The organism is Cryobacterium glucosi (genome assembly GCF_004402235.1).
GTDB classification, from domain to species: domain Bacteria; phylum Actinomycetota; class Actinomycetes; order Actinomycetales; family Microbacteriaceae; genus Cryobacterium; species Cryobacterium glucosi.
In genome coordinates, this window is sequence record NZ_SOFS01000026.1 from 1 (window position 1) to 52,934 (window position 52,934).

Here is a 52,934-nt window from a genome sequence, read left to right on the forward strand (position 1 = left end):
GGTCTGGGGTTGGCGATCAGTCAGGCCCTGGTCGAGATCATGGGGGGGCGGATCGAGGTGACGAGTACCGTCGGGGTCGGCTCCACCTTCGCATTCACCATCGCCTGGCCGCTCGCCGCTCGCCCGGAGCGGCGAGCGGCGACCGGCGTCGACTGGCTGAGCAGCGGTCGCCCCGAGCGCCGACGCCGGGATGACGCCGCGACCCACGAGAGTGCCGGGCGGGAACGCCCGGGGTCCGGGCCGGCAGACCCGTCCACTCTGCCCGGTCGATCCTCGCCGATTCCCCCCACCCCGGGGCTGCGCATCCTGCTCGCCGAGGACAACGTCATCAACCAGAAGGTCGCTCAGTTGATGCTCGCGCGCGGCGGCCACCGCGTCGACACCGTGAGCGACGGGCTCGAGGCCGTGCAGGCCGTCGGAGCCGTCGCGTACGACGTCGTGCTGATGGACGTGCACATGCCCGTCATGGACGGCCTCGAGGCCGCGCGCCGGATCCGGGGTCTCGGTGACAGCATCCGCCAGCCCGTGATCATCGCTCTCACCGCGAGTGCGACCACGGAGGCGAGGCAGGCGTGCCTCGAGGCGGGCATGGACCTTTACCTCACCAAGCCGATCCGGCCGGCCGAACTCGCGGAGACGCTGGCAACGGTGACGGGGGCGGGAACCGTTCTCGGCGACTGCCCGGATGCAGCCCCCATCGCTTCCCGTCCTGACGATGCCGTGATCGACTACGAAGTCCTCGGCTATCTCGACGACGTCGGCGCGGAAACCAAGGGCTGGCTGCTCCGGAGCTTCGCCGGCCAGGGCGAGAGCAGGCTGCGCGCGATCAGCGCCGGGATCGAAGCCCTCGACCACGAGCACGTGGTGGAGCTGGCGCACCGCCTCCGCGGGAGCAGCGCGACGGTCGGCGCGAGCGCCCTCGCCGCCGTCTGCGCCGAGATCGAGGCGGCGGCGACGCGGCAGGAGCCGATCACCGCGGGGCAGGTCGCCCGGCTCGGCACGGCGATGGACCGCACGCTCTCGGCCCTTGAACCGTTCATGCACCCCGTCCGTGAGCCAGAGCCCGAGCCGGAATCGGCCTGAGCCGAGCCGTCAGCCCGTGCCGATCAGCCCCTGCCGATCAGGCCGCGCCGATCAGCGCGCACTGCTCCTGCAGGCGCGAACGGATGCCGGCGTCGGCGCACAGCGCGATCGCCCGTTGGTAGGCGACCCGGGCATCCCTCACCCGGCCGGCCTGGGCGAGCAGGTGTGCGCGGGTCGCCCAGGCCGGTTGGAAACCATCGGCGCCCGGCAGCACGGCGACGGAATCGAGAGCGGCCAGTCCGGCCGCTGATCCCTCGACCGCGCCGACGGTCGCCGCGAGCGCCACCCGGGCGCCGAGGGTGGGCGCGATCCGCACGAGCGCGCCGTAGAGGGCCAGAAGCGCCGGCCGGTCGGTCTCGCCCGAGCGAGCCCGGTCGCAGTGCACCGACTCGATGGCCGCTTCCACCTGGAATCGTCCGATCCGGTCGAAACCGTGGGCCCGCCGGAGCAGCATTTCCCCCTGCCGGATCAGCTCGCGATCCCACCTGGCCGGATCCTGGTCGTCGAGGGCGATCGTTGATCCGTCCGGTGCGGCGCGTGCCGGTGCCCGGGACAGCGAGAACGACAGCAGCGCGGCAAGGCCGAGCACCTCGGGCTCGCGCGGAAGCAGGGCCGCGAGCACGGTCGCGAGGTACAGCGACTCCGCCGCAAGCGACTCACGCACACTCGGCCCGGCAACACCCTGCCAGTCGATCGCATAGGCGCCGTAGATCGCCTCGAGCACCGCGGGGAGCCGCCCGGAGAGTTCGCTCAGCCCCGGCACGGTGAAGGGGATCCGCGCGTCCCGAATCCGCCGCTTCGCCCGCACGAGGCGCTGCGCCATCGTGGATTCGGGCAGCGAGAAGGCCACCGCGATCCGGGCCGCGTCGAAACCGAGCACCGTCTGCAGCATCAGGGGCGTGCGAATGCCGGGATCAATCGCCGGGTGCGCGCAGACGAAAAGCAGTTCAAGGCGCTTGTCGGGGATCTCATCGGGGTCGACGTCGTCGAGCGAGAGCGGTGCGGGCGGATCGAGCGACCCAGAGAGTCCGAACAGCACGGTCGGGTCGAGCGGCACGGTTCGGCGCACGGCGGTGGACTTCCAGCGGTCGCGGAGACGATTGCGCGCCACCGTGAGCAGCCACCCCTCGGGGTTGCCGGGAATGCCGGCCGCCGGCCACCGGGTCAGCGCCTCGAGGAAGGCATCCGCAAGGGCATCTTCGGCGGACGGGATGTCGCCGCCCGGCGCCGCGATCAGCGCGAGCAGCCGGCCGTAGGACTCCCGGGCGACGGATTCCGCCCGCGCCCTGGCCGTGTCCCTGGCTGCGTCCGTGGCTGCGCCCGCGGCGGCTGCGTCGTGCGCGCCCGCTGCGGTCATTCCTGGCCGCGCCATGCTCCGTCCCGGAAGATGATTGCCGACGGACGGATCTCGACAGCCCCGTACTGGGCGGCGGGGCACTGTTCGGCCCATGCGATTGCCGCATCGAGGTCTGGCACCTCGATCACGAAGGTGCCGTTGAGGCGCTCCTTGGTGTCCGCGAACGGGCCGTCCTGCACCCGGAGCGCGCTGTCGCGCACGGTGACGGTCGTCGACGCGGACACGGGCTGCAGGATGTCGGCCGAGATGAGTACCCCGGCGGCGTCGAGCGACTTCCCATAGGCATCGAAGGCCGCGCGTCCCCATTCCATCATCTCGTCGCTGATGTTGGCGTCTTCGGCTTCCTGGCTGATCACGAGCAATGAGTAACGCATCAGACTTCCCTTCGTCGTTGTGATACTGACACCACAATGACGAGCGAGCACGCCCCGAATCGACACCTCAGCGGGCGCGCAACCCGATCGACGTCGTGATCGCCTCATGCTGGCCACCGGAATGCACAAGATGCAGGCCGTCGCCGGTGACCGTGAGCTGGCTCCGGTAGCAGCGCAGGGCGGCCGTCGTCACGGCGCGACGGGCCTCGAGGTCGAGCCATTCGGCATCCGCTGCCGGATCGAGCACGATCTCGGCGAAGGGGGTCTGCCCGGCGAGGCATGCCGCACGGGCCGCCTCGTGCATGCGCACGTGGTCGGGGTGGCCGTAACCACCGCCGTGGTCGTAGCTGATCACGAGGGCGGGCCGCACGTGCCCGATGAGCGCCACGACATCGGCCGTGACCTCGTCGAGGGGAGCGACATAGAGGGCATCGGCGTCGGCGTCCGCGGCCGGACCGGCGAGTCCCTCCCGGATCCAGCTCATGCCCGAGTCACGGTAGCGGCGCGGCGGCCGTCCTTCGGCGCGCGCGGGAGCCTGGCCGAGCCAGAATCGGTCGGCGATCCCGAGGACCTGGGTGGCTCTGTCCAGCTCGTCCTCGCGAACGCGTGCGAGCGCCGCGGTGCCCTCGAGCCCGGACAGCGGCCCGGCGACGACTTCGCCGCGCTCGCCACGGGAGGCGGTCAGGAGCGACACCCGGGTGCCGCGCGCGACGAGTTCGGCTGCGAGGGCTCCGGTGGTGAGGGTTTCGTCGTCGGGGTGCGCGTGCACGAGCAGGACGACCGGGAGGCCGTCGAGGATGCTCACGCGATCCGCAGCCCGCGTCGGTCGTCGTACTCGTCCGCGGAGCACGGCTCGCGCAAGCCCCGGTACACGTCCAGAAGACCCCGCGCGCTGCGCGGCCAGTCGAGGCGTTCGGCGCGGGCGCGGGCGTCGACGGACAGCCGGCGGGCGAGGTCGGGATCGCCGAGCAGGGTCGTGATCGCCGCGCCCCAGGCCTGCGGGTCGCGGGAGCCGAGCACGATCCCGGTGTCGCCGTCGAGCACGGCTTCGCGGAGGCCCCCTGACGCCGAGGCGACGACGGGCACTCCGCTCGCTGCCGCCTCGAGGGCGACCAGGCCGAAAGTCTCCGAGTGGGAGGGGATCAACACGACCCTGGCGTCGCGGAACAGCGCCGCGAGATCGGCGCGGGTCTGCGGGCCGAGGAATCGAACGGTGTCGGCTATCCCGTTCCGTTCGGCGAGGTCACGGAGGCCATCGATATAGCCGTCGAAGTCGCCGGAGGCGTCGCCCGCGATGATGAGCTCCGGCCGGAGTGCCGCAGGGACCGCCGCTATCGCCTCGACCGCGAGGTCGAGTCCCTTGAGCGGCTGCAGGCGGGCGGCGACGATCGCGTAGCCGGGGTCCTGCTCAGCAGCGCGGATGCCCGGCGCCGGGTGGAAGAGCTCGGCGTCGACGCCGGGGGAGACCACGAAGATCCGCTCGGGCGAGCCGCCGAGCCTGGTCACGATCGTGTCGGCCTCGGCGTTGCTGATCGCGACGAGGGCGTCGGATTCGCGGGCGAGCCAGGCTTCGCCGCGCATCCGCCCCGGTGACTCCGGCCGTTCGCCGGCCGAGAGCGGTGTCGAGGGGTCTGCGGCGATGCTGTGGAAGCTCTGCACGTGCGGGATGCCGCGGCCCTGGGCGAGCGGGAGCGCGGCCATGCCGGAGAACCAGTGGTGCGAGTGGATCACGTCGTAGTCGCCGAGGGCGGCCAGGCCGACCCGGAATTCGTCGATGACCGCCTCGTGCGCCCCCTTGCTGATGGGTTTCGCCGGACCGGCCTGAAGGAAGCGGAGGGTGAGTCGCGGTGCGAGGACGACGGCGTCCGGAAGTGTGGCCGAGGACCGGCGGGTCACGATGTCGACGGTGTGGCCGGCAGCGGCCATGGCCTCCGCCTGCTGGCGCACCACGACGTTCATGCCGCCGGCGTCCCCGGATCCAGGCTCGTCACCCGGCGAGGTGTGCAGGGAGACGAGGGCGATGCGGAGGCGGGAGGCTGCGGGGGACACCCGTGAATCTTAACGCAGTCGCCTGAACCCGCCCTGCCGAACTCCGTCGAATGGGTCAGCGGGCGAGGGCCGGCACAGATCGCGGCCGCACGAGCCACCACAGGGCCGCGCTCGCGAAGCCGGCGCAGGCGAGCATGACCGCTCCCATTCCGAGTGCGTCACCGGTGATGAACACCCCGACCAGCGGAGTGACGATTCCCGCGACGGTGAAGTTCATCGCGCCGAGCAGCGACGCCGCGAGTCCGGACTCCGCCCCGTGGGGTGCGAGGGCGAGGCCCTGCACGCAGGGAATGCAGACCCCCACGGCCATGATCGAGAACCAGAGCGGGATGACGACGAGCGGAAGCCCCCAGCCCCAGACGGCTGCGGTGCAGATCACCAGGGCGGACACCACGAGCACGGTCGTGCTGAGGGCCAGTAGCCACTGCGGGGCCAGCCTGCCGGCAAGGCGCGCCCCGAGCTGGGTGCCGAGCACGAAGCCGAGGGCGTTCACCGAGAACAACAGCCCGTACTGCGCTACCGAGAACGCGTAGACGCCCTGGAACAGAAACGGTGAACCGGCGAGGTAGGCGAACTCGCCTCCCCAGACGAAACCGCCGACCAGGGCGAGTCCGAGGTAGCGGCGGTCCCGGAGCAGCCTGCCCATCCGACCCGGCAGCGCACGGATGCCCGACTGGATCCGGTTCTCGATCGGCAGGGTTTCCCGGATGCCGATCACCGAAGCGAGGGCGATCACCGCACCGTATGCGGCGAGCACCACAAAAATACCCCGCCAGTCGATCCACTGCAGCAACTGCGAACCCAGGATCGGCGCGACGATCGGGGCGAGCCCGTTGACCATGCCGAGCCGGGACAGCATCCTGAGCATCGGGATTCCGGAGAAGAGGTCACGCACGAGCGCGAGCGACACGACGCCGCCGGCCGCCGCCGCCGCGCCCATCAGGAAGCGGAAGGCCGTCAGCGCCTCGACGTTCGGGGCGAACGCGCAGGCAAGAGACGCGAGGACGTGGACGAGGGTCGCGACGATGAGCGGCCGGCGCCGACCGATGACGTCGCTCCAGGGGCCGACAACGAGCTGGCCGACGGCGAGGCCGATGGTCGTGGCCGCGAGGGTGATCTGCACGGCCGACTCGGAGGTGTGCAGTGCCGCCGCGACCGCGGGGAAGGCGGGCAGGTACAGGTCGATCGTGAACGGCCCGAGCGCGGTCAGGGCGCCGAGGATGAACACGTACCGCAGGCGGTGACCCCGGCTGAGCAGTTCGCCCGGGTGCGCGGACGCGGTCATGCCCACTCGTAGTACGACTCGTCAACGCGACGGCCGACAGAGAGAGAGTCGATGGTCGCCATGTCTTCTGCGTCGAGTTCGAAGCCGAGGATGTCGATGTTCTCCCTGATCCGGTCGGCGGACGCCGACTTGGGCAGGGGAACGGTACCGAGCTGCAGGTGCCAGCGCAGGATCGCCTGCGCCTCCGTGACCCCGTGCGCCCGCGCGATCGAGGCGATCTCGGATGTGCCGAGGGCGAGGCCGCGGCCGAGCGGCGACCAGGCCTGGGTCACGATGCCTCGCTCGGCGTGGAAGGCGCGCAGCTCCGGCTGTGAGTGCAGGGGGTGCAGTTCGATCTGGTTCACGCTCGGGACCGTCCCGCCGAGCGCGATCACCTCCTCGACCTGCTCCCGCGAGAAGTTGGAGACGCCGATCGACCGCGCGGCACCGGAGCGGTTGACGTCTTCGAGGCCGTCCCAGGCCCGCAGGTGAGTTCCGACGGAGGACACCGGCCAGTGCACCAGATACAGGTCGACGTAGTCGAGTCCGAGGCGATCGAGGCTGTTCCTGGCTTCCTCGCCCGCGGTCAGGTGGTGCGTGTTCCAGAGTTTCGTCGTGACGAAGAGCTCCCCGCGGGGAATACCGCTCCGGCGGATGCCGATACCGACGCCGCGCTCGTTGAGATAGACGGCGGCCGTGTCGATCGAGCGGTACCCGGCGGCGATGGCCGCTTCGACCGCACGAGCGGTCGCCTCGTCGTCCATCGCGAAGACGCCGAAACCGAGTTGCGGGGTCGTCGCCCCGGTATTGAGAGTGATCCTGGGGAGCCGGGTCGGCGGCATGGGGCGCTCCGTTCGGTCGCATTATTATCGGACGAGCGTCCAATATAAAGCGAGCCTAGCGTCTTGCCGCGTGGGCTCAGGCCCGGATGCGGGCAATCAGGTCGTCGGCGAGCTGCTTCTGAAGCTCCGGAGTCATCAGGTCGGGGAACAGTACCGACTGCAGCGAGATCCCGTCGATGAACACCAGGATCTGGTCGACGAGCAGTCCGAGATTCGTGTCGACGGCCAGGTGCCCGCCCGCCGCGGTCGACGTCAGCACCCCGAGCCACCAGTCCCGAGCGACCTGCGCGGACTCCTGCCGGACCAGCTTGAGGCGGGGATCGTTGAGTGCCCTGCCGATGTAGCTGATGTCGATGACGGCCTCGATCCGCCGGTTCTCGTCCATCGGCAGCGTCTCATACAGCGTGGCCCTGAGTGCCTCGATCCCGGTTGACCGGCCGATCTCCTCCTCGACGCGGCGGAAGACCCGGTCATAGGCCAGGCGGTGGGCCTGAACGAGGATGTCGTCCTTGTCTGCGAAATAGTGGGCGAGCACGCCGCTCGAAACGCCGGCTTCCTTCGCGATCTGGCGCACCGTGGCCGCGTCAAGTCCGCGGGTCGCGATCACCCGCCAGGTGGCCTCGAGCACCTCAGCGCGCCGTTCCTCGTGGTCGACAATCTTCGGCATGTGTTGTGTCTCTTCCTCGTTCGCCCCAGTCGACTGCGGGAACCCATCGGCGAGTCCCCGGTTTTTGGACGCATGAGTTAATTTACTCGCTTGTAACAGGGCAGAAACTTATTTCGGACGCGTGTCATAAAAACTGTGAGGACAGCACAGACGAGGAAGTGAGCCAGGGATGACCATCACAGCACCACAACAGATCGAACTGCCCCTTGACGCCGCCCTGCGAGCCCGCGCGGGGAAGGTCATCCCAAGCGGGATGTACGGGCACATGAACGTGACCCTGATGCCGTCGGGGTTCCCCCAGTTCTATGCGGAGGGCAAGGGCAACCGCCTCTGGGACGTCGACGGAAACGAATATCTCGACTTCATGTGTTCCTTCGGCCCGATGATCTCCGGCTACGCGAACCCGGTCGTCGACGCGGCAGCGCTGGCCCAGCAGAAGCGCGGCGACGCCCTCGGTGGCCCGACCGCACGCATGGTCGAGCTCGCCGAACTGATGGTCGACACCGTCGCACACGCCGACTGGGCCATGTTCGCCAAGAACGGCACCGACGCCACGAGTCTCGCGGTCACGATCGCCCGGGCGGCGACGGGTCGGAAGAAGCTGCTCAAGGGCGGCACGGCCTACCACGGCGCGAATGCCTGGTTCAATCCGAACCCGCTCGGCAGCACGCCGGAGGACCGCGCAAACATCATCGACTTCGAGTTCAACGACCTCGCCTCGCTCGAGGCTGCCGCAGCCGAAGCCGGCGGTGATGCCGCGGCGATCATCCTCTCTCCATTCCGGCACGACGCCCCCGGCTCCACAGACCAGTACATCGTCGACCCGGCCTTCGCCAGGGGAGTGCGGGCGCTGGCCGACCGGATCGGCGCCGTGCTGATCATGGACGAGGTCCGCACCGGCTTCCGACTGCACACCGGCGGCGCGTGGGAACCGCTCGGCATCGATCCAGACCTCACCGCCTTCAGCAAGGCAATGGCGAACGGCTACGCGATTTCGTCGGTCGTCGGCATCGACTCCCTCCGGCAGTCGGCCGCCGACATCTTCGCGACCGGATCGTTCTGGTACGCGGGTGCAGCGATGGCGGCCGCGATCGCCAACATCGGCCTGCTCAAGGCGACCGACACCCCCGCCCAGATGAACCGGGTCGGCCAGCTCCTGCGCGACGGACTTCAGAGCCAGGCCGCCGCGCACGGCTTCACGGTCTTCCAGAGCGGGCCGCCCGTGATGCCGTTCCTGCGCTTCGAGGACGACGAAAGCCTCGCGACAGCCGCGGCCTTCACCGACGCGGCGGTCCGGCGCGGCGTGCTGCTGCACCCCGCGCACAACTGGTTCCTCTCCACCGCGCACACCGAAACGGATGTCGCGTGGGCGCTCGAGCGCACCGACGACGCGTTCGCCGAGACGCGCGCCCTGTTCGGCTGACCCGTTCGACTGACCCGTTCAGCTGCCACCATCGCCACCCTTCCACCATCAGCACCCAGGCTCCGACGCTGCAGCCACCTTGAGAACCGGCGGGACGGCCGGGTCCGCAACCAACAGAGGAGACTCACGTGCACACGAAACAACGCTCCACCCGCTTCAAATGGCGCTCCCTCGTCGCGATGGCCGCGACCGCAACCCTGCTGCTGACCGGCTGCAGCGTCGGAGCGGCCACGACGGCTGTCGCGAAACACGATCTCGTGATCGCGAGGGCGATGGACCTGACGACCCTCGACCCCGACCGCGGCTACTGCGACACCTGCCAGATCGTCTTCACGGCACTCTACGACCGGCTCGTGATCGTGAGTCCAGAGGACTCGAAGACCCTTCAGCCCGGGCTGGCCTCGACCTTCACCGCGAACGCCGACAACACCCAGTTCACCTTCGGACTCGACCCAGCGGCGACCTTCTCGGACGCCTCGCCCGTCGAGCCGAAGGACGTCAAGTGGAGCCTGGAGCGCCTCGCCAACATCAAGGGCAGCGCCTCCTACCTGCTCGCGGGCATGTCCTCGATCGACACCCCCGACGCGAAGACCGTGGTCGTCAACTTCGCGGCGCCGAACTCCGCGTTCCTCGCGATCGTCGCGGCGTCGTACCTGGGCATCGTGAACAGTGACGTCGCCAGCGAGCACGGTGCATCCGCCGCGGCCGACGCGTCGACTGCGGACACCGCAGAAGACTGGTTCCTCTCCAACTCCGCGGGAAGCGGCCCGTACATCCTCGACAGCTATACGGCCAACAGTGCCGTGAAGCTCACGGCGAACCCGAACTACTGGCGCACCAAGCCGACCTTCGACACCGTGACGCTCAAGGAGGTCACCGACTCGAGCTCGCAGCTCCAGCAGCTCCAGCAAGGTGACGTCGACATCGCCATGCAGATCAGCCCAGACGCCCTGGACCAGCTCAAGAACACCCCGACGGTCACGACGGCGGCCGTCGATTCGTTCAACTACACATACATCGCCCTGATGCCAGGTGCAGAGGGCGGGGCTCCCCTCGCCGATGTCCGGGTGCGGGAGGCGATCAAGGACGCCATCGACTACGACAACATCGTCAAGACCCTCGTCGCAGGCTACGGGAAGCTGCAGGGCTCTCCGATCCCTAACGGCTTCGAGGGAAGTGAGAAGGTCGCCCTGCCGAGCTACGACGTCACGAAGGCGAAGGCACTGCTCGCAGAGGCCGGCTACCCGGACGGCTTCACGATCAGCTCGACGTACCCGAAGATCGTTGCATACGGCGTCGACCTCGACCTGCAGATGCAGGCCATCCAGCAGAACCTCGCTTCGGTCGGCATCACGCTCGAACTGACGCCGGTCGACTTCAGCCAGTGGGCCGACGTCATCGGCGGCAAAGGAACCCCGATCACGGCCGTGTACTTCGCCCCTGACCACACGGACTCGAGCCAGTACGTGCAGTACTTCGGCCTGATCCCGAACGGCGGATACGTCGCCAACTTCGCCTCTCTGGCCGGCAAGACGGTCAACCAGGCCGAGGTCGACGGGCTCACGACTGCGCTCGCCCAGACCGGAGCGGAGCGCACGGCGAGCTACCAGGCGCTCGCCCAACTGATGGCCGACGACGTCAATATCCTGCCGATCGTCAATCCGCAGTTGATCATGGCCCACGCGAGCGACATCACGGGGGTGACGTACAGCCCGTGCTGCAACGTCGACCTCGGGGCGCTCGGGCTCACGAAGTAAGCCACTGCCCAGCGACAGTGCGGGGCGCGGACCCGGTCCACGCCCCGCACTGTCGCCCTGTACCGTCGCCCCGCACTGTACCGTCGCCCCGCACTTTACGGAGTTCCAGATGCTTCGCTTCATCCTCAAACGGATCGCCATCCTGCCGCTGCTCCTGCTCGGCATCGTGACGATCGCTTTCGTGATCTCGCGGCTGTTGCCGGCGAATCCGATCGCCTCGCTCGTCGGCGAACGCAACCTCAACAATCCCGAGATCGTCGCCGCCGCCAAGGCGCGCTGGGGCCTCGACCAGGACCTCTTCACGCAGTACCTGAACTATCTCGGTCACCTTTTCCAGGGCGACCTCGGCACCTCCTTCAGCACCAAATCGAGCGTGACGAGCGACCTGCTCAGCCGTCTTCCGGCCACGATGGAGCTCACGATCGTCGCCCTCCTGATCGGCACACTCGGCGGCATCGCCCTCGGCGTGATCTCGGCGAGCCGGAAGGACCGCTTCGCCGACCACCTGAGCCGGTTCTTCTCCCTGCTCGGATCGTCCCTCCCGGTCTTCTGGACCGGCCTCGTCTTCCTCTTCGTCTTCTACGCCCAGCTCGGCGTTCTCCCCGGCCCCGGCCGGCTTTCGGCCAGGATCGAACCTCCCGCGAACGTCACTGGCTTCTACACGGTGGACTCACTGCTCGCCGGCAATATTCCGCTCTTCCTCGACGCGGTCAGCCACCTGATCCTCCCGGCGTTCATCCTGGGCTGGGGGCTGGTCGGCACGATCAGCAGGCTGGTCCGCGCCTCGATGCTCGATGAGATGCACGCGGACTACGTGCGCACCGTGCGCGCGAAGGGCCTCAGTGACGGGTTCGTGATGCGGCATCATGTGCTGCGCAACTCGCTCACCCCGGTCGTCACCATCGTCGGCTTCGCGTTCGGCGCGCTGCTCACCGGTGCCGTGCTCGTGGAGCAGATCTTCTCCTGGAACGGGATCGGCTCGTACGCCGTCGGCGCCACCCGCACCCTCGACTACCCCGCCATCAACGGGGTCACCCTCGTCGGCGGTGCCATCTTCCTCCTGGCCAGCCTGGCCACCGACATCGTGTACGCCGTCGTCGACCCGAGAGTGAGGCTCGCATGACCGCGATCTCGTTGCCCAGCCTGGCCGGAAACGCCCGCGACCTGTGGAAGCGCGGGTCGGCATCCGCCTGGCTGCGCCCACCGATGATCTTCGGCTACGTCGTGCTCGCCTTCTGGATCGTCGCCGCCGTCGGCGTGCAGTGGATCGCGCCGTACGACCCGATCAAACAGGTGGGCGAACGGCTGCTCGCGCCCAGCGGGACGCACTGGTTCGGCACGGATGCGCTCGGTCGCGACGTTTTCAGCCGCACCCTCTACGGTGCCCGCTATTCGCTCCCGATCGCCGCGGTCGCGATCGTCGTCTCGGTGACGATCGGCAGCGTGCTCGGCGCCGTGGCCGGCTACTTCGGCGGCTGGGTGGATGCCGTGATCATGCGCATCGCGGACATGACGATGGCATTCCCCGCGATCCTGCTCGCGATGGCGGTCGCCGCCTCGCTCGGCCCCGGCCTGAACAACGCGTTGATCGCGATCGTGATCGTCTGGTGGCCGATCTATGCCCGGCTGATGCGCGGTCAGGTGCTCTCGATCAAGCAGCGGGAGCACGTCGAATCGGCCGTGGCGATCGGGGCGAGCGGTCCACGGATCCTGTTCCGGCACATCGTGCCGCAGTCGCTGACGCCGATCCTGGTCAACGCGACCATGGACCTCGGCCAGGTCATCCTGCTGGTCGCCTCGCTGAGTTTCCTCGGCCTCGGCGCCCTGCCGCCCACGCCGGAGTGGGGTGCGATGATCACCGACGGCGCCAAGAACTTCTATCAGCCGTGGATCGCCGCGGCCCCCGGGTTCGCGATGCTCACGATCGTGCTCGCGATCAACTTCATCGGCGACGGCCTGCGGGACGCCCTCGACGTGAAGGCCACCCGCCGCTGAGTCGCCGGCAGCACAACAGGAAGCGGCGCCCGGACTGTGTCCGGGCGCCGCTTCGTTGGTCCGGCGGGGGTCAGCTCGCGATGCGGGCGCCGGGGATCGCGGCGAGCAGCTCCCGCGTGTACGACTCCCGGGGCGAGTCGAAGATCTCCTCCGGGGTGCCGCTCTCCACGATGACGCCGTTCCGCATCACGTGCACGAAGTCGCTGATCTGCCGCACGACGGCGAGGTCGTGGCTGATGAACAGGTAGCTCAGGCCGAATTCATGCTGGAGTCGCATCAGCAGGTCGAGGATCTGCGCCTGCACGAGAACATCGAGGGCGGACACCGCCTCGTCGAGCACGATGAGTTCCGGCCGCAGCGCGAGCGCGCGTGCGATGGCGACGCGCTGGCGCTGGCCACCGGAGAGTTCGTGCGGGTAGCGGTCTGCGGTCTCTGCGGGGAGGGCGACCGCGTCGAGTAGTTCGAGCAGCCGGACAGCCCGGGATTCCTTCGTGCCCCAACCGTGGACGACGAGGGGTTCGACGATGGTCGCGCCGACCGTGAAGAGTGCGTCGAGCGAGGCGAACGGGTTCTGGAACACCGGCTGGACCCGGCGACGGAAGTCGAGGAGTTTCTTTTTTGTGAAGCCGCTTGTCTCGGCGCCTTCGAAGGTGATCGACCCGGAGGTCGGTGCGTCGAGCCCGAGCACGAGTCTCGTCGTCGTCGACTTACCCGAGCCGGACTCGCCGACGATCGCGACGGTGCTGCCGCGGGGGATGCTGAAGGTCGAGCCGGCGAGGGCGACGAACCGCTGCGGGCGCGACAGGAACCCGCTGCGCACGACGAACTCCTTGCGTACCTCGGAGAGCTCGATGATGTTATCGACATGGCCCGTTCCTGCGGCCTGATGCGTCGCGTAGGGCGTCGCCGCCCGCGTCTCCCCGCGGCGCACGGCGAGGCTCGGCGCCGCCAGGAGCAGGCGCTTCGTGTATTCGTGCTGGGGATCCTCCAGGATCTGGCGTGCCGGGCCATGCTCGACGATGCTGCCACGGAACATGACGAGCACCTCGTCGGCGCGCTCGGCCGCGAGGGCGAGGTCGTGCGTGATCATGAAGAGCGCTGTGCCCATTTCCTCCGTCAGTGCCGAGAGCTGGTCGAGGACCTGCCGCTGCACGGTGACGTCGAGGGCACTCGTCGGCTCATCAGCAATGAGGAGCTGTGGGCGGCAGGCGAGCCCGATCGCAATGAGCACGCGCTGACGCATGCCGCCGCTGAATTCGTGCGGGAACTGCCGGAAGCGGCGTTCGGGCTCGGGGATTCCGACCATCCTGAGCAGCTCGATCGCCCGGATGCGTGCGGCGGAAGGCGTTGCGCCATGCGCCTCGAGGGCCTCGGTGATCTGGTGGCCGATCCGGTAGACCGGGTCGAGGTTCGACATCGGGTCCTGCGGCACGAGGCCGATGCCGGCCCCGCGCACCCCGGCCATCTGCGCCTCGGAGGCGTGGGCGAGGTCGACGCCGTTGAAGAGGATTTTCCCGGAGGTGATGGTCGCGTTCGGTGCGAGCAGGCGGTTGATCGCCGCGGACATCGTCGACTTGCCCGAGCCCGACTCGCCGACGACGGCGAGCGTGGACCGTGCGGACAGCTCGAGGTTCGCGTCGGAGACCGCGGTGAACACCCCCTGGGCGGTCCGGAAGGAGATGGACAGGTTCTGGATCGAGAGCAGCGGCCGCCCGATGGCGGTTTCCGGGGCTGCAGTCGCCGTGGCAGTTTTATCGGACATGCGTCCAACATAAACGCGTCGCGTTTCGGCGAGTCAATGCAGTGTTTCGGACAGGTTTAATCTGGAAGAGAGGCCGGCGCGGGGTTCTGGTGACTGAAACCGTCATTCATCGGAAACATCCTCGCCACGCGACCTCCCTAGATTTAGGCGCATCCGAATCCGCACCTAGTCGCGGAGCAGCATGCCGTAGCAAAGGGGTATTCATGAGTGGAAACAGCGCCCGCCGTCAAGCGATCAGGGATGTAAGGGCTTATGTTCCTCCGGCCCCGAGCTATACGGCGACTGAGACGCCGGGAGAGATCTTCGGCGAAAACGTCTTCAACAAGGTCGTCATGCAGAAGCGGCTGCCGAAATCCGTCTATAAGTCCGTGATGGCGACGATCGAAAACGGCGCCAGGCTCGATCCGCTCGTAGCGGATGCCGTCGCATCCGCGATGAAGGACTGGGCGCTCGAAAAGGGTGCGACCCATTACGCCCACGTCTTCTACCCGCTCACCGGGCTGACAGCGGAGAAGCACGACAGCTTCTTCGAGCCCGTCGGCGATGGCACGGCGCTCGCCGAATTCGCGGGCAAGACCCTCGTGCAGGGCGAGCCCGACGCATCGAGCTTCCCCAACGGCGGCCTGCGCAACACCTTCGAGGCTCGCGGGTACACCGGCTGGGACGTGACGAGCCCGGCATACGTGCTCGAGAACCCGAACGGCAACACCCTCTGCATCCCGACGGTCTTCGTCTCGATGACCGGCGAAGCGCTCGACCACAAGACCCCGCTGCTGCGCTCGCAGCAGGCGATGGGCGAACATGCCGAACGCATCCTGCGCCTCTTCGGGCACACCGATCCTGCCCGCGTCGTCTCGTTCTGCGGCCCCGAGCAGGAGTACTTCCTCGTCGACCGGCACTTCTTCCTCGCCCGCCCCGACCTGCTCAACTCCGGCCGTACCCTGTTCGGCGCGAAGCCGCCCAAGGGCCAGGAGTTCGACGACCACTACTTCGGCGCCATCCCCGAGCGGGTGCTCGGCTTCATGATGGACACCGAGCGGGAGCTCTTCAAGCTCGGGATCCCCGCGAAGACCCGGCACAACGAGGTCGCCCCCGGCCAGTTCGAGATCGCGCCGATGTTCGAGCGCGGAAACATCGCCGCCGACCACCAGCAGCTGCTCATGACGACTTTCAAGTCCGTCGCCAAGAAGCACGGGATGGCCTGCCTGTTCCACGAGAAGCCCTTCCAGGGCGTCAACGGCTCGGGCAAGCACGTCAACTTCTCGCTCGGCAACAACGAGCTCGGCAGCCTTCTCGTCCCGGGAGACAACCCGCACGACAACGCCCAGTTCCTGGTGTTCTGCGCCGCCGTCATCCGCGCGGTGCACAAGTACGCCGGACTTCTCCGCGCCTCGGTCGCCTCCGCGACCAACGACCACCGCCTCGGCGCCAACGAGGCCCCGCCGGCGATCATCTCGATCTTCCTCGGCGACCAGCTCGCGGACGTCTTCGAGCAGATCGCCCAGGGCCCGGCAACCTCGTCCAAGGACAAGGGCTCGATGGTGATCGGCGTCGACACGCTCCCGGTGCTGCCGACCGACCCGGGCGACCGCAACCGTACGAGCCCGTTCGCGTTCACCGGGAACCGGTTCGAGTTCCGTGCCCCCGGTTCGATGCAGACCGTCGCCGGCCCGATGGTGACGATCAACACGATCATGGCCGAATCGCTCGACTACGCAGCGACCGAGCTCGAGGCCGCCGTCGCCGGTGGCACCGACTTCGACACCGCCGTGCAGAGCCTGCTCACCCAGATCATCACCGACCACGGCGCTGTCGTGTTCAACGGCGACGGGTACTCGGATGCCTGGCCGATCGAGGCGGAGAAGCGCGGGCTCGCAAACCTGCGCACGACCCTCGACGCGCTGCCCGAACTCATCACCGAGTCGGCAATGGACCTGTTCGACAAGTACAGGGTCTTCAACCACCGCGAGATGCACAGCCGTTATGAGATCGGCCTCGAACAGTACGCTCTCACCATCGGTGTCGAGGCGCGCCTCACGCTCGAGATGGGGGCGACGGTCATCCTCCCCGCCGCCGTGCGTCACCAGACCGAACTCGCGATCAACATCGGCGCCCTCACGGCCGCCGGCGTTGAACCCGACCACGCCGCACTGAGCGAGGTGTCCGCCCCGATCACCAAGCTCCGGTCCGCGCTCGCCGTGCTCCGGGACGCGCTGGCCGGCGGATCGGAAGAGACCGCACTCGGCGAGGCCGAGCACGCTCGCGACGCGCTGCTTCCGGCGATGTCCGCGGTCCGCGCCGCCGCAGATGCCCTCGAAGAGATCGTCGCGGACGACCTGTGGCCGCTCCCGACCTACCAGGAGATGCTCTTCATCCTGTAACCGCAGAGCACGTACGTCCTCCGCCCGGTCAGCCTGTTTCTGCTGGCCGGGCGGATGCGCGTTCTGACCCGATCAGATGAACAGCGTCGTCGTCGACTCGGCCGCCTCCCCGAGGAAGGTCGCGACGCCGCCGAGTTCGACGCCGTCCATCAGGTCGGTCGGAGCGATCCCGAGCAGGTCCATCGTCATCGTGCACGCGATCAGGCGCGCCCCGCCGGCCTGCGCGGACGTGATGAGATCGGGCAGCGACGAGACCGAGTTGTCCCGCATGACCTTCTTGATCAGTGCCGCACCGGCACCGAGCATATTCATCTGCGACAGCGGCATGCTGCCCGCGCTCGAGGGCATCATGGTGGCGAACATCTTGTCCATCAGTTTGCGCTCCCGCTTGGGCGGGTCCGTGCGGCGCAGGGAGTTGAGCCCCCAGAACGTGAAGAACATCGAGACCTCTTCGCCCATCGCGATCGCCCCGTTGGCGATGATGAAGGCGGCCAGCACCTTGTCGAGGTCGCCGGAGAACACCACGAAGGAGGTCTTGTTGGGTGTCGGCGAGCTCACGATGCCGACGGATGCCGCAGGCCGGGTCGCCAGAGCGGCCCCGCCCTTCCGCATGGTCGCGACGTAGCCAGGGCCCTCCGGCGAAATGGCGACGAGCTCGTGTCCGTTCCGCCTGGCCCAGGCGGGAGCGTCACTGGCGAACCCGGGGTCGGACACGTGCACGACAACCTCGTCGCCGGCATCCAGCGTCTTCATCTTCTCGGACAGCTTCATGATCGGGCCGGGGCAGGCGAGTCCGGAGCAGTCCAGGTCGACCTGCACGCCGGTGCCGTTGGCGAGCAGGGCGGCCTGCGCGGCGGCCTTCGTTGCAGCGGCCGTGAACTCGGCTGCTTCGGCGTAGGTGGTCATCGGCAGCGGGGGTTCGTCGCTTTCGGGCTCGACCTCGTGCCACGACCGGAAGGTGTCCGACCCGCCGGAGAGAGTGGCGACATCCGTGAACCCGCGTTGCACGAGCGCGCGGTAGGCGAGGTAACTGCGGAACCCGACAGCGCAGTACAGGCGCAGCGGCCCGGTGCGGTCCCAGAGCTCGCATTCGAGGCGGATGCTTCCGAGCGGCACGTTCTCGGCGCCCGGCAGGTGCCAGATCGAGAATTCCTCCGGGGTGCGCACGTCGATGAGCCGAGCCCCGGCAGTCGCTTCCGGGTAGTCCTGGGCGTACCAGAGGGTGAGGTCGCCGCGGAGCACGTTGCTCGCGACGAAGCCGGCCATGTTCACCGGGTCCTTCGCGGAACCGAACGGGGGAGCGTACGCGAGCTCGAGCTCCTCGAGGTCGTAGACGGTCTGGCCACCGCGGAGGGCGGTCGCGAGCACGTCGAGGCGCTTGTCGACGCCGTCGAAGCCGGCGGCCTGCGCGCCGAGGATGCGCCCGGTGTCGGGGGCGAAGAGGACCTTGAGCTGCATCATCGCGGTGCCGGGGTAGTAGCCGGCGTGGCCGGAGGGGTGCACGTGCACGGCCCGGTACGGGACCTCGGCGGCGAGGAGTTGCCGTTCGGTGGCGCCCGTTCCGCCGGCGACCATGTCGAAGATCTTCACGATCGAGGTGCCCTGGGTTGAGCGGTATTCGGTGTTGCGGCCGCAGATGTTCTCGGCGGCGACCCGGGCTTCGCGGTTCGCGGGTCCGGCGAGCGGGGCCAGCCAGCGCCCCGGCAGCACGGTGTGCGGCGTTTCGACGGAGTCACCTGCTGCCCAGATGTGCGGGTCGGAGGTGCGCATGTGCGTGTCCACCGTGATCCCGCCGCGGGCGCCGAGCTCGAGCCCGGCCGCCTTCGCGAGCGTGGTGTTCGGGCGCACCCCGGCGGAGAGGATCACCAGGTCGGCCGCCAGGACGGTCGAGTCCGTGAGCTCGACGTTGAGACCGCCGTCGGGGCGGGCCGCGAATGCGGCGGCCGCAGTCGACAGGTGCAGGGTGATGCCGCGACTGCGGAGGTGGTGTTCGACGGGGACGGACATCTCGTGGTCGAGGGGCGGCAGGATCTGGTCGCTCATCTCGACGACGTCGACGAAGGCGCCGCGGTGCTTGAGGTTCTCGGCCATTTCGAGGCCGATGTAACCCGCGCCGATCACGACGGTGCGCACGGGTCCGCGGGCGCCCGTCGCGGCGAGGGCGATCGCGGCATCCAGTTGGGCCTTGATGGCGTCCATGTCGCCGATCCGGCGCAGCACGTGCACGCCGGGCAGGTCTATCCCCGGCAGGGGAGGGCGGAGTGGTTCGGCGCCCGTGCAGAGCGCCAGTTCGTCATAAGGTTCCTCGTACCTGCGGCCGCCGTCGACCTCGCGGACGGTGACGGTCTTCGCGGCACGGTCGATTCGCAGCACCTCGTGTCCGACCCGCACGTCGATGTCGAGGGATTCGCGCAGACTTTCCGGCGTTTGCAGGAGCAGGCGGCTGCGATCAGCAATCACTTCGCCCACATGGTACGGCAGACCGCAATTCGCAAACGAGACGTGATGACCGCGCTCGAGCACGACGATCTCAGCGAACTCGTCCAAACGGCGGGCGCGGGCGGCGACGGATGCGCCGGCTGCGACCCCGCCTACGACAACGATCTTCATGGGGTGCCTTTCGTCGGCCGGGACAGCGATTCGGCCAACCCGGCATATACCCCCGTGGGTAATTGGGGGACTGATTCTGACACTACACCCGCGGGATACCGCGGACCGTGCACTCTCAATACCCATGGGGGTATAGTGAGTGCTTTCACCCACGAAGGAGCTGCCGATGTGCCACGCCAAGACCTGTAAGACCTGCGGGAAGACCACCTGGGCCGGCTGTGGCCAACATGTCGACCAGGTCATGCGCGGAGTGCCGAAGTCGCAGCGCTGCCCCGGGCACGAGAACGAACAGGCGTCCGGTGGCTTCCTGTCCCGGCTCTTCGCGGGCCGCTGATCTGTGCCCCTGAGTTCGGCACACGCCTGACAGCGGAAGCGCGCCTGCGTCTCCCTCCTGCCTGCCGTCGCACATCACCCGATCACCGGAGGTCAGCACCTGATTCTTTCCGCTGACCTCGGTATCCTTTGTCGCCCTGCAGCGATTAGGGTTCAGAATAGGACCGCGGAGAAGCGGGGGCACGGTGGTGACACAAACATTGGGGGATGGCCATGCGTGCTCTAACAGGTTCCGCTGCGTGTGCCGTGGCTTTGACAGTGCTGGTTCTGCTTTCCGGCTGTGCGGGACCTGGGCCAACCGCGCCGGGCGCTGCTCCGGTCACTGAAATGTCAACCACGACTCCGACGCCGACCGCTTCCACAACAGTGCCCGCCGGGCAGACCCGACCGGTCGGTGTCTTCGGCGGCACGTGCGACGCACTCTTCACCGTCGACGAAGTCAGCGCGGCCGTTGGCGCGGTCGTGACGAGTTCGGAGAGGGCCAGGGCCGTCTCGCTTGTGTTGGATCCCTCCTGGGCAGCGGTGCCCGCACGCGGTGGTATCGACTGCCTCTGGTCCGAAAATGAGAGCCTCACGGGCGCGTACGTCAGTGCCGTCGTTTTGGCTGCTGCCTCGGTGACGACCGTTCACCCGGATGAGGTCTACTGCTACGGAGCCGACGTGGTCGACCCTGCGCAGTCCGGGTCCTGCCGGGTCAGTGCCACCGATGGTGGTTACTGGCTCAGCGCCGTCGTCTACACGGCGGTCGGAACGATCAATGACGACACCCGGACCGCAGTTGCAACGCTCCTCACCACGTTCTCGGGTCGCGCACGGGCCGCGGGCACGCCTGTAGCCGTCGTCACTCCGAGTGGCGCCTGGAAACGCGAGGATTGCGCCGCACTGTCGGATACTGCACACGTCACGGACGCCATTTCCAGTCCCGGACTCACTGTCTCTTCTGCTGACACTGCCAGCGGCGAAGCCGCCGAGGGACGTTACGCGGCCCTCGGGAGCGCAGGCGTATTCGCGTGCAGCTGGTCACAGTCGCCGGCTCCGGCTGGCCAGATTGAATCCTTCAGTATCATCCTGTTACCGGGCGGATCCTGGGCGCAGGAGGATGTCGCGCGGAAGACCGGGGCCGAGACCGTGTCAATCCCCGGGGTTGACCTTGTGACTCGGATTCCGAATGAGGCTGGCGGCTATACCTTCGACGCATTCGACGGAGTCAACTGGCTGCGACTTTCGACGAATGCCTCGACAGAGTCGGATCTGGACCAGTTGACTCCAGCGATCCCGGCTCTCGTCAACGCTCTCAACGCCGCGTGAACGGATAGAGCGGAGGCGAGCCAGAACGGTCCGGTGAATCACGTGTTCAGTCGCGGTTGGGCGGTCCGGTGAGTACCTGGTGGGCGCGGTGCCTGTTCGGCGGCCGCCAGAGTCGTAGCGGGTCGATCAGCCCAGGGGCCCGGACTTGTGGTGAGCCTTTCACCATCCGGATCTCCCACCCGGAGGTATCGATGCTGTGGTGATGGAACCAGCACAGTAGGACACCGTTGTCGACGGTCGTGGGCCCGTCCTGCGCCCACGGCTTCACATGGTGCACTTCGGCCCAGTGCGCCGGCGCCTTGCAGCCGGGGATGATGCAGCCGCCGTCCCGGGCGGTGATCGCCCGGCGCTGCGCCCGGTTGAAGTACCGTCGTTCCGGACCCAGCTTGAGCACCTCGTTGTGCTCGCCGAACAGGACCCCTTGGAAGCCGCCGTCACAGATGCGCTGGTGCACCGTCTTCAAAGACACGGGGGCCTCAACCCCGTCGATCCACCCGACGCCGATCCCGGAGGCGAGGTCGGCGGCGTTCACGTGCACCATCACCGTCGGTGCCGACCCGCCCATCGACGGGGTGTCCGTGTCGCGGGCGGCGTGTTCGAACAGGGCCCGGAGGATGTCGGCGCGTTTCTCCCCACTCGTGCGGGTATCCGCGCGCCGCTCCCGGAGCTCTGCTTCGATCACGTCCAGATCCGGGCCCGTGTCGGCGTCGGTTCCCGCTGATTCGGCGCCGGGAATCATCTGCCCCGAATCCATCAGCGCCTGCTCCTCGGCGGTGGGGAACGCGGGCCTCGCATGGAAGCTCAGGAAGGCGTCGAACATCGTGTTCATGATCCCGAACAGTTCCGGCGTGACTCCGCCCTTGACGGGGTAGAGCCCGTTCTTGAGTTGGCCGAAGCCGATGTTGGACTTCGCTTCGAACAGGTCCTCGGTTGGGAGGACCCCGTCGGGGTCCAGGGCCGCCTGCCACTGAGCGACCATGCCCCGGATCAGGTCCGTCGTCACCGGGACACCGGCCCCGGCCAAATCCTCGGTCTCCGGGGTGATCAGGCCCGCCGCCGTGGCGACCAGGGCCCGCTCCGCCGTGAGTAGGTCATCCGGCGCCACCCGGTGACTGATCACCTGCAAACCCGCCACGATCAACTCCGCCGTCTCCACCCCGATCTCCCCCGCTGCCAGGGCGGCCCCGACCGTCGGGAACAAGGGCGGCAACCAGCTGCTCCCGCCGCACGGCCGCGGCAACACCGCGTCGCCGAGCTTCGTGCGCCGCTTCACTTCCCGGGCCGNTGTCACCCGGGTGAGGACATCCCACGGGCCCGTGCAGCCCATCCGCCAGGCCAGGCCCTCCCGGCCGAGCACCCGGGCCCTCCGGTCCACATCCGTCGCCGTGCTCACCCGGGCCGCATCCACCGTCCGCCCGATCGCCTCCACGGTGCTCAGCGCCGTGACCGCTTCTGTGTCACTGAGCAGCCCGACCGGAATGGCGGCCAGGGCCTCGGCGAGAACCGCCTGGGCCTCGGCGAGCCGGGCGACAGCATCCGCATGCACCGACCCGGCCAAACCCTCCGCGCCCTCGAAACCCTCGACAACCGCGACCGGATGGGCCGACTTGACTCCTGCGGTGGGCTGATCACCCGCAGCCCCGGAACCGGGTGTCTGCGGGGTGTGTGACTGGGGATCCGAAGCTCCTGCCATACCCCGATTCTACCTCGAATCGAACACTAATGCGAGATCTGCTCACTTTATTTGGGCTATCGAGCTTTAATTTTCAGACTTAAATATGATGCTGAGCGCAAATTCGAGAGTCTCCTGAGTGGCCGGGAAAGTTTACTTGACGCTTCAAGTAATGCTGCTAGAGTATTGGTTGTCGGTTCAACTAAGCGGGTTGGGCATGACTTGTGAGCCCGACGCGACCGCAGGAGACGAACATGACACTGACCACTGACCTCACCGGATCCCGCGCCGCCACAGGCGACCTCCTCGCGGCGACGACAGGCATGGATGCCGTCACGCTGCGCGTCGGCGACCTCGCGTTGATGTCCTCCTACTATCGCGAGGCGTTGGCACTCGACCCGATCAGCGCGCAGGGCACGACCGTCGTGCTCGGTCGCGGCACGACCCCGCTCGTTGTGCTCGAGCACACCCCTGGCCTGCCGGTTCCCGCCCGCAGCCAGGCCGGACTCTTCCACACCGCCATCCTGTTCGACACGAGCGCCGGCCTGGCCGCGACCGTGCTCCAGGCCGCCCGTGACCAGCGTTCGAGCTTCGTCGGCAGTGCCGACCACATCGTCAGCAATGCCTTCTACTTCACCGACCCTGAGGGTAACGGGATCGAACTCTACGTCGACAGGGACCGGTCGGAGTGGGTCTACAAGAACGGCCAGGTCCAGATGGACACGCTTGCGCTCGACCCGAGCGCCTTCTTGCAGAAGAATCTGCCCGCCGATGGGGGAGAAGCCGCCGTCGGTCCGGCCAAGGTCGGCCATGTTCACCTCCAGGTCGGTGACCTCGAGATGGCCCGGCGCTTCTACGTCGACGCCCTCGGCTTCGAAACGACCCTCGACTTCCCCGGCGCGCTGTTCGTGAGCGCCGGCGGCTACCACCACCACATGGCGATGAATGTCTGGAACAGCCGCGGCGTCGGTCCGCGTGCCGCGACCCTCGGCCTCGCCGACGTGGCGATCACCGTTCCCGGCCGCGCTGATCTCGATGCTGTGGCCGAACGACTCCGCCACCGCGCGATTCCGCTTCACGACGACGGCACCAGCATCCGCGTCGACGACCCCTGGAAGACCCGCGTCACCCTGACCGTCGGCGAGGCCTCGGCGTGAGCCCCGCCATCGAGATCACGGCCCGCCGCGACGGCGTCGACCCCGCGCTCCCGTCGACCCGCCCGCTCCTGCTGCTTCTGCATGGTTACGGTTCGCACGAAGGCGACCTGCCGAGCCTCGCCGCCTACCTGCCCGACGCTTTCGACTGGGTGTCGCTGCGTGCGCCGCTCGGTCTGCCGACCGGCGGGTTCGCCTGGTTCCCGATCACTGTGCCGGGGCGCCCGGGCGCAGAGTCCGTCATCGAGGCAGCGGATGCCGTACTCGCGTGGCTGGACGCCCACGTGCACCCGGGCACGCCCGTCGTTCCCCTCGGCTTCTCGCAGGGCGGACTCATGGTCACCCAGCTTCTCCGCCAGGCTCCCGGGCGATTCCCCGCCGGGGTCGTCCTCTCGGGATTCACCCTCGATGCCACGCTCCCAGGCGATGAGGTCCTTGCGGCCACACGCACGCCGGTGTTCTTCGGCCACGGAGATGCCGACCGGGTCATCTCCGCGGAGACGACAGCACGGGCGAGCGCCTGGCTGCCCGGCCACAGCACCCTGACCGAGAAGGTCTATGCCGGTCTGCCGCACTCGATCTCCGCAGAAGAACTCGACGACGTGTCGCGGTTCCTGACGGAGGCCCTCGTCTCAGCTGGCAGAACCACCCGCAACGGCGTATGACCACAGCTCGCTGCTCACACCGACCGGGCGCGCAGCGGGCTTCCCGTCCTGCGGGGCCTCGCTGCGGTGCCCGTGCGCGAAGGCGGGCGACGTGGACCACGCCTGGAAGGACTCCTCGTCGGCCCAGCGCGTGATGACCAGCCAGGTGGTGCGATCGTCGGTCGGCTGCAGCAGTTCGAAGCCTTCGAAGCCCGGGGCGTCGTCGACGGCCCCTGCGCGGGCGGCGAACCGGCGAGCCAGCTCATCGCCGTTGTCGGCTGGGACAGTAATCGCGTTGATCTTGATGATCGTCATCGGGCTTCCTTCTGTCGTGAATGCGGTGGTGACCGCGTCGTTCGCCCCATGCTGCCACCGCTGGCTGCATGAACCCTCGGTGGCTCGCCTGACTCCTAGATGATCGCGGCGCGCAGCTCCGCGGCCGAGGCGGCGGGGTCGGCGGCGCCGTAGATGGCGCCCCCGGCGACCGCAACGGTGGCGCCCGCGCGCTGGACTCCCCGAATCGTGGACAGGTTCACGCCACCTGCGACGGAGAAGGGAACCTTCGCGGTCTCGCCGTCGTTGAGGAGGGTCTGGAAGGTGAAGCCAGGCTCCGCCTGCTCGTCGAGACCGGCGTGCATCTCAACGAAGACCGCTCCGAGGCCGGTGACCTCACGGGCCCTGGTGACCTTGTCGGCCACACCGATCAGGTCGACGACGATGCCCTTGCCGTGAGCGGTGGCGGCCTTGACCGCACCGACGATCGTGCTGTCTCCGGCGGTGCCGAGCACGGTCACGTAGTCCGCTCCCGCGGTGAAGGCCAGGTCGGCCTCGAGCTCGCCGGCATCCATCGTCTTCAGATCGGCGAACACGAGCTTGTCGGGGTGCGCGTTCTTGATGGCGGTGACGGCGCGCAACCCTTCGCTCTTGATGAGCGGGGTGCCGAGTTCGATGATGTCGACGTGCGGCGCGACCTGGGCGGCGAGGGTGAGGGCGGCGTCGAGAGTGGTGACGTCCATGGCGACCTGCAGTTTCATTGCTGATTCCTTACTTCGGTTGTGCTGGGTTCTTCCTGGTGCACCGCGGTCGCGGCCCAGGGAGGCATTCGGTGGGTGTTATTCGAGGTTCGCGTGCCGGGGCCAGAGCTCTTCCGCCGTGGCGCCCGACATCTTCCAAAGCGCGTCGAAGAGCGCGTCTCCGACGAGGACCAGCGACTGCTCGAACAGTCCTCCGGAGTACTGGGTAGAGAGAACACCGGCGTGGTCCTGTTTCGTTGCGGCCGGGATCACGACGATCACGTCCGCGAGTTCCCCGAGAGGAGAGGTCCGGTCCGTTGTGATGGCGACGACGCCTGCTCCGACGCCTGCCGCGGTGGAAGCGGCGCGGACGATTCCGGCCGTCGTTCCCGAGCCGCTTGCGACCAGGAGCACGTCCTGGCCAGTGATCGCCGGGCTGGTCGCCTCGCCGACCACGTGCACATCCAGGCCCAGGTGCATCAGGCGCATTGCCGTCATCTGCAGGGCCAGGCCCGAGCGCCCGGCACCGAGCACGAAGACCCGACGTGCGGTGCGGATCCGCTCCGCGGCCCGGTCGAGATCGCCAGGGGACTCCGTGACGATCCGCTTCACTATGCCGTCGACTTCGCCGGAAATCCGGCGCAATGAGTCGGTGGTAGGAGCGAATGAAGTGGAAGGTGTCATCTCTCGATCGTGCGCTGCACCGTTCGCGTCTCAGGCCACCCGAACGAGCGGATGTGACTACTCCTTCGGGTAGGTTGCCGCACTTTGAGTAGGGTTGATCTATGTCAGAAGCGAGTAGGTCCCCTTCGATCGAGTTGCTCATCGAGCTCCGGCAGGTACTCGCGAGCCCGCTGCTCGGCATTGCGGGGGCCTTCTCCGCCCTGCTGCAGCAGCGCATCCCGCACGGAGCCCTGGTGATCTTCACCGAGGACTGCACGGGGCGCCCACAGAAGAAAGCCGGCCAGGCGGAGGTCATCGACCACGTCACCATCGCGGAACTCGACATTCTCCGCGATACCGTTGCGGCGCGAGGCGGATCGATATGGACCGAACGGGCGATGCTGGCCCGGTCGGGGCGAACGATGTCGGCCTGGATCGCTTCGACAGGTGCCCTTCTGGTCCTGACCGATCCCGACCTGACCGGGGCGACCCCGAGGGGAGTTCGTGAAACGAGGGACCTCGTCGCCGCACTCTGGGAACTGGTCGCGTCGGGCATCCGCAACCAGGTCGTCGTGGCCGCGCCGGACTACCTGCGCGATTCGCGGATGGCGTCGCGTGACCGGGCCACGCTCATCGCCGAATTGACGGATGCCCACTCCACGACTTTGGAGCTGCTGCTCGCGGTTCTGCGTTCGCGCCAGACCGGGGACGCTGCCGCGCGGCACACGGCGATCGACCTGGCCGTCGCCGCCATGGTGCAGCTGCGCGCGGTGAGCGACCGCGACCGTATCCTCTCCGAGGAGCCGGTCGCCCGGGCGTTCGAGCGGCTCCGAAACGACCTGAGGCCCCTGGCCCGATTCGGGGACCTCGACATTCAGTTCATCGAACCGCCCGTCAACGGCCGCGCGTTGCCGGGTGAGGTCGCCCACGCCGGGCGCGCGATCGTCCGCGGTGCCGTCCTCGCCCTGGTCGATCAGCCCGGGGTCGCCCGAGTGCGGGTGCAGTGGGACTGCGACGGCCACAACCTGCTGATCAATATTCGTGATGACGGCCCAGGCGACCTGTCCACTGAGACGCCGAGCGTGCGCCAGCTCGTCGCCCGGGTGGCGGCTCTCGATGGCGACCTGCACGTGAATGCCACGCCCGGCTGGGGTTCGGACATTTCCGTCACCCTTCCCCTCGATCCGCCCTCGTCAGCGATCGCGCAGGCATCCGGATGGGGGCTGACGGCACGGGAGCAGGCCGTGCTCGACCTCGTGGCAACCGGGGCGCGGAACCGCGCGATCGCGGAGGCCCTGTCGATCAGCGAGAACACGGTCAAGTTCCACGTCGCAAACGTGCTGCGCAAGATGGGGGCAGTGAACCGCGCCGAGCTGGCCTCCCTCGTCCGCCAGGCAGAGACACCATCCGCCCTGGCCTGACCCGGGTATTCACGCCGTCAGAATAAAGCGCCATTGACCGGCGATTCGTGTGATGCTTGGCGGACAGTGGTTTCGGAATCGGGGAAGGATTCTTCATGACTGCAGGTGGCTTGATGATTGTGCTGATAGCGGGTGGGGGACTGGTGCTGGCGGTCATCGTGCTTGCCGCGTTCTACCTCCTCTCTGCCCGGCCGCGTGCGAGGGCAGCGGCTCGCGAGCTTAGGGGTTCGAATCCTGAGTTGTCGCAGGCGTTCGCGCAATTCCAGGCGGATGTCGAAAAAGGCCAGAGAGGCCTGTGAAGGGATCGAGGATGGCCCGCACCCTGACTCCCGCCCGCGGATTCTGGATCGGTCTGGTTCTGACCGTTCTCGGACTTGTCGCAGTCAGGTTGCTGTACACGTCTCTGTTCGGCGCCGTAAACCCGGACTGGCTGTCGAGTGATCTGGTGCGGCTCGTGGGAGTGCTGTTCCCCGGCGTTCTGCTGCCGTTGGGGATGGCCCTGATGGTCGCGTCGGTGGTCGTGCGCGCTTTGGCGGACAAAGCAGTGGTCACCATCAGGGATCCACTGGAAGCCGCGGAAGATGCGCCGACCTGGCCGCTGCGGCTCACGTCTCGCGCCGCACTCATTCTCGGACTCGTGCTCGCGGCGATCGGCTTTGTCGTCCAGCTGAACATCTCGACCTGGACCCAGACGATTCAGGGAGATTCGACCTTCCTGAGAGACTTCGTCGTCTACCTGGGCGGACCGCTGAGCGACCTTCTGCTTCCGCTTGGCGTACTTCTGATCGCCGGAGCCTGGATACTCCGGACGATCGAAGATCGCGAAGGCTCTGACGCGGGGACGCGCGGCGGGGACGAAAACCGCTAGGTCACCGCGCCAGAAGATCTATCCCCAGCAACGTCAGGATCGGTCAAGCGGGGCCGGCGACGCCGATGAGGTTTCCGGCGGGGTCCCGGAGGTGTCCGATGGTGATATCGCCGCCTTCATTGCGTTGCGGCCCGAGAGCGACGGTTCCACCCAGCTGCTGGGCGGCCGCGAGCGTGTCGCTCACGCTCGCGACGCCGACGTAGAAGATCGAGTGCGGGGCGAATCCCTCGCCCCCGCCGATTCCGCCGGCTGCCGGTGCCCAGCCGGGTTCCGGGGTGATGAACGAGTATTCAGCGGATGCGGAAATCGCGGGTGCCACCGGGGCGCCCGCGGGTGCATCCCAGCCGAACAGCGCCGAATAGAATTCACGCAACCTGGCCGGGTCGGGACCGATGAGTTCGAAGTGCACGACGGGATTGCCCATGCGCTCAGCCTGCACCGGAGGCTCGCCCCGCGCTAGCCTCCGTGCATTCCGTGGCTCATCGGGCCAGCGTGTGCCGCTCGCAACGGTTCGAGGACGGTTACGGCTGCTTCACACTGACTCGAGCCAGGCGGCTACGGCGTTGCGTGCTGCTGCTGGCTGTTCATGAAAGAGCAAGTGACCGGCGCCCTCGATGATGGTGACTGTGGCTGCAGGCATTGCGGCGGCGGTCTCTTCGGCAGCGTCGCGGGCGATCAGACGATCCGCGGCTCCATGGATGATCGCTGTGGGACAGGTTATGGACGGCAGTATCGAGCGGAGGTCAGCGCGCTGAACGACGGCACGCTGCTGGCGAAGGAAAGCGGCCGGGCCGACGGGCGCCGTCATGGCTCGCCACGTCGCCAGCAGCGTTTCGTCAGACTCGTTGTCTGCTGAGACGACACCGGGGAAGGCGGCGTCGACGAGAGCGTCGAAATGTCCGTTCTCGACGAGTGTGGACTGCCGGGACCGCGCGGTGATCTGCTCCGGGGTGTCGGCTCGGGCGGTCGTGCTCACAAGGGCGAGGGCAGTGACCCGGTCGGGTGCCTGCCGGACCACTTCCAAGGCGACGTACCCTCCCATGCTTGTTCCGAGAACAGCGATTTCACCGGCGTTCTCGCGGAGGATTCGTTCCGCCATGGCAGCGATCGTATCGTCGTGACGGGTATCGGCCAGGGTGACCTGACCGCGCGACCAGACCGTATTGATCACCGGTGCGTAAGCGAGGGGAGAGCAGAGCAATGGCGGAACCATGACGATCTTCATGTGTCCAGTGTCTACCGGGCCACCGACAGTCGGGTCGGGCTCCGCGCGAGGTCGTGAATCTGACAGCAGTCTTCTCAGGTCATGTCGCCGGTCTCCGGGGTCGAACCCTTCCAGCCGTAGCGCAGGAGAATCGTGCCCTTCTCCGACGGAGTCCCGGCGCCGAGTAGTTCGAGGGACGCAGGCGGCCCGTCGGGTGGGAAGAGGCGCTTGCCCGCACCCAGCACGATCGGGTACACCCAGAGGTTCAGCTGGTCGAACAAGCCGTCCGCGACGAGAGTGCGGGCGAAGTCGATGCTGCCGATCACGTGGATCTCCTCGTGCCGCCCGCGCAGCACCGCCAGCTCAGCGGCGAGGTCGCGACCGAGCTGGTGTGAGTCGCGCCACGTGAGGTCCGGCGTGCCCCGGGACACGACGTATTTGGGGATCGCGTCGAATTTGTGTGCGATTTCGGACGCGGACCCGTCGAGCTGGTCTGGCCAATACCCGGCGAAAATGTCATACGTCCGCCGCCCCAGAAGCAGGGCGTCCATGGTCTGGATTCCTGCCATTATCTGGGCACCGTCTGCTTCGTCGATCAGGGGCGCCTGCCAGCCTCCGAACCTGAACCCGCCGTCGGTGTCTTCTTCAGGGCCCCCGGGAGCCTGGGAGACTCCGTCGAGCGTGGAGAACAGGTCGATGTGGATGCGACCGGTCACGAGAACTCCTTCCGTCGCGGCGCTGAGCCGCCTCATCGAGCACCATGCAGGCCAATCGCCACCGTGTCAAGAACCCCCAGGGGGCCGGCCGGCTTGGGGATGAGGTTACAGGTAAGCGCGAGGCGGTTCCGTAACGCCTCGTTGCGTAACTCGACGACATCAGTTACGTTACTAATAGGAACGTAAAAGGGAAGGCGGTTCTGGTGTCCGAGTCACCGATGGCGCCGCGCCGGCCCGGCGGTCGGGGCAGCGATGTGGGCCGCCCACGCGATCCGGGCACGGACAGGTCGATTCTGCGAGCCACGATCGAATTGCTCGCTGAGGTCGGCTATGCCCGCCTGACCGTGGCGGAGGTCGCCCGGCGGGCCGGCGTGAGTAAACCCGCCATCTATCGACGGTGGTCGCAGAAGTCGCAGCTCGTCGTCGAGGCGATGGTGACCCAAATGCGTCCGGCACGGAGCAGCGCGACCGGCAGCGCCGCCGGCGACCTGCTCTTCTTGACCGAACGGCTCATCGACATCCTGACCCGGACTCCGCTGGGGCGCGTTCTGCCCGGCCTGGTGGCAGAGATGGCCGCCGACCCCGTGCTCGCCACCAGTTATCGCGAGCTGATCATCGAGCCCAACCAACTCGATTGGCGCTCTGCCGTCGAGCGCGGAATCGCCTCCGGCGAGCTCGCCGCCGATACGGACACCGACTTCGTGCTCAACTCGCTTGCCGGGCCGTTGTATTTCAGCCTTTTGATCACGGGTGCGCCGATCGAACCCGGCTACGCGCGCGCGGCCGTCGATCTGGTGCTCGCCCGCTTTGGGACGGGCCCCGGCGAATGACCGGCAACTCGACCACTCGACGTCTGCGCACTCGTGTAGACCCCCTTCCCGTTTACCGAGTGCGGGCGGTGCTCCCGTGAGGACCCTCGCGCGGTGGTTCGTCGTCCTGATCCTGATCGCACACGGATCGCTCCACCTCCTCGGCGCTGCCCACGGTCTTGCCTGGGCCGAGGTGGCGACGCTGACCGAGCCGATCGCGCCGGCGCTCGGCGTGGTGTGGCTCGCCGCCGCGATCATGCTCGTCGCGACAGGAGTGCTGTTCGCGGCCCGCGCACGGATGTGGTGGGTCGCCGGAATCATCGGCCTGCTGATCTCCCAGACCGTGATACTGACTTCGTGGAGCGACGCCAAGGCGGGAACCCTCGCCAACCTCGTGCTGCTCGCGGCGCTCGGCTACGAGTTCGCGTCGAACGGACCGAGAAGCTACCGTGCCGAGTACCGGCGTCGTGTCGCAACCGCGCTGCGTGAAGCCGAACCCGACACGGGCGCGCTGGTGTCGGAATCTGACCTGGCTCATCTCCCGGCACTGGTCGCCGAGCATATTCGCCGCTCCGGCGCTGTCGGCAAGCCCCGGGTTTCGACCCTGCGTGCCACGATCCACGGCCGGATCCGCGCAAGCGCGACATCACGGTGGATGACCTACACCGGCGAGCAGGTGAACACGTACGGCCCAACGCCCAGTCGATTGTTCTGGATGGACGCCACGATGTTCGGCCTGCCGGTCGACGTACTGCACGTGTTCGTCGGCCGGTCCGCCACGATGCGCGTCAAGCTGTGCTCCCTGCTGCGGATGGTGAACGCCGCTGGGCCTGAGATGGACCGGGCGGAGACCGTGACCCTGTTCAACGACCTGTGCATTCTGGCCCCGGCGGCACTCATCGACGCGCCGATTGCCTGGCAGCAGATCGACGACACTCATGCCAAGGGCGTATTCACGAACGGTGCGCAGACCGTGAGCGCCGACCTGACCTTTCGCGACGGCGATCTCGTCGACTTCCGCTCGGACGACCGGATGAGCACCTCGCGCGATGGCTCGACCTTCACGCCGCAACCGTGGTCGACGCCGGTACGGGACTATCGTGCGTTCGGCTCCCGCCGACTCGCCGCCCATGGTGAAGGCCGCTGGCATCCAACCGCCCCGTCGGGCGAGTTCGTCTACCTCGAATACAACCTCGACGCCATCACCTACAACGCCGGTACCGCAGCGACGCGCGTGTGATCTCTCCCGGGAACGCGACCGACCCCGTCCTTGCCGTCCGGTCCTGCTCGGGTGTCAAATCGACTACAACGGTGCGGGAAAGTCGAGACAACGACGTCAGGAGCTGCTCATGTCCGGAAAAGGCACACACGGCTCGTCCAATGGGACGACGGCACCACCGGATCGTCCGGAGAAGATCCGCAACGTTGCCCTGGTCGGCCGCTCGGGGGCTGGTAAGACGATGCTCTCCGAAGCGCTCCTTGTGGCCACCGGCACCATCAACCGGATGGGGTCGATCGTCGACGGCACGACGGTGAGCGATTCCGATCCGTCCGAGATCCACCAGCAACGTTCCGTGACGCTCTCGGTGCTTCCCCTGGTTGTCGACCAGGTGAAGGTGAATCTGCTCGATACCCCGGGCTACGCCGATTTTGTCGGCGAACTGCGAGCCGGCCTCCGGGCGGCGGATGCTGCGCTGTTCGTCGTCTCCGCCGTTGACGGTGTCGACGCGGCCACATCCGGACTCTGGGCGGAATGCGAGAGCATCGGGATGCCGCGCGGCGTCGTGATCAGCCGGATCGATCATCCGCGGGCCCGCTACGAGACGGTTCTGACCGAACTCCAGCGCGCCTTCGGCTCCTCGGTGGTGCCGGTCTACGTGCCGATCCGCACAGCCGGGGAGATCACCGGGTTGCTGGGGCTGCTCTCCGGAACGGTATCGGACTACTCGGCGGGCACCCCGCGTCCCGCCCGTCGGCAGGCGAACGACGTCGAACGCGCCGACTCCGAGTCGGCGCGAGCCGTCCTGATCGAGGGCATCATCGCCGAGAGCGAGGATGAGACGCTGATGGATCGCTATCTCGGCGGCGAAGAGATCCCCCTCGACACCCTGATCGCGGACGTGGAAATCGCCGTCGCCCGCGGGTCCTTCTTTCCCGTGCTGGCGGCATCCGCTGAAACCGGGGTAGGGGTGGCTGAGGTGCTCGACCTGTTGACCGGGGCCTTCCCGTCGCCGGTGGAACGCGGCGTGCCGGCGGTGGCGGAGCTGGACGGTCGGCCGATCGAGACTCTGGCGTGCGATCCAGCTGGGCCGCTACTCGGCGAAGTGGTGCGCACCACCATCGATTCCTTCCTTGGGCGGGTCTGCCTGGTGCGGGTCTTCTCCGGCACGATCCGGGAGGACTCGACCGTGCACATCGGTGGATCCGGGCTGGTCGATCGGGGCCGAACGGACCACGACAGTGATGAGCGAGTGACGCACCTGCAGTTCCCGATGGGGTCTTCCCTCAGCCCGGCACCGTACTGCGTTGCGGGTGACATCTGCGCGCTCACCAGGATGTCGAGCGCCGAGACCGGCGACACCGTGTCCGCTCCGGAGAGGCCGATGCTGGTCACTCCCTGGGAGATGCCGGAGCCGCTGATGCCCGTCGCCGTGCAGGCGGCGACGCACGGCGACGAAGATGCGCTTGCGAGGAGCCTGGCGAAGGTCGCCGCCGTCGACCCGACACTGCGCGTGGAACGGAACGCCGAAACCCACCAACTGATCCTGTGGTGCATGGGGGAGGCGCACGCCGAGGTCGTGCTCGACAGGCTGCGCGGCCAGGGTGTGAAGGTGCAGACCGTCGGTGTCATCACGCCGCTGCGGGAGACGTTCGCCCGGCCCATTGCCGCGCGGGGACGGTATGTCAAGCAGTCCGGTGGGCACGGGCAGTACGCCATTTGCGACATCGAGGTCGAACCGCTCGAACGCGGTGCGGGCTTCGAGTTCGTCGACAAGGTCGTCGGCGGGGTGGTCCCGAACCAGTACATCGGGTCGATCGAAAGAGGCGTCCGGGCACAAATGCAGAAGGGCGTTTCCGCCGGGTTCCCGGTCGTCGACATCCGGGTGAGATTGGTCGGCGGCAAGGCGCACAGCGTCGACTCCTCGGATGCCGCATTTCAGGCCGCCGGGGCGCTGGCGTTGCGCGAGGCCGCAGCCGCGAGCCGGATCCAGCTGCTGGAACCGGTCTCCGCGGTGACGATCAACGTGCCGGACAGCTATGTGGGCACGGTGATGACCGACCTGTCCAGCCGCCGGGGTCACCTGACCGGGGTCACGTCGGTCGGAGAGGAACGGAGTGAGGTCACCGTCGAGATTCCGGATGCGGAGTTACTGCGGTACGCGATGGATCTCCGGGCCCTGACCGCGGGAAGTGGACGATTCCGTCGCGCCTACCTGCGGCACGAACCGGCGCCGTTGAATGTGGCGGCTGATTCCGTGACCCTGTGAGTCGGTCAGGTCTTCTTCAGTTCTTTTTCAGTTCCTCAGCGAGCATCACGATGATGCCGCTGGGACCGCGGACATAGGTGAGTTTGTAGACGTCCTCATAGGTCGCGACGCCGCGAAGCGGAAAGCATCCGTGCGTCGCGGCTATCGCAAGGGCTTTGTCGAGGCTGTCGACGGAAAAGGCGATGCGATGCATGCCGATCTCGTTGGGACGAGTGGGCTCCGTCTCGATCGCTTCGGGATGGATGTACTCGAAGAGCTCGAGACGCCCGTGACCGTCTGGCGTCTGCAGCATCGCGATTCTGGCGTGGTTGCCATCGAGGCCGACGGCGGTGTCGGTCCACTCGCCACTGACTTCGTCACGGCCCATGACCGTGAGACCGAGGTCGGTGAAGAAGGCGATCGTTGCTTCGAGGTCGCGAACGGCGATGCCGACATTCTCAAGCTTGATGGACATGCGTTTCATGCTACTGAACCGGATCGATCCCGGACCCTGCGGTCTCGTCGACCACCCTGAACGCCCGTCGTATTCCGCCTCGCGCGAGCATGAGAACGATGATCAGCACAGTGACTTGAAAGAAACCGCCGAGACGGACGGCATCTCCGAATGCCAGGGCGACCAGTTCGAGCACCAGGAACTTGCTCCCCGGCAGCAGCAGCACCAGAGTGATTACGTTGACGATTCGAACCCAACGAGTTTCCGCCGAGCGGATCCGCGCGACGATATTCTTCTTGACCAAGAGCACGAGTTCAAGGACGACCTTGAGCAGGATCGCCGTCAGCAGTGCCAACAGGAAGCTTTCGGAGATGACGTCGGGAAACAGCTCGATGAACATTCCCAGCACCACGAGATAGACCAGCACGTCGACGAGGTCTATTGGGCGGATCCGCATGCCGCGAGTATAGCGACAGCGCCCGGACCGCCTTCGGACCCGACCTATTCGTTCATCTTTCGCTGAGTTCGCCGATAAGGCGGAGTTCGTCTTCTCTGCTGAGTCCCGCTCGTCGCTCTCGGCCCAGGCCGCGAATTCGTTCGTCTGCGAGTACATCGTGCACGGTCTCGTGGATGCTTCGTTCCATCGCCCCGGATTCGAGGAACCGTTGGCGGCTGCGTTGGAAGAACGCATCCGCGCTGCGGGGAAGCCAAAGGGGCAGGGAGCGGGGCCCAGCCCAATAGTTGACTCCGTGTGCGACCAGCCAGTCGTCGTCCGCCGAGATGAGTTCGCCATCGTGGCCTGCGACCTGCTGTGCGGCAGCAAGAACGTCTGCGAGCTCCCGTTGGACGCCGACAGCGTTGTAGGTGCCCGTGAGACCGAGGTGACCGGCAGCGATGATCCACGCAGCGAGGTCCCTGACGTCGATGAACTGGGCGGCACGGCCATGAGCATCGGGTACGAGAACAGGCTCATGCGAGGCCAGGGCCAGGCGAGCCACCCAGTAGCTGAACCTGTCACTGGTGTCGCCCGGCCCCACGATGAGACCGGGTCTGGCGATGAGGAGACGGTCGCCGACGGCCCGGGATGTGACCCGTTCGGCGGCGACCTTGGCGTGGGCGTACTCAGCCGGGTCGGTTGGTTCGGCGAGATCGGCGTCTTCATCGGCATCCGCTTCACTGTTGCTTGCATACACGGAGACGGAAGATACCAGCGTCCAATGCGGGGTGGTGCCGGCCAGAGCCTCCAACGCCCCGGTTACGAGGCCGGCTTCGCAGCTGAGCTCGATGACGTCATCCCAGGTGCGATTCCTGACTGCATCGTAAGCGTCCGACGCTCGCCGGTCCGTGCGCACGAGGGTCGCGCCCGTGGCTACCGATCCCGAATCGCCGCGCGCCAGGCAGGTGACGTCCTCGCCCGCCTCAACCAGCTGCTGGGCGATCTCGCGGCCGAGCCAGGCCGTCCCGCCAAGGATGAGTGTGTGCGTCACGCTCAACAGCTAAGTGCATCAGACATGCGAAGACCGGGCGGTTCGCCACGAGCGCACAGCTCGGAGGAACCGAAGGCGACCGTGGTTCGGGCCTTCGATAACAACGGAGCATGGGTGGGTTTCCTCCGGGGGCACGCGGAACGCGACAACGGGGGATAGTCGTCAGGTCAGGGCGCTCACTAGAGTGGCCTCATCGTGTCGCTCGCGCAGAGTGCGAGCGCGGGGACTGTGCGATTGCACCGCGGCGGCGTCACGAAGATTTCAACTTTTCTTGGGGGACGAAGTGGCAGAACATGAACCGTGGTTTGGTCCGAAGAAACTGGGTGGCGGCTGGGGTCCGCGCACGTGGCAGGGATGGCTGATTCTTGCCGTTTTCACCATTGCGGTGGTTGTGGTCACGATCATTGCGACGACGCACACCTAATGCGAATTCAGTTCGCGGAGCATCCGGCTAGGAAGGACAGGTCACAGACGTAACCCGTAGACGGAGCGGACGTCTATAGCTCCGCCACGGTCATCCTCTTCGAATTCGAGGCCGATCTTTTCCGCGACGCGTCTTGAGGCCCGGTTGTCGGGGTGGATGATCGCGACCAGGTGAGCTGCCCCCAAGACGTTTCGGGCGAAGTCGAGGCAAGCCGAAGCGGCCTCGGTTGCGTAGCCTCGTCCCTGCATCTTTGCCCGCACGTGGTAGCCGACCTCAAGTTCGGGTCGGCCGTTGACGGCCTGCCAGGTGAGGCCACAGTCGCCGACGAACTCACCCGCTTTCGTCTCGATGACCCACAAACCATAGCCACGCTCGAGGTAGTTGCGCTTGTTCCAGTCGATCCACCCCTGGGCCTCCTCGCGGCTCTTGGGTCGTGGGTAGTACTCCATTACGTCCGCGTCAGCCAGCATGGCGGCCATGTCATCGAGGTCAGCATCGGTCATGTTCCGAAAGGTCAACCGGTCTGAGTGAGGGAAGGACATGCTCCGACCATAGGAGGCATCCGTGCCCGAGGGAAAGGCCGACTAGCTCTTGAGTGGCTTCCAGCGTGGTACTTCCTGCACAGTGCGCGGAGGCGCTTTTCGCAACCGGGTGGAGGACCTGAAGTACAAGAACGCCAGTGATGCGTCGACCATCGCGCTGATCGCGACGTTGAAGATCAACTCCGGTGGCCCTGTGGTCGCAACGAGCACGCCATTGGCGGAGTTCAAAACAAACAGGGATCCGATGATGTACCCGGCTCGTGGCCGGGACGTCATCCTCCACCAGGCGCGGGGTGGTTCTATCGGTTCGCCCAATCCGCGGAAGGACCGCACCCCTCCGAAAATGAGCAGGATGCTCAGCGAGTTTGCCACCACGGCGTACAGCGGATTCGGCAACCTGAACGGCTGGATCGCAATTTCGATTGCGGCCAGCGCGATCACCCCGATAAGGATGTATGCGACCTTCCAACGCGTCTTACGCAGGCGAATCATGGCTTGAGCCTACTGGCGAGGACGATCGCCCCAGTCCCAGCCTGGAATGCTGGCTCAAGCGCCACCAATCCAACGCGACTGCGGCACACTAGTACCACACGAGAGCGACCTGTTTTCAGTTGGCAGCACTAGCCATCTTTTCGGTTGGTGTTGACAGGCCACCCTCACTCTCGGTCTCGAACACACCCCGCACCATGAGGAGGTATGAACATCTTCACTGGGCTGAGCGCCTTCCCCCTGACCCCGTTTCAGAACGATGCGGTCGACGAGCACGCGTTTGTCGGCTTGATCCAGAGGTTGAGCGTTGCGAAGGTGGACTCGATCACAACGCTGGGCTCGACCGGCTCCTATGCCTATCTCACCCCGGACGAGCGTGCCCGCGTCGTAGGTCTTGCCGTCGAGCATGCTGGCGAGACGCCCGTTTTCGCGGGTGTGGGGGCGCTGCGCACCTCCCAGGTCCTCACGAACATCGACCATGCCGAACAAGCCGGAGTCGCGGGAGTGCTCCTGGCTCCAATGAGCTACCAGCCCCTCACCGACGATGACGTATTCGAGCTGTTTCGCACCGTCACCGAGCACACCGAGCTTCCCGTGATCGTCTACGACAACCCCGGTACCACCCACTTCACATTCAGTACCGACCTCTACGCCCGCATCGCCCGCCTGCCGGGGATCGCGTCGATCAAGATCCCCGGCGTACCTCCCGACCCCGCCGCAGCCCGCGCCCACGTCTCGGCGATCCGGGCCATGGTGCCCAAGCACGTCACGATCGGCGTGTCCGGTGACGCATTCGCCGCGACCGGGTTGAATGCGGGATGTGATGCCTGGTACTCAGTCATCGGGGGTGTCCTCCCTGCGGCCGCACTCAGAATCACGCGAGCCGCGCAGGAAGGCCGGGCGGCGGACGCGGCGGCAGAATCAGAACGGCTCGCGCCGCTGTGGCGTCTGTTTACCGAGTTCGGAGGCAGTCTGCGCGTGGTCGCTGCCATCGCGGAGTACCTCGGCCTCGCCCCGCACGCGTGCCTGCCGCTCCCGATCCTCGGTCTGACCGAGGCGAAACGGGTACGTATCGCCGAGGTGGTACGTGAGCTCCGACTTGACCGATGGACGCACTCATCCGGACCCGTCCTATTACGGCTTCGGACAAACTGCTGAGCCAGGGGTTGTATCCCTTGATGCTTCAGCGGGGAATCCTCCCCGGCACAGCAGGCTCGGGGAATGAGTCGATGGCGTCGGCTTAGTCCTCCGGGAGCAATAGCCAGGGGGACCACTGTCCGGCAGGCATTAAATATTCAGTGGAGGACGCGAACGAACAGGGACGTCCGCAGGAATGCAACGACGCGTTGCCGCCGCCTGGGCCCCGAGCTGTGTGCGTCACACTATCGAATCGGCCTTGCACGATTGCGCGCACCCGATTTGCCTAGATCTTTTGATTAAACGCTTGATCAATCCGAATCCGTCAGATATTGTCTAGATGATCAAACGATTAATCACGAATGGGAATCAACGCAGATGAGCCAACCAGTGTTCTTTAAGCCCGACGATGGATGGGTGGGCGACGTCATCCCCTTTGAGCATGAGGGTGAGTTCTGGTTGTTTTATTTGCAGGAACTCCGGGAGTATCCAAAACCGGGGACGTCGTGGAGCCTGGTCACCACCAAGGATTTCGTCAGCTTTGAAGATCGGGGCGTCTCTCTCGCCCACGGGCTTGAGGACGATGCTGACTTCAACGCGTACACGGGGAGTATCGTCCTCGACGAGTCGGGAGTGCACCATCTGTTCTACACGGGACAGAACCCCGCTCGGTTGGGTTCAGACGGCCTCGCGCTCCAACTTGTCATGCACGCCACAAGCGCGGATGGGATGACGACGTGGACCAAGCATCCCGAGCTCACGTTCGGTGCCTCTGCGGGCCTGGAATCCGGCGATTGGCGTGACCCCTTCGTGTTCAAGGACACGAGTCGCGGGATGTGGAGGATGCTCCTCGCGGCCAGGCACGCGGAGGGGCCAGAGAGGCGGCGTGGGGTCATCGCGGAATGCGTTTCGACGGATCTTCTGAGCTGGGAACCGACCGAGCCATTCTGGGATCCGCGGCGATACATTACGCACGAGTGCCCGGATGTCTTCCAGTGGGGCGACTGGTGGTATCTCGTCTACTCCGAGTTCTCGGAGTCCTTCACAACGCACTACCGGATGGCGAAGGGTCCGGATGGACCGTGGCTTGTGCCGATGTTTGACACCGTCGACAGTCGCGCCTTTTACGCTTCAAAAACTACAGAACGTGACGGACGGCGCTTCTTCATTGGCTGGATCGCGAGCAAGGAAGGTGCCCATGATGATGGCGCCTGGGAGTGGGCCGGGACCATGTCCGTGCTTGAGGCGCATCAGAACGATGACGGCACCCTTGCTTTCTCCTTCGCTAGTGAACTCGTCGAGAGTTTCGGGCATGGCATTCCAGTCACTTTGAACGGCGCATTGCCGCACACGCTCGACGCCGTCGATGGATACTCGGCGCTTGTTTCCGACGAGATCCTGCCAGCGCAGTTCTATGCGCGTGCGGTACTCCAGATCGGGCCTGACACGACCGAATGCGGCCTACTGCTGCGTTCGAGCTTCGATGGAGACCAGTCGTACATTATCCGGCTTGAACCGAAGCGCAACCGTCTCGTATTCGACCGATGGCCGCGCACTGTCACGGGTGATGCCCAATGGCACATTTCCGGGGATGTCCCGTTCGCCATCGAACTTGAACGTCCCTGTGACCTTTCCGCCGGGATGCACACTCTGGAAATCGTCGTCGATGGGGACTTGTGCGTTGCCGTCCTCGATCGACACGTCGCCCTCAGTACCCGGATCTACGACCGCCCGGAGGGACGACTGGGCGTATTCGTCGGGGAGGGATCTGCGACCCTGCACGAATTCGAGGTCCGTCAGCGCACCACTGACTAGACCGACACAACCTAACTAGACCTGCACGACACTGTTGATTCAGAATCAAAGGAGATGGAATAGCAATGAAGAAAACACTGAGGACGACCGCGATCGCTGCGGTCGTTGCGCTTGCGCTCGCCGGATGTAGCAACGGCAGCGGCGGCGGCACAAGCCAAACGACCGATATCGATCCCAGCGGTGCGATCGTCCCACGACCGATCTCATGGCTGCTATCACGGCCGGCCGATGGCGGTGTCATCACGGTCATGAAGCAGATCGCAGATGAGTACGCGAAGGACCATCCCGGATTCGCGCTCAACTTCATCACGACACCGGACCGACCGTCCTACATCCAGAAATACGAGACGCTCGCGGCCGCGAACAAACTCCCCGAGCTGTTCGACACCGACGCGACGCCTTTCGCTCAAAAGCTCGCGAAACAGGGAACCATGGTCGACGCTACCAAACTGTTGACGAGCCTTGGTCTCTATGACAGCTACAGGCCGGCGGCGCTCAACTACCAGCGTTTCGACGACGGTTCCTTGTACATGATCCCATTCGAGTTCCAGCTCGAGTTCATCTGGTACAACAAGGCGCTACTTCAGAAGGCCGGAGTAGCAATCCCGAAATCCCTTGACGACATCCCTGCCATGTGCACGGCATTGCGCAACGCCGGAATCACTCCCATCGCTCTTGATGGCCAGGACCAGTGGCCGCTCGAGCGCTATGCGGCCTATCACCCGTTCCGCACAGCAGGTCCCACCTACGTGCAGAACCTCAAAAAGGGCGATGCGAAGCTCAGCGACCCGGCAGGTTTGGCTGCAGCCGACTGGTTGAGCAAGCTCGGTTCCTCCAAGTGCTTTGAGGACGGATTCTCGTCAACTGGCTACTCGGACGCACAGAACCTATTCACGTCGGGTAAAGCGGCCATGTATAACATCGGCACCTGGGAGCTTTCCAGCCTCGCGACCGACAAGCTCGACCCTGCCGTGCGCAGTGACGTCGACTACTTCACACTCCCGACCACTGCGAACTCCGTCACGGACGCCAACGAGTACGTGTCTCCCTCGGGCATCGGGATGGCCGTCAACGCCAAGACTTACGATCCCCTGGTCCGCGACTTCCTGAAGTTCGCCCTCACGAAGTACCCTAGCGCCATTGCCGCAACTGGAGCACTCTCGCCGACGACGAACGTGACGACCACGATTCCGGCAAACGCGACTCCGCTCTACCAGAAGGCCGTCGATCAGTCCAACGACGTCGGATCAAAGATCGCGATGCCGTGGGACACCCAGCTCGACCCGACATCGAACACGCGTCTGCAGCAGGAACTCACCCTTCTGGTGCAGGGCAACACCGACCCGTCCGAATTCGTCAGCACGATGGACTCAACCATCGCGCAGAACGCCCCAGCCGCCTTCAAGTAGCTCCGAGAGGTGGGGGGCTCCGGCCCCCCACCGAAAGGTTCATCATGCTCCCCAACCGATCGAGACTCTCAGTCCTGATCTTCCTCGTGCCCCCGCTTCTCCTATACGGAGTCGCGGTCCTCCTGCCGATCGTCCAGTCCCTGTTTCTCAGCTTCTTCTCTTGGGACGGAATTAGCGACATGGAGTTCGTCGGCCTGACGAACTACATCCACATGTTCACCGGCGACACCGTCTTCTGGCATGCCTTCTCCAACTCGCTGGGCTACCTCGTGATCTGCCTCGTGCTCCAGCTCGGCGGCGCTCTGATCGTGGCGAGCCTGCTCACGTCACTTCGCCGCGGCCGCAATATCGTCAAGACGCTCTATCTGCTTCCGGCCGTTATCTCCACCGTGGCGATCGCGTTCCTGTTCCAGCGGATCTATTCCATAGACCCTGTGGGTCTCCTCAACCAGATTCTCGGCTGGGTGGGGCTCGGAAACCTTGAGCGGGCGTGGCTCTCCGACATCAACTCCGTCTTGGCCGCGGTATCGATCCCCGAGGGATGGCGCTTCACCGGACTGTACATGCTCATCATCTTCGCAGCGCTTTTGTCCGTCCCCCAGGAACTCGAGGAAGCTGCGCGCCTCGATGGCGCCTCACGGTGGCAGGTATTTACCAAGATCCGATTCCCGCATATTCGACCTGTCTGGATAACCACGACGATCATGGCAACGACCTATGCACTCCGTGGCTTCGACATCCCCTATCTCCTGACAAATGGCGGTCCTGGTCAGTCTTCGGAGTTGCTGACCACCTACATGTATAAGACCGCCTTCACGAGCACGAACTATGGGTACGCCAGCACCATGTCCGTCTTCATTGTCGTTGAATGCCTCGTCGCCGTCGGCCTCATCATTTTCACCCTCAGAAGAAAGGACGAGGCATGACCACCCAAACCGCCCCGGTGACCAGATCGATCGTCACTTCACCCATCACCAGGGGCGCCCGCCGCCGGCGGCGCAAGCCGAGCGTGTTCCGAACGCTGTCGACGGCGTTGATCGTCGTCATCGTCATCGTGCAGGTTTACCCGCTCGCGTGGCTCTTCCTCACCAGCCTGCGAACAGAGCATGACTACGCCAGCGGCAACCCGTTCGCATTGCCGTCGTCGATCACGTTCGACAACTACGCCCGCGCGTTCGCAACGGGGAACCTCGGTATGAACATCGTCAACAGCTTCATCGTCACGATGGGCGCCAATCTCCTCATCGTGCTCCTTGGGATGATGGCGGCCTACGCTCTGCAGGTTCTCGGTTTCCGCTTCAGCAAGTTCGTCCGGGGACTCTTTCTGATCGGTATCATCGTGCCTGTCCAGATCGCGCTCGTCCCGCTGTTCATCGACTATGCCTCGGTGAACCTCCTCGACACGTATCAGTCGATGATTATCCCTCTCGCAGGGTTCTCTCTGCCCATGTCGATTTATCTCTTCTCGTCGTTCTTTGAGTACATCCCCCGTGAAACCTACGAGGCTGCGTCTCTGGACGGCGCTGGACCGTACCGTATCTTCGGATTGATCACGCTTCCCCTCTCGATCAATACCGTCGTGACGGTGGTGATGGTCAACAGCATCTTCATTTGGAACGACTTCATTTTCGCCAATACGTTCGTGCTCTCCGAGGGACTTAAGACGATTCCTCTTGGCCTCCAGAACTACATTGGGGCGATGGGCAAGGTCGACTGGACGGCGACCTTCGCCGCAGTGTGCATTACAATCACACCACTGCTACTCGTGTTCCTCATCCTCAACAAGGCGATGATCTACGGACTCGAAAGTGGCGGGTCGAAGGGGTGATCGCACCCGCCGACCAGAACTGTGTGGGGAAGATTCGATGACGACTCAAAAGGGATCCAGTCAACCTGCGGAATCCGATCCGCCACCGAACACAACTCGACATCGCCCAACGACAATGCGCGAAGTGGCTGAAGCTGCGGCGGTTTCGGTGGCCACCGTTTCCCTCGTTGTCAACAACAAGAAGGACGCGCGAATCGGCGCGGACACGCGTAAACGTGTTCGCGACGCTATTCGCGTGCTCGGATATCGGCCCAATGCGCTCGCGAAGAACCTAGTGAGTGGGAGTTCGCGCTTCATCGGTCTTGTCGCTGACGCGATTGCCACGACACCGTTCGCCGGCCAGATCATCCGCGGAGCACAAGACGAGGCGTGGAAACACGGTTACGTGCTCTTAATCGCCAATACTGAGGGCAACGAGCCCGCGGAGAAGGAAGCGATTTCGATGATGCTCGAACACAAGGTGCGGGGCATTCTGTACTCCACCTGGTATCACCGGGTGGCACAAGTGCCCGCCGCGCTGAATGAGACCGACTTCGTTCTCGTGAACTGCTTCGCCCGCGACTCGGACGCCTGGGCAGTGGTTCCGGATGAGGTGCAGGGTGGCCGAGCGGCCACTGAGATTCTCATTAGACACGGTCATCGACGAATTGCGTTCCTTAACACGACCACGCCATCTCCCGCGAGGGACGGGCGGCTTCAAGGGTACCGAGAAGCTCTGGAATCCGCTGGGATCCCGTTTGACCCTAACCTCGTCTTCGATGCATACCCGGATCAAGAAGGCGGATACGCGGCCGTCGAGGGCTTAGTTCAGTGTGGTGTGACCGCGGTCTTCTGCCACAATGACCGTGTCGCGATGGGGGTGTATGACGGCCTGAGGCAGGTCGGCATGTCCATTCCCGAGGACATCGCCGTGGTCGGGTTCGACAACCAAGAGGTCATTGCAGCACACCTCCGGCCACCGCTTTCAACCGTCGCGTTACCGCACTATCGACTCGGGGCCGCAGGCGTGCGCCTTCTGCTCGGACTCGACGAGGCGCCCGGGAACGGTGTCCTCAGGATCGTGTGTCCGGTCGTAGAACGCGACTCTGTCAGTACCAGGCAAGAGAAGGCGCCCGCCAACATGTAATTTCCCAGGCTGGGAGGTGGTCTGTCCTAACCGGTGCCGCACGCGGGTCCCGACCGGCTCTGTGCCTGGCCAGCGTCGGATAGGCACCATGCCTCTGTCTGCCGCCTGATCCCGATGACTGTTCCTAAGCCGTCCCGGGCGAGGCCACGGTGCCATACGAGTTCATGACCGTCGATTCTGGACCCGAATGAGACCGGTGAGTGCACGCTGAACGCTCGGCGAGCGCGCATCCATCTGACAAGCGGCGGAAGGCGTCCGAGATCTTCCTCACCGCCGGGATCTGGAAATTTCAAACACGTGGAACCGTCAACGTCAATGAGGAGTGAATCTTCGAATGAATGTCAAGACCGTGAAGTCGAGCTGCGAGATGGTGCTTGCATCACAGGAGCGGCATATCGGCTTTCAAGCAAGCGATTGCCGACGATCCGGTTCCCCGGCGGCGCTTCATCAAGCGGGGTGCAGGAATGGTTGAGGCCGTGTCTCTGACCCCTATCGGACGTGAGCGTTTCCGACCCTCGATTCATTACACCGCGGAACAGAATTGGCTCAACGACCCCAACGGGCTTCTCTACTACAAAGGGCTTTATCACCTCTTTTATCAATACAACCCGCGAGGCAACGTCTGGGGCAACATGTCCTGGGGTCATGCCTCCTCGCCAGATTTGGTGAACTGGACGGAACGCCCGGTAGCCATCGAGGGCGACGTGAATGAGGAGATCTTCTCGGGAAGCATCGTCGTCGACGCAGGCAATACCAGTGGCTTCGGGCGTGCCGGAACAGTGCCCCTGGTTGCCGTCTACACGAGCGCATTCACTGAACAATCGGCCTTCCCCGGGGTTCAGGCCCAGTCCCTTGCTTACAGCCTGGACGAAGGTGCAACTTGGGCGAAGTATGAGGGCAACCCTGTCCTGAACCGGCACTCTCGGGACTTCCGCGATCCCAAGGTATTTCGATATGAGGGCCTCTCCGAGCGCTACTGGGTGATGGTCGCCGTCGAGGCTGAGGATCGAACGGTCGTTCTGTATCGGTCCGATGACCTCAGGGAATGGAGCTTTCTCAGTAGTTTCGGTCCAGCCAACGCAACGGGTGGCGTCTGGGAATGTCCCGATCTGTTCCCGCTCGCCGTCGATGGCGATCCTGACCGACTCAAATGGGTACTCATCGTCAACTTGAACCCGGGCGGCATCGCGGGCGGATCCGGCGGCCAATACTTCGTCGGGAACTTCGACGGCACGACGTTCACGTCGGAGAGCACGATCCCCAAGGACAGCGAGGGCTCAGGCGGGGGGCAAGAAGAATGCAACTGGCTCGATTGGGGACGCGACTACTATGCCGCGGTGTCTTTCAGCGGTGTCCCCGGCGACAAACCCATCATGATTGCCTGGATGAACAACTGGGACTATGGGAACGACATACCGACCCACCCGTGGAAGAGTGCAATGTCGCTGCCCCGAGAAGTGAGCCTGATTACCGTCCGTGGCGTTCCCCGCCTCCTCCAGAGAGCAATAGCTGTCGTTCCTGACCCAGACGAAGTCACACTCGCCATCGACCACAAGACGGTTGACGAGGGGGCTGAGTCACTCCCGGAAGAATGCTGGGGCTCCGTGCTGCACATCGAGGCGGCCCTCACGCCCGGAACGGCGAGGGAGATTGGGCTCATCGTCCGAGGTGGCAGGGGCGAAGGCACATTCATCGGCTACGACGTTGAGACCGGCTCGGTTTTCGTGGACAGGAGACATTCCGGGGACGTCGATTTTCACCCGGACTTCGCCTCCAAAGAGAGGGCGCCTGCCGACCTGACTGGAGGCAAGATTCGACTGCGCATCTACGTCGACCATTCATCTGTAGAGGTCTTCGCTCAGGACGGACTCGTCACAATCACCGATCAGATCTTTCCCGAACCATCCAGCCGAGAAATCGCCATTTACGCAACCCACGGATCTGGCGCGATTGACTCGCTCAGAATCTACAACCTCGAACGAACGACCACCCCACCGACCGCCGCACAGAACGGACCGCACGCATGATTGTCGTCATAGGTGAGGCCCTCACCGACATCGTGGCAAACCACGTCGGAGTGTCCGAGCACCCCGGTGGATCGCCCATGAACGTTGCGATCGGCGTAGGCCGACTGGGACTATCGGTGAGTCTGCTGACGTCGATAGGGAACGACGATCGCGGGGCCCAAATCCGCCGTCGGCTCACCGACGCTGGAGTTGAACTTGTCCCGGGCTCGATCGTCCGGGGCCCGACATCGACAGCGACAGCACACATTGACGCATCGGGGACTGCATCATACGACTTTGACATCCACTGGTCACTTTCGAACGCCCAATCCATCCCAGCCGGCCGTCTCCTGCATACAGGGTCAATTGCAGCCTTCCTAGAGCCGGGGGCTTCGTCCGTCGCGGCGGCAGTTGTCGCGGCCGCCCAGAGAAATGCGATTGTGACCTTTGATCCCAACATTCGACCATCACTCCTCGGCAGTCACACAGAGGTCCGAATTGCCTTCGAGGCTTTGGCCAGGTCCTGCGATATCGTCAAGCTGAGCGAGGAGGATGCGTTCTGGCTCTACCCTGAGCTCTCAATCGATGCGGTACTTGACACCATTCTCCGGCTCGGCCCCGGCCTTGCAGCCATCACCCTGGGCGCGGATGGCGCAATTCTCTCCACCGTGAACGACCGAATACGAGTGGCCGGCGTACCGACGAAAGTTGCCGACACCATTGGCGCTGGAGACTCCTTCATGAGTGGTCTGATCTTTGCCACGCTGCAGCGTACCGGCGCCGGATCAGGCAGCACCGACGACCTGATCTTGGAACGTCCGATAATCGGAGCATTGACGCGGAGAGACCTCACGTCAATCGGGGAATTCTCCGCAGCATGCGCCGCTATCACGGTCTCGCGAATCGGAGCGGAGCCTCCCACGCTCGCGGACATTGATGAGGGAGGAATGTCTCGGCGGCACAGGCCTTGATGGCTTCGGCGACACTCATCGAGCGAGCAGCGGGCGTCAGCTGCAGGGAGGACGCGGGTGATTGGGACTTGCATGGCGCATGCCACTGAGTCCCGCCGGATTCACGATCTATTCCGCCCGCGAGACGGACCCCCCCTCGACGGGCTGTGTGAAGATGGGACATGGTCAGACGCCAGGTGTCGATGCAAGACATCGCCCGCAACGCAGGGGTTAGCCGGTCGACGGTTTCGTTCGTCCTCAACGAGCGCACCGACATCAGTATCCCCGAAGAGACGAGGGCACGCGTCAGAGAAGCGGCTCGACAACTGGGGTACCGGCCGAACGTAATGGCCCAGTCGTTGGCCAAAGAAAGCACCAACCTCATCGGCTTGGTCACGGATATCGCGTCGAGTCCGTTCGCCGGCGGCATCATCAATGGTGCGCAACAGGCCGCGTGGAGGCTGGGCAAGTTCTTGCTTATCGTTAGTACCGAAGGAGACCCTGCCCGGGACGAAGCCGCGCTCGAGATGCTCCTCGAACGCCGGGTCGAGGGCCTCATCTACGCCACCCAGGCACACAAAGTCGTGGCACTCCCGTCCGCAGCTCGAGAAGTGCCGACTGTGCTGGCGCACTGTGTCGAGGAATCTGGCGAATTTCCGTCGGTACTCCCGGACGAGGAACAGGGCGGGTTCACAGCGACACGCCATCTGATCGAAGCGGGTCACCAGAGAATTGCACTCATCAACCTTGACACGGCAATGCCCGCAGCCCGGCTCCGAGAAGCCGGTTACCGTCGCGCTCTCCGCGAAGCAAGGATCGAGGTGGACGATCGCATGATCACGGTCGGCCACGCCACCGCGAACGGTGGTTTCCATGCTGCGCGCACTCTATTGGACGGCGGTGAGGTGCCAACGGCCTTATTCTGTGCAAACGACCGCATGGCCATGGGGGCCTACGACGCTATCAAGGAAGCCGGGCTTCACGTGCCCGACGATGTCTCCGTCGTCGGATTCGACAACCAAGAGATCATCGCGGCATATCTGCGGCCTGCGCTGACGACAGTCGCCCTTCCCTTCGAGAGGATGGGCGCGGCCGCTGTCGAAGTACTCAGTTCCGTGCATGGTAGCGCTGGTTGCACCCCGCTCTTGGTGCCCTGCCCGCTAGTAAAACGCGGTTCCGTAGCCTGACTATTGCAGGGTCATCAACGCGACCCTACACTGAGGTCCATTGCTAACGCACGTTAGCTAACCATTCGGACCAATGGAGGTCGCAATGATTCGAGCGCTGAAACGGTCATCGTTCGCGAAGAAGGTGGGCCTTCTCGGCCTAATCGTTTTGCTCACAATATCTACGATCGCTGTGGGACGGCTCGCTGGAGCCCATGCCACCGGCTCCTCGACGCCCAGCTCGCTCCGTGCGGGATATCACCTGACACCGCCGTCCGGCTGGCTCAGTGATCCGCAACGACCGGTGTACGTCAACGGCAAATACAACTTCTATTACCTGCACAGCTCGCAAGACAACGGCCCCGGCGGATGGGAGCACGCGACCAGCTCTGACACTGCCGTGTGGAACGACGAGGGTACTGCGTTGCCGCAAGGCACGAACTTTCCAGTCTGGACCGGGTCTTCGGTGGTCGACACGAACAACACGGCGGGCTTCGGTTCCGGCGCGGTCGTTGCACTGGCGACCCAACCCACTGATGGCGATGCTTTTCAACAATCGCAATACTTGTGGTATTCCACTGACGGTGGCATCACGTTCACGCAATACGGCGCACCGGTCATTGCCAACCCCGACTCATCCGACTGGTTCCGAGACCCGAAGATCGTGTGGGATGCGAGCAATTCCAAGTGGGTCGCGGTCATCGGTAGACAACAGAAGATCAGCTTCTACACATCTCCGGACCTCAAAACGTGGACACACACTTCGGACTTTGCGTATACGACTCCGAACATCGGCGGTTTTGAATGCCCAGATATTTTCCAGATCAAGGCCAGCGATGGCACCTGGCACTGGGTGATGGCTGGCAGTATGCAGGGTGACTACAGCGGCAAACCGGACACGTACGCCTACTGGACAGGCTCGTGGAACGGAACGACGTTCACGACTGACCAGACTGACCCGCAATGGCTTGACTGGGGTTCGGACTGGTACGCCGCCGTCACCTGGCCCGATCAATCGAATCCAGACACATCGCGATACGCGATTGGCTGGATGAACAACTGGCACTACGCGCCTCACGCTGTCCCGACTGACTTCACCGATAATTACAACGGCCAGATGTCCGTCGTCCGCCAGATCACACTAAAATCCGAGACGGGCGGGGTCTACAGCCTGCTCTCGCAACCAACCCCGGCCCTGTCCAATCTTGCGACCAAGGTAATACTCCCGGCGAATTCAACCGTAAATGGCACAACCAACCTTGACTACCACGGTTCCTCGTACGAGCTCGACGCCGACGTGAACTGGACAACACTCAACAATGTTGGCATCTCTGTCGGCACCAACAAAGACGGTAGCCGGAAGACAAATATCGGCGTCTACAACGGCAACCTCTATCTTGACCGCAGCGGCTCAGACCAAGTTCCATATTCCTTCGGTTCCTTTCAGCAGTCCCAGGCGCCGTTACCCGCGGGGGACACCTCGGTACACCTAAGAATCCTCGTCGACCACGGCAGCGTCGAAGTATTCCTCGACGACGGCAAGATCGCGCTATCAAGTCAAGCATTCTTTGCCGCCTCCGACACCGGGGTATCGCTGTACACGATCGGCGGTAGTGCAACGTTCAGCAACATATCGATTACTGAATTTGCCAACATCACCACGGCCGCGCTGCCAGCATCGCCTTATGCAGATTTCGAGGCGTCGAACTATGGCTCCTGGACCACGACGGGCAGCGCGTTCGGCACAGGTCCCGCATCAGGGGCCCTGGCAGGACAGCAGCCCGTCAGCGGGTTCGTCGGAAACAAGCTAGTGAATAGCTTTGTCGGTAGTGACACCTCAACCGGAACGTTGACCTCTCCCTCCTTCACGATCGGCAGCTCCTACGTCAACTTCTTGGCTGGCGGCGGCAACCACCCCCGACCATCCGACGTATTTGCCGATTTTGAAGGCACCAGCTGGGGCCCATCATGGACATCGTCGGGCAGCTTCACCGGCCAAGGGCCCACCGCAGAAACGCTTCCCAACCAAGTCGGTGCCAAGGTCCTGGATACCTATGCGGGCGGCGGCGATTCATCCACGGGAGCGATCACCTCACCGGAGTTCACAATCACCCGGGACTACATCGACTTCATGATCGCCGGCGGAAATCACCCGTGGGGAAGCTCAGGGTCGGCAGCGGTGAACCTTCTCGTCAACGGGACGGTCTATCGCACGGCCACCGGGGCGAATTCCTCGACGATGTCGAGCGTCAACTGGGACGTGCACTCGCTGATCGGCCAGAAGGCGCAGATTCAAGTAATCGACCACGCAACAGGCTCCTGGGGTCACGTCATCGTTGACCAGATAGTCCTCACTAACGCTCCGAATGCAACAGCTGGCGAGACCGACAACCAAACGACGATCAACCTGATCGTCGGAGGTCATGTTGTTCGGACGGCGACAGGACAGAACAGCGAGCACCTTTCCTGGAACTCATGGAATGTTTCTGACCTTGCAGGCCAGACGGCACAGATCCAAATCATCGACAACAACTCTGGTTCGTGGGGCCATATCCTTGTTGATCAGATCCGCTTCGAGAACGGACCAGCGGCATAAGAGTTGACTGGTCACAGTACTATCTTCGGCCAAACGCGGTAGACGGCGGCCTCGATCCTAGATCTTTGAGGCCGCCGTCGAACCTGCGTCCCAACTCAGGTCCAACCGATGTGCTCTGCATTCGGGGGAGGGTGTGGCAACTTGTACCGCGCAGGGACTGCTCCGCGTGTTTGCAGAATTCGACACTGGGGCACAATGTTTTTTGCAGTCTAGGGGAGCCGCAAATTGGTGCGCCTCGTCAGGTTCGATTTCCTGAATCTTCCGCAAATCGCTCGAAACAGTGTCTCGGCACAGCTCGATCGGATGGCCGTTTCAGGCCGCCCAAGGGCGTCATGGTTCATAGCGTTGGTGATACCCGCAATTAGGGGCGGAAGCGTCGACGGTCCAAAAAACCTGCATCCGAATCAAGCTCGGCCGTAGCCCTGAACTTCGGGAAGGCTTCGAAGACACCGACTGGAATCCATATGACTGTCACCAATTTCCTGATGCAGGAAGTGTCACCGACCTCCTGAAGCAGAACTGTCAGCCATGTCCCGATACATCACACATGCGGTGGAGAAGTGTTATGTCTCAGGACATCGGTGACAGTTCTGCATCAATAGATCGGTGACCATTCGGGCGTGTTTGGTGGTGACACTTCTCCCGCGTACACATTTGAGGGATGACTCG

The 52,934-nt window shown here is 65.2% G+C and carries 47 protein-coding genes; 27 read left to right on the forward strand and 20 right to left on the reverse strand.

The genetic code is table 11. The annotated features are described in order from the left end of the window. A partial coding sequence (locus tag E3O46_RS12655; RefSeq protein WP_134561797.1) for a response regulator occupies positions 1-1,083 on the forward strand: 1,083 nt, incomplete at its 5' end. A gap of 37 nt (positions 1,084-1,120) precedes the next feature. On the opposite strand, the gene E3O46_RS12660 is transcribed toward E3O46_RS12655, so the two are convergent. The 7 genes from E3O46_RS12660 to E3O46_RS12690 all read right to left on the reverse strand — a co-directional run bounded on the left by E3O46_RS12660 (position 1,121) and on the right by E3O46_RS12690 (position 7,636). Beyond that, a complete protein-coding gene (locus E3O46_RS12660) occupies positions 1,121-2,440 on the reverse strand; it encodes an RNA polymerase sigma factor (RefSeq protein WP_174775133.1) in 1,320 nt (439 codons plus the stop codon). Continuing rightward, positions 2,437-2,814: a YciI family protein gene (locus E3O46_RS12665; RefSeq protein ID WP_134558712.1), complete on the reverse strand. Its 378-nt coding sequence runs from the start codon at positions 2,812-2,814 to the stop codon at positions 2,437-2,439. The genes E3O46_RS12660 and E3O46_RS12665 overlap by 4 nt, the downstream gene beginning before the upstream one ends. A 67-nt stretch (positions 2,815-2,881) precedes the next feature. Next, the gene (locus tag E3O46_RS12670; RefSeq protein ID WP_134561798.1) at positions 2,882-3,619 is read right to left on the reverse strand and encodes a PIG-L deacetylase family protein; all 738 of its coding nucleotides are present in this window, start codon (positions 3,617-3,619) and stop codon (positions 2,882-2,884) included. Then, positions 3,616-4,863 (reverse strand): glycosyltransferase, encoded by a 1,248-nt coding sequence (locus E3O46_RS12675; protein WP_241987412.1) that lies wholly within the window; start codon positions 4,861-4,863, stop codon positions 3,616-3,618. The genes E3O46_RS12670 and E3O46_RS12675 overlap by 4 nt, the downstream gene beginning before the upstream one ends. A gap of 55 nt (positions 4,864-4,918) precedes the next feature. Next, positions 4,919-6,148 (reverse strand): multidrug effflux MFS transporter, encoded by a 1,230-nt coding sequence (locus E3O46_RS12680; protein WP_134447207.1) that lies wholly within the window; start codon positions 6,146-6,148, stop codon positions 4,919-4,921. Continuing rightward, positions 6,145-6,969, reverse strand: a complete 825-nt coding sequence (locus E3O46_RS12685) for an aldo/keto reductase (RefSeq protein ID WP_134561799.1) — start codon at positions 6,967-6,969, stop codon at positions 6,145-6,147. The genes E3O46_RS12680 and E3O46_RS12685 overlap by 4 nt, the downstream gene beginning before the upstream one ends. A gap of 76 nt (positions 6,970-7,045) precedes the next feature. Further along, positions 7,046-7,636, reverse strand: a complete 591-nt coding sequence (locus tag E3O46_RS12690) for a TetR/AcrR family transcriptional regulator (protein ID WP_134561800.1) — start codon at positions 7,634-7,636, stop codon at positions 7,046-7,048. Between the two features lie 169 nt (positions 7,637-7,805). Between E3O46_RS12690 and E3O46_RS12695 the strand changes: the two genes are divergently transcribed. The 4 genes from E3O46_RS12695 (at position 7,806) to E3O46_RS12710 (ending at position 12,811) form a co-directional block, all read left to right on the forward strand. Then, positions 7,806-9,059, forward strand: coding sequence for an aminotransferase class III-fold pyridoxal phosphate-dependent enzyme (locus tag E3O46_RS12695; protein WP_174774822.1), 1,254 nt, complete (start codon positions 7,806-7,808; stop codon positions 9,057-9,059). Between the two features lie 128 nt (positions 9,060-9,187). Next, on the forward strand, positions 9,188-10,816 hold the full coding sequence (locus tag E3O46_RS12700; RefSeq protein WP_134558715.1) for an ABC transporter substrate-binding protein: 1,629 nt from the start codon (positions 9,188-9,190) through the stop codon (positions 10,814-10,816). 109 nt (positions 10,817-10,925) lie between these two features. Further along, positions 10,926-11,939, forward strand: coding sequence for an ABC transporter permease (locus E3O46_RS12705; RefSeq protein WP_134558716.1), 1,014 nt, complete (start codon positions 10,926-10,928; stop codon positions 11,937-11,939). Next, positions 11,936-12,811, forward strand: coding sequence for an ABC transporter permease (locus E3O46_RS12710; protein WP_134447197.1), 876 nt, complete (start codon positions 11,936-11,938; stop codon positions 12,809-12,811). The genes E3O46_RS12705 and E3O46_RS12710 overlap by 4 nt, the downstream gene beginning before the upstream one ends. 70 nt (positions 12,812-12,881) lie before the next feature. On the opposite strand, the gene E3O46_RS12715 is transcribed toward E3O46_RS12710, so the two are convergent. Continuing rightward, positions 12,882-14,573 carry a dipeptide ABC transporter ATP-binding protein gene (locus tag E3O46_RS12715; protein WP_134561801.1) on the reverse strand — a complete coding sequence of 564 codons (1,692 nt, stop codon included), beginning with the start codon at positions 14,571-14,573 and terminating at the stop codon, positions 12,882-12,884. 203 nt (positions 14,574-14,776) lie between these two features. On the opposite strand from E3O46_RS12715, the gene E3O46_RS12720 reads away from it, so the two are divergent. Beyond that, positions 14,777-16,954, forward strand: coding sequence for a glutamine synthetase III family protein (locus E3O46_RS12720; RefSeq protein ID WP_134447193.1), 2,178 nt, complete (start codon positions 14,777-14,779; stop codon positions 16,952-16,954). A 72-nt stretch (positions 16,955-17,026) separates the two neighbouring features. On the opposite strand, the gene E3O46_RS12725 is transcribed toward E3O46_RS12720, so the two are convergent. Further along, positions 17,027-19,564, reverse strand: coding sequence for an FAD-dependent oxidoreductase (locus E3O46_RS12725; RefSeq protein ID WP_134561802.1), 2,538 nt, complete (start codon positions 19,562-19,564; stop codon positions 17,027-17,029). A 166-nt stretch (positions 19,565-19,730) separates the two neighbouring features. Between E3O46_RS12725 and E3O46_RS12730 the strand changes: the two genes are divergently transcribed. Continuing rightward, entirely contained in the window at positions 19,731-19,898 is a 168-nt protein-coding gene (locus E3O46_RS12730) for a hypothetical protein (RefSeq protein WP_134447189.1), read from the forward strand. A gap of 326 nt (positions 19,899-20,224) precedes the next feature. Continuing rightward, on the forward strand, positions 20,225-21,205 hold the full coding sequence (locus E3O46_RS12735) for a hypothetical protein (RefSeq protein ID WP_134561803.1): 981 nt from the start codon (positions 20,225-20,227) through the stop codon (positions 21,203-21,205). Between the two features lie 46 nt (positions 21,206-21,251). Here E3O46_RS12735 and E3O46_RS12740 read toward each other — a convergent pair whose 3' ends face one another. Further along, a complete protein-coding gene (locus tag E3O46_RS12740; RefSeq protein ID WP_134561804.1) occupies positions 21,252-22,898 on the reverse strand; it encodes an HNH endonuclease signature motif containing protein in 1,647 nt (548 codons plus the stop codon). A gap of 233 nt (positions 22,899-23,131) precedes the next feature. Here E3O46_RS12740 and E3O46_RS12745 point away from each other — a divergent pair, with 233 nt between their 5' ends. Together E3O46_RS12745 and E3O46_RS12750 are read left to right on the forward strand one after the other, a co-directional pair. Beyond that, positions 23,132-24,034, forward strand: a complete 903-nt coding sequence (locus tag E3O46_RS12745) for a VOC family protein (protein ID WP_134447183.1) — start codon at positions 23,132-23,134, stop codon at positions 24,032-24,034. Continuing rightward, positions 24,031-24,696 carry an alpha/beta hydrolase gene (locus E3O46_RS12750; protein ID WP_241987413.1) on the forward strand — a complete coding sequence of 222 codons (666 nt, stop codon included), beginning with the start codon at positions 24,031-24,033 and terminating at the stop codon, positions 24,694-24,696. The genes E3O46_RS12745 and E3O46_RS12750 overlap by 4 nt, the downstream gene beginning before the upstream one ends. Here the strand turns inward: E3O46_RS12750 and E3O46_RS12755 are convergent. From E3O46_RS12755 to hxlB, 3 genes are all read right to left on the reverse strand, one after another. After that, entirely contained in the window at positions 24,664-24,990 is a 327-nt protein-coding gene (locus E3O46_RS12755) for an antibiotic biosynthesis monooxygenase family protein (RefSeq protein WP_134558722.1), read from the reverse strand. The genes E3O46_RS12750 and E3O46_RS12755 overlap by 33 nt on opposite strands. A 95-nt stretch (positions 24,991-25,085) precedes the next feature. Continuing rightward, entirely contained in the window at positions 25,086-25,709 is a 624-nt protein-coding gene (hxlA, locus tag E3O46_RS12760; protein ID WP_134558723.1) for a 3-hexulose-6-phosphate synthase, read from the reverse strand. Positions 25,710-25,787: 78 nt separating this feature from the next. Further along, the gene (hxlB, locus tag E3O46_RS12765) at positions 25,788-26,372 is read right to left on the reverse strand and encodes a 6-phospho-3-hexuloisomerase (RefSeq protein ID WP_134561805.1); all 585 of its coding nucleotides are present in this window, start codon (positions 26,370-26,372) and stop codon (positions 25,788-25,790) included. Positions 26,373-26,473: 101 nt separating this feature from the next. On the opposite strand from hxlB, the gene E3O46_RS12770 reads away from it, so the two are divergent. The 3 genes from E3O46_RS12770 to E3O46_RS12780 all read left to right on the forward strand — a co-directional run bounded on the left by E3O46_RS12770 (position 26,474) and on the right by E3O46_RS12780 (position 28,640). Continuing rightward, positions 26,474-27,772 carry a LuxR C-terminal-related transcriptional regulator gene (locus E3O46_RS12770; RefSeq protein ID WP_134561806.1) on the forward strand — a complete coding sequence of 433 codons (1,299 nt, stop codon included), beginning with the start codon at positions 26,474-26,476 and terminating at the stop codon, positions 27,770-27,772. Positions 27,773-27,867: 95 nt separating this feature from the next. Then, entirely contained in the window at positions 27,868-28,071 is a 204-nt protein-coding gene (locus E3O46_RS12775) for a hypothetical protein (protein WP_134561807.1), read from the forward strand. An 11-nt stretch (positions 28,072-28,082) separates the two neighbouring features. Beyond that, positions 28,083-28,640: a hypothetical protein gene (locus E3O46_RS12780; protein WP_134561808.1), complete on the forward strand. Its 558-nt coding sequence runs from the start codon at positions 28,083-28,085 to the stop codon at positions 28,638-28,640. Between the two features lie 43 nt (positions 28,641-28,683). Here the strand turns inward: E3O46_RS12780 and E3O46_RS12785 are convergent, their stop codons facing one another. The 3 genes from E3O46_RS12785 to E3O46_RS12795 all read right to left on the reverse strand — a co-directional run bounded on the left by E3O46_RS12785 (position 28,684) and on the right by E3O46_RS12795 (position 30,560). Further along, positions 28,684-29,064, reverse strand: a complete 381-nt coding sequence (locus E3O46_RS12785; protein ID WP_134561809.1) for a VOC family protein — start codon at positions 29,062-29,064, stop codon at positions 28,684-28,686. 108 nt (positions 29,065-29,172) lie between these two features. Next, positions 29,173-29,865 (reverse strand): alpha/beta fold hydrolase, encoded by a 693-nt coding sequence (locus E3O46_RS12790; protein WP_134447165.1) that lies wholly within the window; start codon positions 29,863-29,865, stop codon positions 29,173-29,175. Between the two features lie 74 nt (positions 29,866-29,939). Further along, the gene (locus E3O46_RS12795) at positions 29,940-30,560 is read right to left on the reverse strand and encodes a dihydrofolate reductase family protein (protein ID WP_241987414.1); all 621 of its coding nucleotides are present in this window, start codon (positions 30,558-30,560) and stop codon (positions 29,940-29,942) included. Positions 30,561-30,763: 203 nt separating this feature from the next. On the opposite strand from E3O46_RS12795, the gene E3O46_RS12800 reads away from it, so the two are divergent. From E3O46_RS12800 to E3O46_RS12810, 3 genes are all read left to right on the forward strand, one after another. Further along, positions 30,764-31,390, forward strand: coding sequence for a TetR/AcrR family transcriptional regulator (locus tag E3O46_RS12800; protein ID WP_134561811.1), 627 nt, complete (start codon positions 30,764-30,766; stop codon positions 31,388-31,390). Between the two features lie 76 nt (positions 31,391-31,466). Continuing rightward, on the forward strand, positions 31,467-32,609 hold the full coding sequence (locus E3O46_RS12805) for a DUF6544 family protein (protein WP_134561812.1): 1,143 nt from the start codon (positions 31,467-31,469) through the stop codon (positions 32,607-32,609). A gap of 109 nt (positions 32,610-32,718) precedes the next feature. After that, complete coding sequence (locus E3O46_RS12810; RefSeq protein ID WP_134561813.1) at positions 32,719-34,857, forward strand: elongation factor G-like protein EF-G2; 2,139 nt, start codon at positions 32,719-32,721, stop codon at positions 34,855-34,857. A 16-nt stretch (positions 34,858-34,873) separates the two neighbouring features. On the opposite strand, the gene E3O46_RS12815 is transcribed toward E3O46_RS12810, so the two are convergent. The 4 genes from E3O46_RS12815 to E3O46_RS12830 all read right to left on the reverse strand — a co-directional run bounded on the left by E3O46_RS12815 (position 34,874) and on the right by E3O46_RS12830 (position 37,743). Next, entirely contained in the window at positions 34,874-35,311 is a 438-nt protein-coding gene (locus tag E3O46_RS12815) for a VOC family protein (RefSeq protein WP_134558731.1), read from the reverse strand. A 10-nt stretch (positions 35,312-35,321) separates the two neighbouring features. Then, positions 35,322-35,747, reverse strand: coding sequence for a hypothetical protein (locus E3O46_RS12820; protein ID WP_134561814.1), 426 nt, complete (start codon positions 35,745-35,747; stop codon positions 35,322-35,324). A gap of 52 nt (positions 35,748-35,799) precedes the next feature. Then, positions 35,800-36,777, reverse strand: a complete 978-nt coding sequence (locus tag E3O46_RS12825; protein WP_134561815.1) for an NAD-dependent epimerase/dehydratase family protein — start codon at positions 36,775-36,777, stop codon at positions 35,800-35,802. A gap of 465 nt (positions 36,778-37,242) precedes the next feature. After that, positions 37,243-37,743: a GNAT family N-acetyltransferase gene (locus E3O46_RS12830; protein ID WP_134561816.1), complete on the reverse strand. Its 501-nt coding sequence runs from the start codon at positions 37,741-37,743 to the stop codon at positions 37,243-37,245. Positions 37,744-37,852: 109 nt separating this feature from the next. Between E3O46_RS12830 and E3O46_RS12835 the strand changes: the two genes are divergently transcribed. The 11 genes from E3O46_RS12835 (at position 37,853) to E3O46_RS12885 (ending at position 52,265) form a co-directional block, all read left to right on the forward strand. Further along, entirely contained in the window at positions 37,853-38,242 is a 390-nt protein-coding gene (locus E3O46_RS12835; protein ID WP_134561817.1) for a hypothetical protein, read from the forward strand. Between the two features lie 197 nt (positions 38,243-38,439). Then, on the forward strand, positions 38,440-39,390 hold the full coding sequence (locus E3O46_RS12840) for a dihydrodipicolinate synthase family protein (RefSeq protein WP_134561818.1): 951 nt from the start codon (positions 38,440-38,442) through the stop codon (positions 39,388-39,390). A 357-nt stretch (positions 39,391-39,747) separates the two neighbouring features. Further along, positions 39,748-41,184, forward strand: coding sequence for a glycoside hydrolase family protein (locus E3O46_RS12845; protein WP_134447143.1), 1,437 nt, complete (start codon positions 39,748-39,750; stop codon positions 41,182-41,184). A gap of 65 nt (positions 41,185-41,249) precedes the next feature. Then, the gene (locus E3O46_RS12850; protein ID WP_134447141.1) at positions 41,250-42,593 is read left to right on the forward strand and encodes an ABC transporter substrate-binding protein; all 1,344 of its coding nucleotides are present in this window, start codon (positions 41,250-41,252) and stop codon (positions 42,591-42,593) included. A gap of 44 nt (positions 42,594-42,637) precedes the next feature. Beyond that, complete coding sequence (locus E3O46_RS12855) at positions 42,638-43,519, forward strand: carbohydrate ABC transporter permease (RefSeq protein ID WP_134447139.1); 882 nt, start codon at positions 42,638-42,640, stop codon at positions 43,517-43,519. After that, positions 43,516-44,421: a carbohydrate ABC transporter permease gene (locus E3O46_RS12860; protein ID WP_134561819.1), complete on the forward strand. Its 906-nt coding sequence runs from the start codon at positions 43,516-43,518 to the stop codon at positions 44,419-44,421. Before E3O46_RS12855 ends, E3O46_RS12860 begins: the two co-directional genes overlap by 4 nt. A gap of 37 nt (positions 44,422-44,458) precedes the next feature. Beyond that, positions 44,459-45,547, forward strand: coding sequence for a LacI family DNA-binding transcriptional regulator (locus E3O46_RS12865; protein ID WP_134447135.1), 1,089 nt, complete (start codon positions 44,459-44,461; stop codon positions 45,545-45,547). A 464-nt stretch (positions 45,548-46,011) separates the two neighbouring features. After that, the gene (locus E3O46_RS12870) at positions 46,012-47,574 is read left to right on the forward strand and encodes a glycoside hydrolase family 32 protein (protein WP_134561820.1); all 1,563 of its coding nucleotides are present in this window, start codon (positions 46,012-46,014) and stop codon (positions 47,572-47,574) included. Further along, positions 47,571-48,524, forward strand: coding sequence for a carbohydrate kinase family protein (locus E3O46_RS12875; RefSeq protein ID WP_134561821.1), 954 nt, complete (start codon positions 47,571-47,573; stop codon positions 48,522-48,524). Before E3O46_RS12870 ends, E3O46_RS12875 begins: the two co-directional genes overlap by 4 nt. Before the next feature lie 161 nt (positions 48,525-48,685). Beyond that, on the forward strand, positions 48,686-49,690 hold the full coding sequence (locus E3O46_RS12880) for a LacI family DNA-binding transcriptional regulator (protein ID WP_134447129.1): 1,005 nt from the start codon (positions 48,686-48,688) through the stop codon (positions 49,688-49,690). Between the two features lie 85 nt (positions 49,691-49,775). Then, a complete protein-coding gene (locus tag E3O46_RS12885) occupies positions 49,776-52,265 on the forward strand; it encodes a glycoside hydrolase family 32 protein (RefSeq protein ID WP_134561822.1) in 2,490 nt (829 codons plus the stop codon). Positions 52,266-52,934 lie beyond the last annotated feature (669 nt).

Coding starts and splice junctions, on each gene's coding strand:
- E3O46_RS12660 (WP_174775133.1), bottom strand. CDS start 2,440: ATGACCGCAGCGGGCGCGCACGACGCAGCCGCCGCGGGCGCAGCCACG.
- E3O46_RS12665 (WP_134558712.1), bottom strand. CDS start 2,814: ATGCGTTACTCATTGCTCGTGATCAGCCAGGAAGCCGAAGACGCCAAC.
- E3O46_RS12680 (WP_134447207.1), bottom strand. CDS start 6,148: ATGACCGCGTCCGCGCACCCGGGCGAACTGCTCAGCCGGGGTCACCGC.
- E3O46_RS12685 (WP_134561799.1), bottom strand. CDS start 6,969: ATGCCGCCGACCCGGCTCCCCAGGATCACTCTCAATACCGGGGCGACG.
- E3O46_RS12690 (WP_134561800.1), bottom strand. CDS start 7,636: ATGCCGAAGATTGTCGACCACGAGGAACGGCGCGCTGAGGTGCTCGAG.
- E3O46_RS12695 (WP_174774822.1), top strand. CDS start 7,806: ATGACCATCACAGCACCACAACAGATCGAACTGCCCCTTGACGCCGCC.
- E3O46_RS12705 (WP_134558716.1), top strand. CDS start 10,926: ATGCTTCGCTTCATCCTCAAACGGATCGCCATCCTGCCGCTGCTCCTG.
- E3O46_RS12710 (WP_134447197.1), top strand. CDS start 11,936: ATGACCGCGATCTCGTTGCCCAGCCTGGCCGGAAACGCCCGCGACCTG.
- E3O46_RS12715 (WP_134561801.1), bottom strand. CDS start 14,573: ATGTCCGATAAAACTGCCACGGCGACTGCAGCCCCGGAAACCGCCATC.
- E3O46_RS12720 (WP_134447193.1), top strand. CDS start 14,777: ATGAGTGGAAACAGCGCCCGCCGTCAAGCGATCAGGGATGTAAGGGCT.
- E3O46_RS12725 (WP_134561802.1), bottom strand. CDS start 19,564: ATGAAGATCGTTGTCGTAGGCGGGGTCGCAGCCGGCGCATCCGTCGCC.
- E3O46_RS12730 (WP_134447189.1), top strand. CDS start 19,731: ATGTGCCACGCCAAGACCTGTAAGACCTGCGGGAAGACCACCTGGGCC.
- E3O46_RS12735 (WP_134561803.1), top strand. CDS start 20,225: ATGTCAACCACGACTCCGACGCCGACCGCTTCCACAACAGTGCCCGCC.
- E3O46_RS12745 (WP_134447183.1), top strand. CDS start 23,132: ATGACACTGACCACTGACCTCACCGGATCCCGCGCCGCCACAGGCGAC.
- E3O46_RS12755 (WP_134558722.1), bottom strand. CDS start 24,990: ATGACGATCATCAAGATCAACGCGATTACTGTCCCAGCCGACAACGGC.
- hxlA (WP_134558723.1), bottom strand. CDS start 25,709: ATGAAACTGCAGGTCGCCATGGACGTCACCACTCTCGACGCCGCCCTC.
- hxlB (WP_134561805.1), bottom strand. CDS start 26,372: ATGACACCTTCCACTTCATTCGCTCCTACCACCGACTCATTGCGCCGG.
- E3O46_RS12770 (WP_134561806.1), top strand. CDS start 26,474: ATGTCAGAAGCGAGTAGGTCCCCTTCGATCGAGTTGCTCATCGAGCTC.
- E3O46_RS12775 (WP_134561807.1), top strand. CDS start 27,868: ATGACTGCAGGTGGCTTGATGATTGTGCTGATAGCGGGTGGGGGACTG.
- E3O46_RS12780 (WP_134561808.1), top strand. CDS start 28,083: ATGGCCCGCACCCTGACTCCCGCCCGCGGATTCTGGATCGGTCTGGTT.
- E3O46_RS12785 (WP_134561809.1), bottom strand. CDS start 29,064: ATGGGCAATCCCGTCGTGCACTTCGAACTCATCGGTCCCGACCCGGCC.
- E3O46_RS12790 (WP_134447165.1), bottom strand. CDS start 29,865: ATGAAGATCGTCATGGTTCCGCCATTGCTCTGCTCTCCCCTCGCTTAC.
- E3O46_RS12810 (WP_134561813.1), top strand. CDS start 32,719: ATGTCCGGAAAAGGCACACACGGCTCGTCCAATGGGACGACGGCACCA.
- E3O46_RS12815 (WP_134558731.1), bottom strand. CDS start 35,311: ATGTCCATCAAGCTTGAGAATGTCGGCATCGCCGTTCGCGACCTCGAA.
- E3O46_RS12820 (WP_134561814.1), bottom strand. CDS start 35,747: ATGCGGATCCGCCCAATAGACCTCGTCGACGTGCTGGTCTATCTCGTG.
- E3O46_RS12830 (WP_134561816.1), bottom strand. CDS start 37,743: ATGTCCTTCCCTCACTCAGACCGGTTGACCTTTCGGAACATGACCGAT.
- E3O46_RS12840 (WP_134561818.1), top strand. CDS start 38,440: ATGAACATCTTCACTGGGCTGAGCGCCTTCCCCCTGACCCCGTTTCAG.
- E3O46_RS12845 (WP_134447143.1), top strand. CDS start 39,748: ATGAGCCAACCAGTGTTCTTTAAGCCCGACGATGGATGGGTGGGCGAC.
- E3O46_RS12850 (WP_134447141.1), top strand. CDS start 41,250: ATGAAGAAAACACTGAGGACGACCGCGATCGCTGCGGTCGTTGCGCTT.
- E3O46_RS12855 (WP_134447139.1), top strand. CDS start 42,638: ATGCTCCCCAACCGATCGAGACTCTCAGTCCTGATCTTCCTCGTGCCC.
- E3O46_RS12860 (WP_134561819.1), top strand. CDS start 43,516: ATGACCACCCAAACCGCCCCGGTGACCAGATCGATCGTCACTTCACCC.
- E3O46_RS12865 (WP_134447135.1), top strand. CDS start 44,459: ATGACGACTCAAAAGGGATCCAGTCAACCTGCGGAATCCGATCCGCCA.
- E3O46_RS12870 (WP_134561820.1), top strand. CDS start 46,012: ATGGTTGAGGCCGTGTCTCTGACCCCTATCGGACGTGAGCGTTTCCGA.
- E3O46_RS12875 (WP_134561821.1), top strand. CDS start 47,571: ATGATTGTCGTCATAGGTGAGGCCCTCACCGACATCGTGGCAAACCAC.
- E3O46_RS12880 (WP_134447129.1), top strand. CDS start 48,686: ATGGTCAGACGCCAGGTGTCGATGCAAGACATCGCCCGCAACGCAGGG.
- E3O46_RS12885 (WP_134561822.1), top strand. CDS start 49,776: ATGATTCGAGCGCTGAAACGGTCATCGTTCGCGAAGAAGGTGGGCCTT.